The organism is Glycocaulis albus, assembly GCF_014639075.1.
Lineage (GTDB): Bacteria > Pseudomonadota > Alphaproteobacteria > Caulobacterales > Maricaulaceae > Glycocaulis > Glycocaulis albus.
In genome coordinates this window covers 1-54,982 of the sequence record NZ_BMFS01000013.1, presented here as the reverse complement: position 1 = coordinate 54,982, position 54,982 = coordinate 1, and the positions used below count along the sequence as shown (strand labels likewise).

The 54,982-nt window shown below is 63.6% G+C and carries 56 protein-coding genes (1 of these 56 cut by a window edge); 25 read left to right on the top strand and 31 right to left on the bottom strand.

What is annotated here, in order from left to right; all coding sequences use genetic code 11:
• Together hisC and IEV75_RS12400 are read right to left on the bottom strand one after the other, a co-directional pair.
• Window positions 1-1,040, bottom strand: the 5' portion of a protein-coding gene (gene hisC, locus IEV75_RS12405; protein WP_188452897.1) for a histidinol-phosphate transaminase. The gene continues 40 nt to the left of window position 1, outside the view; only the first 1,040 of its 1,080 coding nucleotides appear in the window; the start codon lies at window positions 1,038-1,040; its stop codon lies beyond the left edge, outside the window.
• Window positions 1,037-1,816: a class I SAM-dependent methyltransferase gene (locus tag IEV75_RS12400; protein WP_188452896.1), complete on the bottom strand. Its 780-nt coding sequence runs from the start codon at window positions 1,814-1,816 to the stop codon at window positions 1,037-1,039. The genes hisC and IEV75_RS12400 overlap by 4 nt, the downstream gene beginning before the upstream one ends.
• Window positions 1,817-1,926: 110 nt before the next feature.
• Here IEV75_RS12400 and gloB point away from each other — a divergent pair, with 110 nt between their 5' ends.
• Both gloB and IEV75_RS12390 read left to right on the top strand, forming a co-directional pair.
• Window positions 1,927-2,691 (top strand): hydroxyacylglutathione hydrolase, encoded by a 765-nt coding sequence (gene gloB, locus IEV75_RS12395; protein WP_188452895.1) that lies wholly within the window; start codon window positions 1,927-1,929, stop codon window positions 2,689-2,691.
• Window positions 2,691-3,146: a cupin domain-containing protein gene (locus tag IEV75_RS12390; protein ID WP_188452894.1), complete on the top strand. Its 456-nt coding sequence runs from the start codon at window positions 2,691-2,693 to the stop codon at window positions 3,144-3,146. Before gloB ends, IEV75_RS12390 begins: the two co-directional genes overlap by 1 nt.
• A gap of 14 nt (window positions 3,147-3,160) precedes the next feature.
• On the opposite strand, the gene IEV75_RS12385 is transcribed toward IEV75_RS12390, so the two are convergent.
• A complete protein-coding gene (locus IEV75_RS12385) occupies window positions 3,161-3,889 on the bottom strand; it encodes a DUF4908 domain-containing protein (protein ID WP_188452893.1) in 729 nt (242 codons plus the stop codon).
• Window positions 3,890-3,979: 90 nt separating this feature from the next.
• A complete protein-coding gene (locus IEV75_RS12380) occupies window positions 3,980-4,702 on the bottom strand; it encodes a beta-ketoacyl-ACP reductase (protein ID WP_188452892.1) in 723 nt (240 codons plus the stop codon).
• 194 nt (window positions 4,703-4,896) lie between these two features.
• Between IEV75_RS12380 and phaR the strand changes: the two genes are divergently transcribed.
• Window positions 4,897-5,481 (top strand): polyhydroxyalkanoate synthesis repressor PhaR, encoded by a 585-nt coding sequence (gene phaR, locus IEV75_RS12375; RefSeq protein WP_188452891.1) that lies wholly within the window; start codon window positions 4,897-4,899, stop codon window positions 5,479-5,481.
• A 163-nt stretch (window positions 5,482-5,644) separates the two neighbouring features.
• Window positions 5,645-5,956 (top strand): hypothetical protein, encoded by a 312-nt coding sequence (locus IEV75_RS12370; protein ID WP_188452890.1) that lies wholly within the window; start codon window positions 5,645-5,647, stop codon window positions 5,954-5,956.
• A 143-nt stretch (window positions 5,957-6,099) separates the two neighbouring features.
• Here IEV75_RS12370 and IEV75_RS12365 read toward each other — a convergent pair whose 3' ends face one another.
• Both IEV75_RS12365 and IEV75_RS12360 read right to left on the bottom strand, forming a co-directional pair.
• Window positions 6,100-6,513 carry a hypothetical protein gene (locus IEV75_RS12365; RefSeq protein ID WP_188452889.1) on the bottom strand — a complete coding sequence of 138 codons (414 nt, stop codon included), beginning with the start codon at window positions 6,511-6,513 and terminating at the stop codon, window positions 6,100-6,102.
• Window positions 6,514-6,636: 123 nt separating this feature from the next.
• Window positions 6,637-7,371 carry a glycosyltransferase family 2 protein gene (locus IEV75_RS12360; RefSeq protein ID WP_188452888.1) on the bottom strand — a complete coding sequence of 245 codons (735 nt, stop codon included), beginning with the start codon at window positions 7,369-7,371 and terminating at the stop codon, window positions 6,637-6,639.
• A 126-nt stretch (window positions 7,372-7,497) separates the two neighbouring features.
• Here IEV75_RS12360 and IEV75_RS12355 point away from each other — a divergent pair, with 126 nt between their 5' ends.
• Both IEV75_RS12355 and IEV75_RS12350 read left to right on the top strand, forming a co-directional pair.
• Window positions 7,498-9,204, top strand: coding sequence for an ArnT family glycosyltransferase (locus tag IEV75_RS12355; protein ID WP_188452887.1), 1,707 nt, complete (start codon window positions 7,498-7,500; stop codon window positions 9,202-9,204).
• Complete coding sequence (locus IEV75_RS12350; protein ID WP_188452886.1) at window positions 9,201-10,118, top strand: hydroxymethylglutaryl-CoA lyase; 918 nt, start codon at window positions 9,201-9,203, stop codon at window positions 10,116-10,118. The genes IEV75_RS12355 and IEV75_RS12350 overlap by 4 nt, the downstream gene beginning before the upstream one ends.
• Here IEV75_RS12350 and IEV75_RS12345 read toward each other — a convergent pair.
• The 4 genes from IEV75_RS12345 to cysS are packed head-to-tail and all read right to left on the bottom strand — an operon-like array spanning window position 10,115 to window position 13,257.
• Window positions 10,115-11,050, bottom strand: a complete 936-nt coding sequence (locus tag IEV75_RS12345; RefSeq protein ID WP_188452885.1) for a glycosyltransferase family 2 protein — start codon at window positions 11,048-11,050, stop codon at window positions 10,115-10,117. The genes IEV75_RS12350 and IEV75_RS12345 overlap by 4 nt on opposite strands.
• Before the next feature lie 33 nt (window positions 11,051-11,083).
• A complete protein-coding gene (gene yidD, locus IEV75_RS12340) occupies window positions 11,084-11,404 on the bottom strand; it encodes a membrane protein insertion efficiency factor YidD (protein WP_188452884.1) in 321 nt (106 codons plus the stop codon).
• Between the two features lie 12 nt (window positions 11,405-11,416).
• Window positions 11,417-11,851: an iron-sulfur cluster assembly scaffold protein gene (locus IEV75_RS12335; RefSeq protein WP_188452883.1), complete on the bottom strand. Its 435-nt coding sequence runs from the start codon at window positions 11,849-11,851 to the stop codon at window positions 11,417-11,419.
• Between the two features lie 8 nt (window positions 11,852-11,859).
• Complete coding sequence (gene cysS, locus IEV75_RS12330) at window positions 11,860-13,257, bottom strand: cysteine--tRNA ligase (protein ID WP_188452882.1); 1,398 nt, start codon at window positions 13,255-13,257, stop codon at window positions 11,860-11,862.
• 325 nt (window positions 13,258-13,582) lie between these two features.
• Here cysS and folE point away from each other — a divergent pair, with 325 nt between their 5' ends.
• A complete protein-coding gene (folE, locus tag IEV75_RS12325; RefSeq protein ID WP_188452881.1) occupies window positions 13,583-14,218 on the top strand; it encodes a GTP cyclohydrolase I FolE in 636 nt (211 codons plus the stop codon).
• A 61-nt stretch (window positions 14,219-14,279) separates the two neighbouring features.
• Here folE and sppA read toward each other — a convergent pair whose 3' ends face one another.
• The 3 genes from sppA to IEV75_RS12310 form a co-directional block, all read right to left on the bottom strand.
• A complete protein-coding gene (gene sppA, locus IEV75_RS12320; protein ID WP_188452880.1) occupies window positions 14,280-16,124 on the bottom strand; it encodes a signal peptide peptidase SppA in 1,845 nt (614 codons plus the stop codon).
• A 119-nt stretch (window positions 16,125-16,243) separates the two neighbouring features.
• Window positions 16,244-17,959 (bottom strand): alkaline phosphatase D family protein, encoded by a 1,716-nt coding sequence (locus tag IEV75_RS12315; RefSeq protein ID WP_188452879.1) that lies wholly within the window; start codon window positions 17,957-17,959, stop codon window positions 16,244-16,246.
• A 138-nt stretch (window positions 17,960-18,097) separates the two neighbouring features.
• Window positions 18,098-20,422 (bottom strand): TonB-dependent receptor, encoded by a 2,325-nt coding sequence (locus IEV75_RS12310; RefSeq protein ID WP_188452878.1) that lies wholly within the window; start codon window positions 20,420-20,422, stop codon window positions 18,098-18,100.
• 182 nt (window positions 20,423-20,604) lie between these two features.
• Here IEV75_RS12310 and IEV75_RS12305 point away from each other — a divergent pair, with 182 nt between their 5' ends.
• A complete protein-coding gene (locus tag IEV75_RS12305; protein WP_188452877.1) occupies window positions 20,605-21,606 on the top strand; it encodes an RluA family pseudouridine synthase in 1,002 nt (333 codons plus the stop codon).
• Here IEV75_RS12305 and IEV75_RS12300 read toward each other — a convergent pair.
• Complete coding sequence (locus IEV75_RS12300) at window positions 21,603-22,493, bottom strand: bile acid:sodium symporter family protein (protein ID WP_188452876.1); 891 nt, start codon at window positions 22,491-22,493, stop codon at window positions 21,603-21,605. The two genes, IEV75_RS12305 and IEV75_RS12300, sit on opposite strands and share 4 nt — an antisense overlap.
• A gap of 144 nt (window positions 22,494-22,637) precedes the next feature.
• Here IEV75_RS12300 and IEV75_RS12295 point away from each other — a divergent pair, with 144 nt between their 5' ends.
• Window positions 22,638-24,317 carry a methyl-accepting chemotaxis protein gene (locus IEV75_RS12295; RefSeq protein ID WP_188452875.1) on the top strand — a complete coding sequence of 560 codons (1,680 nt, stop codon included), beginning with the start codon at window positions 22,638-22,640 and terminating at the stop codon, window positions 24,315-24,317.
• Window positions 24,318-24,339: 22 nt separating this feature from the next.
• On the opposite strand, the gene IEV75_RS13995 is transcribed toward IEV75_RS12295, so the two are convergent.
• Window positions 24,340-24,471, bottom strand: a complete 132-nt coding sequence (locus IEV75_RS13995) for a hypothetical protein (protein WP_267905781.1) — start codon at window positions 24,469-24,471, stop codon at window positions 24,340-24,342.
• A gap of 113 nt (window positions 24,472-24,584) precedes the next feature.
• Window positions 24,585-25,142: a GNAT family N-acetyltransferase gene (locus tag IEV75_RS12290; RefSeq protein WP_217981337.1), complete on the bottom strand. Its 558-nt coding sequence runs from the start codon at window positions 25,140-25,142 to the stop codon at window positions 24,585-24,587.
• 229 nt (window positions 25,143-25,371) lie between these two features.
• Between IEV75_RS12290 and rpoH the strand changes: the two genes are divergently transcribed.
• A complete protein-coding gene (gene rpoH, locus IEV75_RS12285; protein ID WP_188452874.1) occupies window positions 25,372-26,259 on the top strand; it encodes an RNA polymerase sigma factor RpoH in 888 nt (295 codons plus the stop codon).
• On the opposite strand, the gene IEV75_RS12280 is transcribed toward rpoH, so the two are convergent.
• Genes IEV75_RS12280 through IEV75_RS12270 form a run of 3 tightly spaced genes read right to left on the bottom strand, consistent with a single transcriptional unit; the run spans window position 26,256 to window position 27,645 of the window.
• Window positions 26,256-26,642: a type II toxin-antitoxin system VapC family toxin gene (locus IEV75_RS12280; RefSeq protein WP_188452873.1), complete on the bottom strand. Its 387-nt coding sequence runs from the start codon at window positions 26,640-26,642 to the stop codon at window positions 26,256-26,258. The genes rpoH and IEV75_RS12280 overlap by 4 nt on opposite strands.
• Window positions 26,639-26,872, bottom strand: a complete 234-nt coding sequence (locus IEV75_RS12275) for a FitA-like ribbon-helix-helix domain-containing protein (RefSeq protein WP_188452872.1) — start codon at window positions 26,870-26,872, stop codon at window positions 26,639-26,641. Before IEV75_RS12275 ends, IEV75_RS12280 begins: the two co-directional genes overlap by 4 nt.
• Before the next feature lie 53 nt (window positions 26,873-26,925).
• Window positions 26,926-27,645 carry a lysoplasmalogenase gene (locus IEV75_RS12270; protein WP_188452871.1) on the bottom strand — a complete coding sequence of 240 codons (720 nt, stop codon included), beginning with the start codon at window positions 27,643-27,645 and terminating at the stop codon, window positions 26,926-26,928.
• Window positions 27,646-27,776: 131 nt separating this feature from the next.
• Between IEV75_RS12270 and IEV75_RS12265 the strand changes: the two genes are divergently transcribed.
• Window positions 27,777-28,838 (top strand): DUF481 domain-containing protein, encoded by a 1,062-nt coding sequence (locus IEV75_RS12265; protein ID WP_188452870.1) that lies wholly within the window; start codon window positions 27,777-27,779, stop codon window positions 28,836-28,838.
• A 10-nt stretch (window positions 28,839-28,848) separates the two neighbouring features.
• Here the strand turns inward: IEV75_RS12265 and IEV75_RS12260 are convergent, their stop codons facing one another.
• The 8 genes from IEV75_RS12260 to IEV75_RS12225 form a co-directional block, all read right to left on the bottom strand.
• A complete protein-coding gene (locus IEV75_RS12260) occupies window positions 28,849-30,195 on the bottom strand; it encodes a trypsin-like serine peptidase (protein WP_188452869.1) in 1,347 nt (448 codons plus the stop codon).
• A 125-nt stretch (window positions 30,196-30,320) separates the two neighbouring features.
• On the bottom strand, window positions 30,321-31,154 hold the full coding sequence (locus IEV75_RS12255; protein WP_188452868.1) for a PhzF family phenazine biosynthesis protein: 834 nt from the start codon (window positions 31,152-31,154) through the stop codon (window positions 30,321-30,323).
• On the bottom strand, window positions 31,151-31,705 hold the full coding sequence (locus IEV75_RS12250; protein WP_188452867.1) for a thioredoxin family protein: 555 nt from the start codon (window positions 31,703-31,705) through the stop codon (window positions 31,151-31,153). Before IEV75_RS12250 ends, IEV75_RS12255 begins: the two co-directional genes overlap by 4 nt.
• A 102-nt stretch (window positions 31,706-31,807) precedes the next feature.
• Window positions 31,808-33,406: a Na/Pi cotransporter family protein gene (locus IEV75_RS12245; RefSeq protein ID WP_188452866.1), complete on the bottom strand. Its 1,599-nt coding sequence runs from the start codon at window positions 33,404-33,406 to the stop codon at window positions 31,808-31,810.
• A gap of 808 nt (window positions 33,407-34,214) precedes the next feature.
• The gene (locus IEV75_RS12240; protein WP_188452865.1) at window positions 34,215-35,273 is read right to left on the bottom strand and encodes a ribonucleotide-diphosphate reductase subunit beta; all 1,059 of its coding nucleotides are present in this window, start codon (window positions 35,271-35,273) and stop codon (window positions 34,215-34,217) included.
• Window positions 35,274-35,701: 428 nt separating this feature from the next.
• Window positions 35,702-36,913 carry a beta-ketoacyl-ACP synthase I gene (fabB, locus tag IEV75_RS12235; protein ID WP_188452864.1) on the bottom strand — a complete coding sequence of 404 codons (1,212 nt, stop codon included), beginning with the start codon at window positions 36,911-36,913 and terminating at the stop codon, window positions 35,702-35,704.
• Window positions 36,910-37,446, bottom strand: a complete 537-nt coding sequence (gene fabA / locus IEV75_RS12230; protein WP_188452863.1) for a 3-hydroxyacyl-[acyl-carrier-protein] dehydratase FabA — start codon at window positions 37,444-37,446, stop codon at window positions 36,910-36,912. Before fabA ends, fabB begins: the two co-directional genes overlap by 4 nt.
• Before the next feature lie 161 nt (window positions 37,447-37,607).
• Window positions 37,608-38,204 (bottom strand): SH3 domain-containing protein, encoded by a 597-nt coding sequence (locus IEV75_RS12225; protein ID WP_188452862.1) that lies wholly within the window; start codon window positions 38,202-38,204, stop codon window positions 37,608-37,610.
• 103 nt (window positions 38,205-38,307) lie between these two features.
• Here IEV75_RS12225 and IEV75_RS12220 point away from each other — a divergent pair, with 103 nt between their 5' ends.
• Together IEV75_RS12220 and IEV75_RS12215 are read left to right on the top strand one after the other, a co-directional pair.
• The gene (locus tag IEV75_RS12220) at window positions 38,308-39,207 is read left to right on the top strand and encodes an MBL fold metallo-hydrolase (RefSeq protein WP_188452861.1); all 900 of its coding nucleotides are present in this window, start codon (window positions 38,308-38,310) and stop codon (window positions 39,205-39,207) included.
• Window positions 39,182-39,406: a hypothetical protein gene (locus IEV75_RS12215; protein WP_188452860.1), complete on the top strand. Its 225-nt coding sequence runs from the start codon at window positions 39,182-39,184 to the stop codon at window positions 39,404-39,406. The genes IEV75_RS12220 and IEV75_RS12215 overlap by 26 nt, the downstream gene beginning before the upstream one ends.
• Here the strand turns inward: IEV75_RS12215 and IEV75_RS12210 are convergent.
• Window positions 39,403-40,263: a LysR family transcriptional regulator gene (locus IEV75_RS12210; RefSeq protein WP_188452859.1), complete on the bottom strand. Its 861-nt coding sequence runs from the start codon at window positions 40,261-40,263 to the stop codon at window positions 39,403-39,405. The two genes, IEV75_RS12215 and IEV75_RS12210, sit on opposite strands and share 4 nt — an antisense overlap.
• 95 nt (window positions 40,264-40,358) lie before the next feature.
• Here IEV75_RS12210 and IEV75_RS12205 point away from each other — a divergent pair, with 95 nt between their 5' ends.
• On the top strand, window positions 40,359-41,153 hold the full coding sequence (locus tag IEV75_RS12205) for a sterol desaturase family protein (protein WP_188452858.1): 795 nt from the start codon (window positions 40,359-40,361) through the stop codon (window positions 41,151-41,153).
• A gap of 2 nt (window positions 41,154-41,155) precedes the next feature.
• Here the strand turns inward: IEV75_RS12205 and IEV75_RS12200 are convergent, their stop codons facing one another.
• Complete coding sequence (locus IEV75_RS12200; RefSeq protein WP_188452857.1) at window positions 41,156-41,920, bottom strand: DUF6065 family protein; 765 nt, start codon at window positions 41,918-41,920, stop codon at window positions 41,156-41,158.
• Between the two features lie 123 nt (window positions 41,921-42,043).
• Here IEV75_RS12200 and rlmN point away from each other — a divergent pair, with 123 nt between their 5' ends.
• The 10 genes from rlmN (at window position 42,044) to IEV75_RS12150 (ending at window position 52,673) form a co-directional block, all read left to right on the top strand.
• A complete protein-coding gene (gene rlmN / locus IEV75_RS12195; protein WP_188452856.1) occupies window positions 42,044-43,201 on the top strand; it encodes a dual-specificity RNA methyltransferase RlmN in 1,158 nt (385 codons plus the stop codon).
• Window positions 43,202-43,270: 69 nt separating this feature from the next.
• The gene (locus IEV75_RS12190) at window positions 43,271-43,633 is read left to right on the top strand and encodes a hypothetical protein (protein ID WP_188452855.1); all 363 of its coding nucleotides are present in this window, start codon (window positions 43,271-43,273) and stop codon (window positions 43,631-43,633) included.
• Entirely contained in the window at window positions 43,630-44,115 is a 486-nt protein-coding gene (locus IEV75_RS12185) for a hypothetical protein (RefSeq protein ID WP_188452854.1), read from the top strand. Before IEV75_RS12190 ends, IEV75_RS12185 begins: the two co-directional genes overlap by 4 nt.
• Window positions 44,105-45,430, top strand: coding sequence for an RsmB/NOP family class I SAM-dependent RNA methyltransferase (locus IEV75_RS12180; RefSeq protein WP_217981344.1), 1,326 nt, complete (start codon window positions 44,105-44,107; stop codon window positions 45,428-45,430). The genes IEV75_RS12185 and IEV75_RS12180 overlap by 11 nt, the downstream gene beginning before the upstream one ends.
• Window positions 45,431-45,486: 56 nt before the next feature.
• Entirely contained in the window at window positions 45,487-46,149 is a 663-nt protein-coding gene (gene rpe / locus IEV75_RS12175; protein WP_188452917.1) for a ribulose-phosphate 3-epimerase, read from the top strand.
• A 10-nt stretch (window positions 46,150-46,159) separates the two neighbouring features.
• Window positions 46,160-47,902 carry a heparinase II/III family protein gene (locus tag IEV75_RS12170; protein WP_188452852.1) on the top strand — a complete coding sequence of 581 codons (1,743 nt, stop codon included), beginning with the start codon at window positions 46,160-46,162 and terminating at the stop codon, window positions 47,900-47,902.
• Between the two features lie 36 nt (window positions 47,903-47,938).
• Window positions 47,939-49,534 (top strand): bifunctional phosphoribosylaminoimidazolecarboxamide formyltransferase/IMP cyclohydrolase, encoded by a 1,596-nt coding sequence (gene purH, locus IEV75_RS12165; protein ID WP_188452851.1) that lies wholly within the window; start codon window positions 47,939-47,941, stop codon window positions 49,532-49,534.
• Window positions 49,534-50,370, top strand: coding sequence for a dienelactone hydrolase family protein (locus tag IEV75_RS12160; RefSeq protein WP_188452850.1), 837 nt, complete (start codon window positions 49,534-49,536; stop codon window positions 50,368-50,370). The genes purH and IEV75_RS12160 overlap by 1 nt, the downstream gene beginning before the upstream one ends.
• A gap of 62 nt (window positions 50,371-50,432) precedes the next feature.
• The gene (locus IEV75_RS12155; protein WP_188452849.1) at window positions 50,433-51,053 is read left to right on the top strand and encodes a putative pterin-binding protein; all 621 of its coding nucleotides are present in this window, start codon (window positions 50,433-50,435) and stop codon (window positions 51,051-51,053) included.
• Window positions 51,054-51,143: 90 nt separating this feature from the next.
• Window positions 51,144-52,673: an alanine/glycine:cation symporter family protein gene (locus tag IEV75_RS12150; protein ID WP_188452848.1), complete on the top strand. Its 1,530-nt coding sequence runs from the start codon at window positions 51,144-51,146 to the stop codon at window positions 52,671-52,673.
• A 2-nt stretch (window positions 52,674-52,675) separates the two neighbouring features.
• On the opposite strand, the gene IEV75_RS12145 is transcribed toward IEV75_RS12150, so the two are convergent.
• Both IEV75_RS12145 and IEV75_RS12140 read right to left on the bottom strand, forming a co-directional pair.
• Window positions 52,676-53,503, bottom strand: a complete 828-nt coding sequence (locus IEV75_RS12145) for a heme-dependent oxidative N-demethylase subunit alpha family protein (RefSeq protein WP_188452847.1) — start codon at window positions 53,501-53,503, stop codon at window positions 52,676-52,678.
• Complete coding sequence (locus tag IEV75_RS12140) at window positions 53,497-53,943, bottom strand: VanZ family protein (protein ID WP_188452846.1); 447 nt, start codon at window positions 53,941-53,943, stop codon at window positions 53,497-53,499. Before IEV75_RS12140 ends, IEV75_RS12145 begins: the two co-directional genes overlap by 7 nt.
• Between IEV75_RS12140 and bioB the strand changes: the two genes are divergently transcribed.
• Window positions 53,942-54,919, top strand: coding sequence for a biotin synthase BioB (gene bioB / locus IEV75_RS12135; RefSeq protein ID WP_188452845.1), 978 nt, complete (start codon window positions 53,942-53,944; stop codon window positions 54,917-54,919). The genes IEV75_RS12140 and bioB overlap by 2 nt on opposite strands.
• Window positions 54,920-54,982: the final 63 nt, after the last annotated feature.

Here is a 54,982-nt window from a genome sequence, read left to right as displayed (position 1 = left end):
TTCTCGTCGTCAAGGCCGATGGAAATGCGCAGCGCGTCCGGCAGGCCATAGGGCTTTACATCGCGAACGATAAGCCCCTTGGCGGTCAGGAAGCTGTTGGCCTCGTCCGCGGTCTTTCCGGGCGTTGAGGGGAAGTGGACCAGCACGAAATTGCACACCGACGGCGTGACCTCCAGGCCCGCGCCGCGCAAATGCTGGGTCAGGAAATCCACCCAGCGCGCATTATGCTCTTTCGAGCGGGTGATGAAGCCGGTATCGGCGATGGCTTCTATGCCGGCTTCAACGGCGGGTACGCTGACATTGAAGGGCCCGCGCACGCGATTGAGAATGCCGATGACCTCTTCGCGCGCATAGGCCCAGCCCAGGCGCAGGCCGGCAAGCCCGTGTATCTTGGAGAAGGTGCGCGTGACGATGATATTGTCATAGCGGTCAACCAGACCCATGCCGGATTCAAACTCGGGATCGTCGACAAATTCGCCATAGGCGGCGTCGAGTACCAGAAGACAGTCATCAGCCAGCCCTTCGCGCAGCCGGATGATATCATCACGCGGCACCCAGGTGCCGGTCGGGTTGTTCGGGTTGGCGAGAAAAACAATACGCGGCTTGTGCTCTGCGGCGGCCTCCAGCATGGCATCGACATCGGTGCGATGGCCGGTCTCCGGCGCGCTGACAATGTTCGCCCCGCTCTGCATGGCGACGAGGCGATAGACCAGAAACCCGTACTGGCTTTGCAGAACTACGTCGTCTGCGCCGAGCCAGGCCCGCCCGATCAGCTGCAGGATTTCATCTGAGCCCGCACCGCAGACTATGCGTGCCGGGTCTATGCCTTCTGCCTTGCCGATCGCCTCACGCAGCCGTGTGACGCTGCCGTCCGGGTAGACATGCAGTTTTGCAGCGGATTGCGTGAAGGCACGCGCGGCGTTTTCGCTGCAGCCGAGCGGGTTCTCGTTCGAGGACAGTTTCACCGCCCCGGCCGGCGCCGGAAGTCCGGGCTTGTAAGGATTGATATCGAGAATGCCCGGGCGGGGATCAGGGATCATTGGCTCTCGTCCTTCGCGGTCAGGGTGCGGCTGGCTTCGGGCGGGGATAGCGCGGCACCGGGCGCTGCATCAAGTGCCTTGCGCCGCACCGGAACTGCCGCGGCCGACGGGCGAATCGCGCCAACATGCTTGACCGCCTCAACCAGTATAAGGCCGCCAAATCCCGGCCAGAAGCGTTCGCCCGCTGACTCAAACAGGCCAGACAGGCGGGGCCCGCAGAACATGGTCCATGGCGGCGCGTAGAGGGCGCGTGCCCACGCAACCGGCTCGAAGAGCGCGCCTGTCAGAAGACGGGTGAGCTGACCACGCGAAAAGGGGCGTCCGTGACCAAACGGTGTCGAGTCAACACGCGCCCACGCCCCGGCACGGTGAGCCGCGACGATGACAAGGCGTCCTTCCGGCGCCAGCACACGCCAGAGCTCGCGCAGCAGACGCTGCAGGTCATCAGCTTCCTCCAGCGCGTGAACGGCCACAATCCGGTCGAACATGGCCTCGGCAAACGGGAGGCGCGTTTCCTCGCCCAGCGCCGACGCACAGCGCTCGCCATGGCGGTCAGGCCAGGCGACAGCCCCTTGGGTTGACGGCATGAAGGCCACCGCGCGGCGTGCATGCTCGCGGAACGGCTCCAGATAGGGCGCAGCAAAGCCGTAGCCGAGCATGTCGAGGCCCTTGACCTCGGGCCAGAGCGCCTGCAGGCGCCTGTGCACCATGGTGCGGGCGGCCTCACCGCGCGGCGATCGGTAGAACCGGTCAATCTCGATGGCTTCGGTACGCATGGCGCTCCAGATGCTGTGGCGGGCTCGCCTCTCAAGGCAGGGATGATAGGTTGATGAGGGCATTTGTGTAAGCCAGCGTACATGCGCCGCGCAGCCAAAGGGGGCAGACCATGCTCGAGATCCGCCAGATTGCCTGTCTCGATGACAATTACGGCTTTCTTGTCCGATGCACCGAGACGGGGCAGACCGCCAGTATCGATACGCCCGATGGCAAGGCGCTAGCCGCAGAGGCCGGGCGGGCCGGCTGGCATATCCATGAAATTTGGAACACCCACCATCACTGGGACCATGCCGGCGGCAACGATTTTATTGCGCAGCATTTTGGCGCGCGTATTACCGCGCCTGCTGCCGAAGCAGACAAGATCGGTCATGTCGATACGCCCGTTTCACCGGGAGAGACGATCCGCCTTGGCGCGCTGGAAGCCAAGGTGATCGATACGGGCGGCCACACGCTCGGGCACATCGCCTACTGGTTTGAAAGCGAAAACATCCTGTTCAGCGGTGATGCGCTGTTCGCACTGGGCTGCGGGCGCCTGTTTGAAGGCACGCCAGAGCAGGCACAGGCCGGCCTTGCCCGGCTGCGCGCCCTTCCCGATGACACGATTGTCTATTGTGCGCACGAATACACGGCGGCCAATGCCCGCTTCGCGCTAAGCATCGATCCTGAAAATGTTTCGCTCAAAGCCTGTGCCGCCGAGGTGGAGAGCGCCCGCAAGGCCGGGCAGCCCACGGTGCCGTTTCCGCTCAGGCGGGACAAGCAGACCAATCCCTTCCTGCGCTGGGACGATGCGGGTTTGCGCCGCCGGCTGGGTCTTGAAGCCGCCAGCGACGCGGATGTCTATGCGGCAGTACGCAGCGCGAAGGATCAGTTCTGATGGCGTCTATCAGCGGGGATCTCGGCGCGAGCGAAATCATTCGCATGCTTGCGATGGAAAAACATCCAGAGGGCGGCTGGTATGCGGAAACCTTCCGCGATCATGCCAACTCCGAAGGTCGGGCGCACGCGACAGCCATCTATTTCCTGCTTGCAGCAGACGAGGTGTCGGCCTGGCACCGGGTTGATGCCAGCGAGGTCTGGCTCTGGCATGCCGGAGCACCGCTGGTGATGACCCTGTCAGCAGATGGCGTGGACGCCCGGAGCTTGCGTCTGGGCGCCGATCTGCGGGCAGGCGAACGGCCACAGGCCGTCGTCCCGGCAGGGCATTGGCAAACTGCGGAAAGCCTCGGCGCGTGGACGCTGGTAAGCTGTGTGGTGGCGCCAGGCTTTGAGTTTTCCGGGTTCGAGCTCGCGCCAGCGCACTGGCGCCCCGGCCCGCATAACGCGCGTTAGCGGCGGCTTGAAGCCTAGCGGCCGCGGTCGAGGGCGCGGCGGATGAACTCCGATGAGGGCCGGCCCGCATACCCGCGTCCTGCCGAAATGGTAATGTCCAGCGTTCCGCCGGAATAGACTGCGTCCGGCCGGGCGCCAGTCTGCACCCGGATGGACTGAAGATCGCGCAAGGCGCGGCGGTTTGCACGGTCAATACCCAGCTGGGCCAGACGCAGCGTGTCTGCAAGATAGGCATTGTCGGACGGGCCGAGCGAGGGAACCTCGACCATTACCTGATTGCGGTTGATGCGCGTTGCGGCGTCAGCCAGATCGCGGGCGGCGCGTTGCAATTCGGACGCGCTGACGGGCGGCGCCACCAGGGTGTGAGCTGGGCCAATCAGTTCGACGATAACGCCGTCCGGCGCGTCGGGCGGGAAGAAGGTCGCCCCGCCCAGATTGGACAGGCGCAAGATTGCGCGGTCCGTATCGGTCAGCAATACCTCGCCGCCGCCCGAGGCCCGGTTGGCATAGACAGCAAGGACTTCGGCTGAACCTTCCTGCCATAGCAGGGCAGGCACAGAGGAGCGGTCCAGCACCAGCCGGCCACGGCGGTCTGCCCGCTCGTACCAGACTGCGGATGCTTCAACCGGCTGCTCCCGGCCGGTCAGGCGCGAGAACGGATTTTGCTGGCCAAGCCCGTCACTTGCCAGAACCGCCCAAGCCCCGGCGGCGGCAAGCATCAGGGCGATGATTCCCCTGCTCATGGCGGACAATCTCTCCGCAAAAAGGGGCGGTTTCGCGGCGAAATGCCCCGCACCGGCATTACGGCCTGGTTTTTTCGCTGCGAAAACAGATCAGGTCAGATACTGCCCGCCATTGGCGGTCAGTGTGGCGCCGGTAATGAAGCCGGCATCATCAGAGGCAAGGAAAGCCACGCAGCGCGCGATCTCTTCGGGTTCGCCCAGCCGGCCGACCGGGATGGTCTCTACGATCTGCTCGCGCACTTTTTCAGGCACCGCCATCACCATGTCGGTGGCGATATAGCCCGGGCAGATGGCGTTCACCGTAATGCCCTTGCGCGCGCCTTCCTGGGCCAGCGCCTTGGTAAAGCCGATATCACCGGCTTTGGCGGCCGAGTAGTTCGCTTGCGCAAACTGCCCCTTCTGACCGTTGATTGAGGAGATGGTGATGATGCGGCCAAAACCGCGCTCGCGCATACCGTTCCAGACAGGGTGGGTCATGTTGAACACGCCGGAGAGATTGGTTTCGATCACTTCGCGCCATTGCTGGGGCGTCATCTTGTGAAAGGGCGCGTCGCGCGTGATGCCGGCATTATTGACCAGAATGTCCACCGGACCATGCGCCAGCTCGACCCGGCCGATCCCGGCTACACAGGCCTCATACTCAGCCACCGACCACTTGTAGGCGGGAATGCCGGTTTCCTTGCTGAATGCTTCGGCCGCAGCATCATTGCCCGCGTAGTTGGCGGCGACCGTATACCCGGCCTCCTTCAGCGCCAGGCAAATGGCCCTGCCTATGCCGCGCGTTCCTCCTGTCACCAAAGCGGTGCGTGCCATGAATACCCTCCCTGTAGCCCTCTTGACCGGAGCCGTTTATTGTGCGCAGCAAAAGCGCAGCACGCTTGCAGCATGAAGCGGACCGCGCAATGGTCTTTCTTAACGCGAATCCGCCTGTTGTCGAGGGCGTCCGCGCGAGAATCTGACACCGCACGGCAAACGATGCGGTGCAACAAGCCAGGGGGAGACACAGCGTGAGTACAAATGCAAAATCCGGCAAGATCACCATCAAGAAATATGCAAACCGGCGTCTGTATGACACGTCGGCGAGCCGGTATGTGACGCTCGACCATCTGCGTGAGCTGGTGAAGGACAATGCCGAGTTCGAAGTCGTGGATGCGAAAACCGGCGAGGATCTGACGCGCGGCGTTCTGGCCCAGATCATTTTCGAGGAAGAGGCCAAGGGCGCCAACCTGCTGCCGGTTGAGTTCCTGCGCCAGCTGATCGGATTCTACGGCGACTCCATGCAGGCTTTCGTGCCTGGCTATCTGAAAATGTCGATGGAAGGCCTGATGCGCCAGCAGGACGAGCTGCGCGAGAAGATGGCCGGCGCCATGAGCTCGCCTGCAGGCTCGATGGCATTGCTGGAAGAACAGACCCGCCGCAACATGGCGATGTTCGAACAGGCCATGAAAGTGTTCAGCCCCTTCAATGCGGCGGGGCAGCAGGATGCCGGTGCGTCCGCAGCTGCGCCTAAAGACAGGTCAGATGACGTGAAGGCGCTACGCGACGAGCTGGAGGCGATGCGCGCCAAGCTGGACAAGCTGGCGGGGAGCTAGTGATGGTCCGGGCGGCGAGGCGTTAGTGTTTCATTAGGGAACACCGCGCGGGAGACACAGGCCACCACGTGCGCCAAACCGGCTCCGGAATGACGGTTAATCTGCGTTTTACAAAGCTTTACGAAGAGTAAAGGCTGGCCCCGTTCTTGCGCAGGCATTGCGCATGAGCGAAGCAGTCACTCCCATTTCCGGCGCCTACCCGCCCCCGGCCATCATTGTCCGCAATGATACCCCGGCCCAGACGCGCCAGCAGGCCGTCCAGCCGGCAAGCGTGGCAGCCGCCGGCACGGCGGCCCGGATGATGCCGTCCCAGACGGTTGCCCTGGCCGGGAGCGGCTGGGTGCCGGTGCTGCACACTACCCAGCGCCGGGGGCTGCGCGCGGATGAAACCGAAAGACGCCGTTACCGGGCGAGCTATGCCAGCGCCGGCAGCACGCCGGCTCCGCAAGCTGCACGTGTGGAGCGGCGGGCATGAGCCGCGCACAGCCGGCATTGCTGCGGGTTGCGGACGGCATGCTGGCGGTCAGCGTCTTCTTTCTCTTCCTCTAGCGCCAAAAAACAAGGGCCGCCCCTGATTGCAGGAACGGCCCTTTTTTGACGTCAGCGAGCTGGACGCTATCAGGCGTCGCCGCCCACTGCGAGGTCGCGGCGGGCTGCAACAATGGTGACAACAAAGCCAGCCACCGTGTCGAGAAGCGCCATAACCGTCAGCAGGAAGAAGACCGAGGTCGCAAACTGTCCGACGAGCAGGAACAGCACCAGCCCGATCACAAAGACCAGCATGGACATGCCGTGATTGATGATCGACGCCGTCCCGGTGTCAGACGATTTCACGATTTCGATAAACAGCAGGAACAGGGCAAGTATCAGTATCAGGTCACCGGGGGTCAGGCCCCAGGTGGCCCCTGACATCATGCCTATCTCGAAAAGCGGGTCTGCGAGCCGCGCCGCCACCGTGTCCGCACCGCCGATAAACGCGACGATAGCATAGACTGCCATCGGAATAATCAGCTTTGGAAATATGCTAAACATGGAAATTCCCCTCCTTGCCGGGCCACCTCGACCGCGGCGCCTGGCCGCCTCGACGCCCATGAACACTCCGCTACCTGCGCCAGTTGCCATGGCGATACTCCTCACCTTCGGCATTCCGAGCTTTCAGGATTCTTCCCAGCCGCCGGTCTGCCTGGAACGGCTATTGAGCCACATCACCCCCATTATGTCACTGATCGAGGCGAAAAGACGTCCAATATTTGTATATTTGGATTTCCCGGCCATGCGCGGCCGGTGGCTGACCGGATGAAACTCGACGATATAGCCCTCGCGTTTCATAAGCGCTGGCAGGAAGCGGTGCTGGTGATCGAAATAGGGCAGGGAGAGATAGGCTTCGCGCCGTATCGCCTTGATACCGCAGCCTGTGTCCTTCGCATCATCGTTGAGAAGCCGCTTGCGCACGCCATTGCCGAGGCGCGAGGCGAATTTCTTCCACGCGCTGTCCTGCCGGCCCACGCGTTCGCCGCCCACCATACCCAGCGCCTCGGGCGCACCAGCCCGCGTCAGCTGCGTGATGAGCGCGGGCAGGTCAGCTGGCGGATTTTGCCCGTCACCGTCCAGCGTGCATACAATCGGAGCGCGGGCCGCCAGGAAACCGGTACGGATGGCCCGCGACTGCCCGGCATTATTGCGGTGACTGACCACACGCAGCTGCGCCAGTTCGGCCCGCGCGCCCTGCAGCTCGGCCAATGTGCCATCACGGCTGGCATCATTTACGGCGATAATCTCGAAGTCCTGCCCGGCGAGCGCGTCTGCAATTTCGCGCACGAGCGCACCGGCATTGCCCTCCTCATTGTGCATGGGCAGGACCACCGATATGGCCGGGGCAGGAGACGCCATAAATTCTTACCTTCTTTCAGCCGCCCGCTTGCAGGGGCACGCGGGCCGTTACATACCCAATAGTGAGGCCCGCGCCAGCTTGAATATGCAAGAGGGATGATCGGGCATCGGAAGGAATGGACGGCCATGGCCCGTTTGATCCCGTTTCTGCAAGAGCCTGGCCGGGCATGGATCCTGGTCCTGGCGGTCACCCTCGCGGCATCGCTGGCCGGTGTATTTACCCTTCCCGTGCTTGACCGCGACGAAGCCCGTTTTGCTCAAGCCACCGCCCAGATGATGGAATCGGGCGATCTGGTGCGCATCCGGTTTCTGGATGAGGACCGCCACAAAAAGCCCGTCGGCATCCACTGGACACAGCTGCTTACCGTTACGGCGGGCGAGGCGGTCAGCGGGGCCCTGACGGACCGGCAGATCTGGGCCTGGCGGCTCGCGTCCACGCTGGGCGCCGTGCTGGCCGCTCTTGGTGCGATGGCGCTTGCCAACCGGCTGCTGGGCCCTCCTGCGGGCCTTTATGCCGGCGTGCTGCTGGGTGCCAGCGTGCTGCTCGGCGTGGAAAGCGGCATCGCCAAGACCGATGCCATGCTGGCAGGCATCACCGTCTGGGCTCTTTATGCCCTCGCCCGGCTGCACGAGGCGGACAATCGGACCGGCGCGCGGGTCTGGGCAGTATGGCTCTGGGCCCTGATCGCGCTGGGGGCGCTGGTCAAGGGGCCGGTCACGCCGATGGCGGCGGGGCTTGCGGTGACAACACTGGTCATCTGGGAGCGGCGCATGAACTGGCTGCGCCCGCTGGCTTTCTGGCCCGGCCCCTTGCTGGCCGCAATCATTCTTCTTCCCTGGCTGGTCTCGGTCCAGATTGCGACTGATGGCGGGTTCCTGCGGGAGATGCTGGGCCAGGATGTCGGGCCCAAGCTGGTGAGCGGCCATGAAAGCCATGGTGGCCCGCCCGGCTATCATTTGCTGGCCCTGCCGGCCTTGCTGTTTCCTGCAACCCTGTTCCTGCCGGCCGGGCTTCACGCCGCAATAACGGCCATCCGCGGCGCAAACCCGCAACTGGCGCGGCCGGCGCGCCTGCTGGCCGTGATGAGCCTGCCCTTCTGGCTCGCCTTCGAGCTGTTGCCGACAAAGCTTCCCCATTATGTGCTTCCCGCCTATCCGGCGCTGGCGATTTTCGCTGCGTGGGGCCTGCTGCAATGGCGCAGCACACCGGCGCTCTGGCGCTGGCTGGGTGCAGGCCTGATGATGGCAGCGGGCCTGTTTCTCGCAGCAGTGATCTTTCTGCCGGCCACGCGATTTGGCGGGCAGAGCGTTCTGGCAGGCGCGCTCGCGGCAGGCTTTCTTGCAGCTGTCAGCGCTGCGGTCATCCTGTCAGCGCTGCACCGCGAGCGGGCGGCCGTGATGTGCGCGTTACTGGCGAGCCTTGCCTGGCACGCGGCGGCGCGCGGGGTTATCATTCCGGCGACAGACTTGTTCCCGTCGCGCGAAGCGGCCGCTCTGATTCAGGCAGAGGGGTGGATGACACCGGACGTGACGATCCGCTCCAGCTACACAGAGCCCAGCCTGGCCTTCGCCTTGCGCAGCGACATCATGCTGATGGATTTTCCTGCACTGGCAGCCGCGTCGGTGGACCTGGCCAGCGAACAGCTACTGGTCATCGACCTGTCACGGGTGGCGGCAGATGCGCCTGAGGCGGCATTCCTGGACACGCTGCGCGCAGGCGCCTGTGCCCTTGATGAAATTGAGGGCTTCAACTATTCGCGCGGACGCGCCACATCCCTGCTGATCGCCCGCACCGGCGATTGTGCTGCTATTCAGGAGCCGGACACGCCATGAGCCGAACCATTGAAATTGTCGAGGTCGGACCTCGCGACGGCCTGCAGAACGACCCGGCATTGCTGGCGACGCCAGTGAAACTGGAGTTCATCAACCGGCTCATAGAGACCGGCGTAAAACGCATGGAGGCCGCCAGCTTCGTCAATCCCAAACTGGTTCCGGCCATGGCCGATTCCGCCGACATCATGGACGCAGTGCCCCGTGACAGGGGCGTTTCGTATATCGGCCTTGCCCTGAATGAGCGCGGCATGCGCCGGGCCATCGAGGCGCGCTGTGACGAGATCAATTATGTCCTTGTAGCGTCAGAGGGCTTCGGCAAGGCCAACCAGAATGCCACGCCCCGGGACACCGCAGACCTGCTCGACCGGATCGCCGTGCTGGCCCATGATGCGCAAATCCCGCTCTCGGCCACGGTTTCGGTTGCGTTTGGTGATCCGTTCGACGGCGAGGTCGATCCCGGCATTCTGGGCATGCTGGCCGAGCGCGCTGCGGCAGCAGGCGCTGTCGAATTTGCGCTGGGCGACACGATCGGCGTGGCAACCCCGTGGGATGTTGAACGTGCCATCTCGATTGTCCGTGATGCGGCACCCGGGCTAAAACTGCGCCTGCACTTCCACAACACGCGCAACACGGCGCTGGCGAATATCCATGCCGCCGTACAGAACGGGGTGAGCGTTATCGACGCCTCGGCAGGCGGAATTGGCGGCTGTCCGTTCGCGCCGCGCGCAACCGGCAATGTGGCGACGGAAGACGTTGTGTACATGCTGGAGCGGGCCGGGTTCGACACCGGTATTGACCTTGACGCGATGATCTCTGTCGCGCACTGGCTGGAACAGACGGCCCTCAGGCACCCCGTACAGTCTGCGCTGGCTAAGGCCGGTGGATTTCCGGCGAAAGGCGGACCTGCCGCCTAATCACCTGCATTACGGCGGCGCTGGGCCAGGCGCAGCCGCGCCTGCAGGCGGTTGCGGGCCTGTGAAACGCGTACATTGGCCCGGATCAGCAGGGCACGCCCGATAATTGCCATTGTCATGAGCGGGCCCGCGACAAGCAGGACCAGCTGGCCAGCCGGACCGGAATAGGTACGGAAGAACAGGTTCAGCCCCTTTGCCTTGTGCCACTCCACAAGGAGAATATTGGCCGAACTTGTGGACCCGACATGCACAAAGGCGGCCCGTGGCTCGAACATGACCCGGCCGCCCATCCGGCGCGCGCGTTCACAGATATCAATGTCCTCCACATGGAGGAAATAACGCTCGTCAAAACCATTGAGAAGCTGGAAGGTCTCCCGGCTCATCAGCATGGCGGCGCCCGATACGGATGGTGCCTCCACCGGGCCTGATGGCAGCGGCTCGTGCTCGCGGTGGAAGTCACGGACACCGGGCAGAATGCGGGCAAGCCCGGTGAAGCTGAGCATGGCCGACAGCAAGGTGAGGCCGCCGCGGCGGCCGCCACGCTGTTCGGTGCCGTCCGTGTTCAGAATGCGGGCACCCACGATCGAGACCGGAGGCAGTGCATTTGCTGTCGAGACCATGATCCGCGCTGCGCCGCGGGCGATCAGCGTGTCCGGGTTGAGCAGTAATATGTAATCACCCGACGACGCGCGCGCACCGATATTGCATCCGCGGCCGAAACCCAGATTAGCGCCTGTATGGATAATGTTGAGCCGCGGCTGCGCCGCCGCCATTGTGTCCAGCCTGACAGTGACATTGGTGGGGTTGTCGTGATTAACGAGCACAAGCTCGTGGATATCGGGATCGCTCAGGACCGAGCGGATCGAGTCAAACAGGACCGGTCCGGTCCGGTAGCTGACCATCACCGCGCTTATGCGCGCCCCCGAACTCATCACTGCCCCTCATCGGCTGCCTTTGCAGCGCATCTACTCCAGAGCCTGCCCAGGCGTTCCCCGGAAGGCCCATACTTTCCACCAGGGCACATCCGTGCGCACCTGAGGTGCCGGATCGTACCCGTGCGATCCGCCCGGCCTGCACCGGCCGATACGGCCCAGTGCCAGCCATGAGCCCCGCCACAGCCCCTGTGCCAGGATCGCGTCCATGGCATAGAGCGAACAGCTCGGCTCGTGACGGCACCGGACGCCCAAGGCGTAAAACACCGGCGACAGGGTCCACCTGTAGGCTTTGATGGCCGCGATTCCAATCCACTTTTCCGGGGAATGGGGCGTTTTTTTCTGACAACACATGACAGGTGCCGGTTATCTGCCGTGTACAGAGGCCTGATCGTAAGCCTCCAGAGCCGCCTCGAAGGCCAGGCGGATGGAGCCATGCCGGGCGGGGTATTGCGCGGCCGGTTCCAGCACGCGCAGGGCCTGGAACGGACTATTGTCCGGTACCGGCGTGCCTTTCAGAAGCGCGTTCAGCGTCACCAGCCCTTCAGCAAGCAGTTTGCGGTCGGCGCCGATGATGACGCCGCCCAGTATGCTGGCCGAGCTCTGCCCCAGCGCGCAGGCCGACACATCCCATCCGATCTCACTGACGCGGCCATCGGCCAGATTCATGTCCAGCGTCACTTCCGACCCGCACAGGCGCGAGACCTTGCGCACGCTCGCCTGCGGCGCGTCCAGGCGTTTCAGGTGCGGAATGGACGCCGCCAGGGCGATAACGTCGCGTGAATAGGGATCGGTCGCCATGGTGGCGCCTATGCCTCCTCTACCGCCTTCATGCGCCAGACAGGGCCTTCGGGCGTATCATCCACGAGTACGCCCAACGCATCGATCTCGGCGCGCAGGGCGTCTGCCTTCGCGAAATCCTTGGCCTGCCGGGCGGCATGGCGTTCATTGAGAAGGGAGTCGATGCGCGCACGCGTGGCGCTGTCCAGCGCGTCCACGCCGAACCAGCTGTCGGGACTGTCCTGCAGGAAGCCCAGCACCCGGCCGGCTGCCAGCAGTTCTCCCTTGGCCGTGGCTTTCTCTTCAGGCGAAGCGGCCTTGTTGGCCCGGGCGAGCATCTCGAACAGGGCGGCAAAGGCCTTGGGTGTGTTGAGATCATCACCGAGCGCTTCGAGTACAGCCGCCGGCACCGGCACCTCCGCCGCAGCCACATCGCCTAACCGGCGCAGCACGCCATAAAGCCGGTCCAGCGCCTTGCGGCTCTGTTCGATCAGCTTGTCATTCCAGTCCAGCGGGGCGCGATAATGGCCCGTGAGAAGGCCATAGCGGATCACCTCGCCCTTGATGCCGCGCGCGATCAGCTCGCTCGGGCGGATCACATTGCCGAGCGATTTGGACATCTTCTCGGTGTCCATGGAAAGAAAGCCGTTATGCAGCCAGTAATTGGCCAGCGGCTTGCCGTGGGCGCAGACCGACTGGGCCACCTCGTTCTCGTGGTGCGGGAAGACCAGATCGATGCCGCCGCCATGAATGTCGATGGTCTCGCCCAGCGTCCTCGCAATCATGGCCGAGCATTCGATATGCCAGCCGGGGCGGCCTGGCCCGAAGGGCGCGTCCCAGACCGGTTCGCCCGGCTTTGACGGCTTCCACAGCACGAAGTCTGCTGCATCCTTCTTGTAGGGCGCCACTTCAACACGCGCACCGGCAATCATCTCGTCGAGCGAGCGCCCGGAGAGCTTTCCATAGGCCTCATAGCTCTTCACCGCGAAGAGGACATGGCCTTCAGCCTCATAAGCGTGGCCGGTCTCGATCAGGCCGGAGATCATGGCGATCATCTCGGCCATATGGGCCGTTGCCGCCGGCTCATAGGTGGGGCGCAGCATGCCCAGCGCCGCGCTGTCGGATTGATAGATCTTCGTGAATCGCTGCGTGATCACCGAAATATCGACACCTTCGCTGGCCGCAGCGGCGTTAATCTTGTCGTCGACATCGGTGAAATTGCGCGCATAGGCGACATGGTCTGCCCCGTAGACCTCGCGCAACAGGCGGAACAATACGTCAAACACGACAGCCGGGCGGAAATTGCCGATATGGGCCGGGCCGTACACGGTCGGGCCGCACACATACATTGTCACCCGCTCAGGATTGGCGGGAACGAAGCGGCGGCGGCTCCGGCTGGCAGTGTCATGAAGAAAGATATCGGTCATGGGCGGCTATCTAGCTTAACCGTGCGCATTACGCAGCCCCAAAGCAGCGTCACGCGCACACTGGCTTCACCTGCTTGTGACGGCGCAGGTGCCACGCTACATATAAAAGGCGATCTGACGCAGTGGAAACTGCAAGCTGACGCCATATATGCACCGCAGCCCATGGAAGAGAGTGTCTTTTCCACCGGACTGCGAAACCCGGCGCTGGAGCATGTGACAAGGGCCTTCCAACCGCCCGCCCCGCCGCTGGATCCGGAAACCGGCACTATACCGGCCATGCCGCAAGGCACTGGCCGGGACCCGACAACGAAAGGATCCGCCCTTCATGGACGCGATTGTGAAAAAAACCGACCTCGGCTCTGCCGCCGAAATGCTTGAACCTGTTCAACGCCCTAGCCGCGAGGAGGCCGAAGAGGCCGTGCGTACGCTGCTGCGCTGGGCCGGAGACGACCCCCGCCGAGAAGGACTGATCGAAACGCCCAAGCGCGTGGTCAAGGCCTATGAGGAATGGTTCCGCGGCTATCACGAAGATCCCGGCAAGATTCTCGGCAAGCGCTTCGAGGATGTGCAGGGCTATGACGACATGGTGATGCTCACCCATATTGATGTGGAGAGCCATTGCGAACACCACATGGCCCCGATCCTTGGTACGGCCTGCGTCGCCTATCTGCCTGACAGGGCGGTGGTCGGCATTTCCAAGATCGCCAAGGTGGTCGAGGCTTTCTCCAAGCGACTGCAGACGCAAGAGACCATGACCGCCCAGATCGCCGATGCGATCAACGACGCCATGGCGCCGCGCGGCGTGGCCGTCTTCGTCGATGCCAAGCACCAGTGCATGACGACGCGCGGCGTGCACCACCCGCACGTCTCCACCATCACCACCACGTTTACCGGTGAGTTCAAGGCCAACCCGGAACTGCGCGAGCGCTTCATGCGCCTGTGCGAACAGTCCAAGCGCTAGGTACAAATCCCGCGCAACAGAAAAGCCCCGGATGATCTGGATCATCCGGGGTTTTTCATGCCTAACGCACTGCCAGTGCCGGACACTCCAGGCAGATGGCATAGCGGCCCGTCGGATCATTCATGAGATCGACCGCCTGCGCCTCGCGCGCGACATCGCCCAGAAGCCGGGCCAGAACGCCGTCGCCGAGAAGACCTGCCGAGCCGGACGGCTCCATCCCGAGCAGGGCCAGAATGGCGTCAAGCTGGGAGCGTTCTTCTGAAAAGACTTTCAGCTGATAGCGGCCCTCTTCCAGTCCGGCCAGTTCTGCCGCACGCAGGACCGCTTCATCAAACGTCCCGAGCCGGTCAACGAGGCCACGCTCCAGAGCCTGTGACCCCGTCCAGACACGGCCCTGCGCCACGGCATCAACTTCATCGCGGCTCATGCCGCGGGCAGTGCCGACCACAGAGAGAAACTGCTCGTACCCGGCATTGATGTTGGCCTGCAAAATGGTGGCGGCAAACTCGTCGATACCGCGTTCGAGCGAGATCGCACCGCCGAGCCGGGTGCTGGCATAGCCGTCGGACGTTACGCCGACCTGCTCGAGCGCACCCTCGAATGTCGGGAACAGGCCGAATATGCCGATCGACCCGGTGATCGTGGTCGGATGGGCCCATATCTCGTGTGCGGGCGTGGCAATCCAATAGCCCCCCGAGGCGGCAACGCCGCCCATGGAGGCGATGACGGTCAGCCCGTCTTCACGCGCCTGTGCCAGCTCCTCGCGGATGAGCTCCGAGGCGAACACACCGCCGCCGCCGCTATCGATACGCAGCACTATGGCCTTCACATTCGGATCGAGCCGGGCCTGACGGATCAGGCGGGCGTGAATATCACCGCCCACCGTACCGCCATCGGCCTCGCCGTCGAGAATGGTGCCGACAGCGTTGATGACCGCAATCGTATCGCGCCGGCCAGTGCGGGGCGCTTCACGATTGGCATTGAACCATTCGAAAAAGTCTGTCGTGTCGGGGCGGCCCCCGTCTTCCACGGTGCCGAAACGCTCATCAAGCAGTGCGTTGAACGCCGTGCGGCCGATCAGCTGGTCAACAAGGCCTTCGTTCAGCGCGATCCGGGAGATATTGCCGCCCGCTTCAAGGACCAGCGTGTCGGCATTGTCAGCCACACGCTGCAACGTGCCCGCCCTCAGGCCGCGCGCCGCCTCTGCCTCACGCGTATAGGCGCTCCACAGATCACCAAACAGATAGGCGCGGGCCTCATAGTCGGCCTCGGACATGTCGGCGCGCTCATAGGGCTCTATGGCGGACTTGAACTCTCCCACACGGAAGATGTTCACCGTTACGCCGAGCCGGTCGAGAAGCCCGCGGAAATAGGTCCGGAAGCTTGAATACCCTTCAACAATCGCCACGCCTTGCGGGTGCAGGTAGACCTCATCAGCGTGCGCCGCGACGAACCAGGACGCATCGCCATACATGTCGGCATGGGCGATGATGGTTTTGCCAGCCTCCCGGAATGCGCGCATCTCTGCCGCCAAGGTGTGCAGACTGGAGGGCATGCCGCCCGTGAAATCGGACAGATGCAAGACGAGCGTTGAAACACTGTCATCACGGGCCGCCAGACGCAGCCCTTCGACCAGATCATCCAGCAGGACTTCCTCGCCAGCCCCGCCGCCGAACAATGCGGCCTGCAAAGCCCCGCCAGGGGACACGATGGTGCGTTCCTCGACGATCCGGCCGTCGAGCTGCAGCGACAGTGCGCCCGATTGGCCGACCCGCACCGTGTCGCTGGAAAACAGCGATCCGACAAGCCAGAAAACCACCACGATCATCAGGATCAGCCCGATGATCCGCACGATCCCGCGCTGGACGGCGCCAAGCCCGCTCCACGCCTTCGCTACAAAGCCCATTTCATATTCCCCTATTGTTTCAACCCCGCCAGTGCCCCCTTGGAGCAACTGACGACAAGGTTTGGCCGTCTTCATCCGCCATGTCGATGTAATTTCGTGTAATGCCAGCCGCCTGAGCGCTAGCCAATCCGTTCCACCTGCGGCACCGGCCCGCCTTGGGCCGGACGCACCCGCCAGACCCCATCGGCACGGATGGTGAAATCACGGTCCTTGACCGTCGACAGGACCATCTGCTCGGCGACCAGCTCTTCGCGGGTCAGTGTCAGCCGGGTATAGCCCTTGTCCCAGGCATTGTTACGCAGGATTTCCGGGTTACGGTCCTCGGCCATCTGGCCGAAGTCCACGCCCGGCGCATTGACGGTCTCAAAGGGTGACGGACTGGTCACCGACGTGACACCGAACTCGGTGCCGATACGGTTTCCAGACGCATCATGCAGATCGCAGACCCAGGTGTTGTGGGTGTCCCCGGTAAGGACGACGATATCCGCGCCGGCATCCCGGACCGTCTGGTAAAGACGCTCGCGGTCGGCCGGAAACCCGTCCCAACTATCGAGATTCATCGGCACGCCGTGGGCGGTGCGCTGGGCGAAATGCCAGTTGAACCCGCCCTGCAGGCGCATATAGGTGCGCAGCCAGAGCGGTGTCTGGGTGAGGTAATTGGGCGCTTCCAGCCGCCCCATCAACACCTGATTGGCAATGATGCGCCAGGGCTTGCCTGCCTCGACAGACGCAGCCAGTGCCCCGCCGATCATCGCGCGCTGACCGTCATCAATGAGCCGTCGTTCGGGATCACCGATCACTTCCTCGCGCCAGCGCTGCACGGCGGCACGGTTTTCCGGGTCTTCAGGATCGGCTTCCACCGGGATCGGGAAAGTATCGAGCGTGAGTTCCTCCGACCGCGCTGTCAGGCGCGTCTCGACAAAGACGAGTGTTGCCAGATCACCGATCTCCACCGCGCCATAGCGCGCTTTCAGAGGCTCCGCCTCGCGCACGGGCAGCCAGTCATGCCAGGCACGCAGCGCATTGTCGCGTCGGTCTGCCCAATCGCCCTCTGTCTCTGGGTCATGGTTCTCCGCGCCATGGCGCCAGGCATCATTGGCCGTCTCGTGGTCGTCCCAGATCAGTATCCAGGGCGCGCTGGCCTTCAAGGCCTGCAGGTCGGGATCCGAGCAGTAAAGCGCGTGGCGGCGGGCATAATCCTCTTCCGAGAGGATTTCATGCATGGGATCGGGCATGCGGGAGAGCCTGTCGGCATCAGATGTGCCGTACCCCCCATAACCGTACTCGTAGATGTAGTCACCCAGATGGACGACCAGATCGAAATCGCCCTGATCGGCGGCATCCCGGTAGGCGTTGAAGAAGCCGAACGGGTAGTTCGAGCAGGAAAACGCCGCGATGCGGAAGCGGTCGACAGACCCGTCCGGCAAGGTACGCGTGCGGCCAACCGGCGACACCTCATCACCCTGACGGAAGCGGTAGACATATTCCCGGCCCGGCTCCAGCCCCTCGACCAGCGCCTTCACCGGCCGTGCGCCATCAATGGCAATCACACCCTCGCGCGGACCAAGCTCGCGGCGTTCCACAATCGTGTTGAAGCTTTCGTCGGTGGCCACTTCCAGCGTGAGGCGCACATCGCCATCGGCTGTCACAGCGGTCCACACCACAAGGCTCGTCTGATCAGGGTCACCGGAGGCCACACCATGCTTGAATGGGCCATCGGGGGCCGGCAGCGGGTCAAAGCGCGGCGCTTCCTGCGAACAGCCCGCCAGGCCTGCGCCGACGCCTGCCGCCGCCAGAAGCGCGCCCCGGCGTGTCAGATCGAGACGTTTGACCATGATCCTGCCCTTCCCCTGATTTGTCTGTCAGCGAAGCTTGCCTGCCGTTTGTGACAGGCACAAGAAGAAGGGCCGGGCCCGCTGCTCCCTCAAGCAGTAGCCCGGCCCTCTGCGCACTGCCCCCGGCCGTGTGCTGATCTAGAAGTTCACGCCCAGACGGACGCCATAGGTGCGTGGCGAACCGGCAATGAAGGTCGGCAGACCGAACGCCGCTCCGGTATTGCCCGCATCGATGAGGTAGTCCTCATCGGTGAGGTTGGAACCGAACACCTCGCCATACCAGCGGTCGCTCGCCGCATCGAAGCGAAGACGCGCCCGCAAGAGACCATAGGCATCCTGACGCACGCCGGCGAACTCCTGGTTGTTGTTGTCGAAGAAGATGTGGGACTGCCAGCTATAGGCCGGCAGGAAGCTCAGCGTGCCGGCATTGTTCGAGAACAGCTCGGCACGCACGCCAATGGAGGCAGCATGCTCGGGCGCATAGCGGAAGCGGTTGCCCGCCAGAGCCTGGGGCTGGCCACCGGACGTGTCGTTGAAAGTCGCCATGTTGTAGGCATAGGTGGCGAAAACCTGAACCGCATCGGTGACGGCATAATTGCCCTGCAGCTCCAGGCCATACTGGGTAGCCTCACCGGCATTGGACGGGCCAAACTGCCCGGTGAACGGGTCGAACACGCTTGACTGGAAGTTCTCGTATTCGGAATAGAAGACCGAACCGGAAACCGTACCGCGATCAAGCGTGAGGAAGGCGCCTGCCTCGTAGGAGTCTACAATCTCTGCCGGAGCCGTAGAGAAGAAGGTGGGCGAGCCTGTGTCGAGTGCCAGAACGTCCGGGCGGCGGCCACGCGCATAGGAGACCCAGGTGTTCAGGCTGTCGCTGAGCTGATAGGAGGCCACGAGACGCCAGGTGAAATCACCAAAGCTCGCATCGGCGCTTTGTGTGGTTCCGTTCGGCGTGCCCGGCAGAATGAGGAAGGGCGCGAAGGTCACGCGGTTGGCGCCGCCAATATTATTGCCGTAGCCAGAGGTACGCTTGTCCTCATCGGTATAGCGCAGACCGGCTGTGAAGCTGAGCCGGTCTGTTGCCCGCAGCGTGATCTCGCCAAACAGGTCAACGGCTTCCGTGCGGCCCGAATTGCTCGCCTCCTCGCGATAGGTGCCAAGCGGCACGAAACCCATCCCGCCGGAGAGCGCTGCGATGGAAAAGCCGAACGGGCTGGCAAGATCGGTGATGGCCGAAACGGGAACGCCAAGCGCACCGGCCACAAGGGCAGGATCACCGAACGCGCCGGTGGAGACAAAGAAGGCCTGCGCCACCCCTTCGTTGACGATCAGGGGAATACGCTGCGTACCGGACTCATAGAACCAGGTGCCTCCCAGGACAGCGGCTACCCGGGCACCGGCATCATAGGTCAGGCGGAATTCCTGGCTGGTCTGCCGGCCGCGTGCATCTTCAGCGATATTGATGAAGCCAAGGCCGGCGCCGATCGGATCGAAAACCTCGACTGAATCAAACTCGCGATAGCCGGTGATCGAGCTTAGGGTCCACGCATCGCCAAGCGGATATTCGGCCAGAGCCGTCACACCCCAGACCGTACGGTCCAGACCAAGGCCCTGATCGTTTTCAAAGCCCGGGAAGGTGAATAGCGCGGCCGGCGTATACGGGCTGGTGTCACCGCCCGGAGGGGCAATAATGCCGGATTTGAATGAGGTGCCGGGTCCATTGTCTTCCTGATAGTTGCCGATCAGGTCAAAGCTGAACCCGTTATCGAGCCGGGCGGAGAAAACAGCGCGCACCGCGCTCACATCACGGCCCTGCAGAGTGCCGCCCAGCAGATTGTCGATATGGCCGTCGCGGCTGCGGTGCACACCGGCCAGGCGCAGGCCCAGACCTTCGCCGAGCCCGTAATTGACGTGTCCGCCAATCTCGCGCTGCTCGTAATTGCCGATCGCGCCATAGGCGGACGCCGAAAACTCATCCTCGGCCTTGTTCTGGATCAGGTTGATGCCACCAATGAGCGCGCCACGGCCGAACAGGGTCGGCTGCGGACCTTTGGCTACTTCGATGCGTTCCACGTCGAACAGTTCGACATAGGAGCCGCGCGAGCGGGTGATGGAGATGCCGTCCTGGAAGATCGCCACGCGCGATTCCGCATAGGTGTCACCGCTATCGGTGGTGATGCCGCGCAGCGAGTAGCCGGTATTGTTGGGGCTCTGCTCCTGTACGACAAGGCCGGGCGTGAAGGCGGCCATGTCTTCCAGATTGCGGATGTCGAGCCGGTCGATCAGCTCCGCATCGAACGCGGTGACGTTGACCGGCACCTCGGCAAGGGATTGCTCCCGGAACTGGGTGGTGACACGGATGACCTCGACCGGCTGTGCGGTCTCGCTCGACTCAGCAAAGGCCGGAGCGGATACCGCGCCCAGCGCAACCGCCGACATGAGGACAGATTTACGGATCATGATACTGGCTCCCTCGCCCAAAGCGTGCGGCAGGCTTGCCGCGTCAGGGAACGGCTGCTACGCCGCAAATGTGACGTGGCTGCTGCAAACGGGTTACAGATTTTTGATGCGCTGCAGCAGGCCACTGGCGCGTTGCACAAAAAGCACGCACGCCGAGCGGTTAGCCGGGTAAAATTAGAGATATGCAACAAGATGATAGCCGCAGCATAACAGCCACCGGAGAAGATGCCGGTGAGCGGCTGGACCGCTGGATGGCGGCGCAATGGCCGGAGCTCTCACGCTCGCGCTGCAAGGCGCTGGTGGAGGCAGGCGCCCTCCGCGTCAATGGCGAGGTGATGACCGACCCTGCAGCAAAGCTGCGTGAAGGGCATGTCTACACGCTGACCATGCCGCCGCTGGAACCGGCCGCGCCCAAGCCGGAGAATATCCCGCTCGACATATTGCACGAGGATGACGATCTGATCGTCATCAACAAACCGGCAGGCCTGACCGTCCATCCCGGTGCCGGCGCGTGGACGGGCACGCTGGTCCATGCACTGCTTTATCACTGCAAGGACAGCCTCTCAGGTATTGGCGGGGTGGAGCGGCCCGGCATTGTCCACCGGATCGACAAGGATACGTCCGGCGTTCTGGTTGTTGCCAAGAACGATATCGCCCATCGCTATCTCTCCAAACAGTTCGCGAAACACACGGTTGAGCGCGCCTATCTGGCCTTCACGCGCGGCGCGCCCCGTCCGCGCTCCGGCACGGTGGCCACCCGGCTTGCCCGCTCCACGCGTGACCGGCTGAAAATGGCGGTGCTGAAGTGGGAAAGCGCAAACGGCAAGGAAGCGATTACGCATTACCAGGTGCTGGAAATTTTCGGACAGGAAGCCAAGGCCCCTATCGGCACGCCGCTCGCCGCCCTTGTCGAATGCCGGCTGGAAACGGGGCGTACACACCAGATCCGGGTGCATATGGAGCATCTGGGCCATGCGCTGATCGGTGACCGGGTGTATGGCCCGCAAAAGGCCAGTCAGCTGAAAGGCATTCCAGACCTGCCGGAGATCAAGACGCTGGGCCGGCAGGCCCTGCACGCCTCGGTTCTGGGCTTTGTCCACCCGTCAACGCGCGAGGAAATGGTGTTCGAGACGCCCTTGCCCGATGATCTCAAAACGCTGCATGCAGCACTGAAGCGGGTTTAGGTTTCCCTCACCCGCCGCCGCGCCCTCGACGCGACACCTGACCATCGCCGCGCCCAGAGAATAAACCCGCCCGCCGTTACAAACATGAGAAGGCCATAGATCGCCGCTGGCACCGCATAGGCGACATCGCCCAGCATGCCGACCGCCACCACGATGGCGAGCGTCGCATTCTGCAGGCCGCATTCGAGCGTCAGCGCTATGCGCTGCTTCATCTTCAGCATGACAAGGCTCGCCACCGCAAAGGCGACACCCATGGCCGCCACATTCAGGCTGAGCGCAATAAAGCCTGCTTCCGCGAAGCGGCTGGCCATTTCATCCCGGTCGGCGATGAGCGTCGCCAGCACGACAGCGGTGAAAACAATCCCGGACAGCAGCCGTGAATGGCGGTCCAGAGCGTTGGCGATATTCGGCGCGAACTGGCGGATGGCCATCCCGATACCGACCGGCACCACGGTCAGCAGGAAAATCACCAGCCCTGTCGTGACGAGGCCCACCGATGGCGCCTCCGGCCCCATGAACAGGGCGAGCGCAATCATCAGCACAACCGGCACGGTGAACATGGAGGTCAGGCTGGTCAGCGCCGTCAGCGAGATCGACAACGCCACATCACCACGCGCCATGTGGGTGAGCAGATTCGATGTCGTGCCGCCAGGGCACGCCGCCAGCAGGACGATGCCCACCTTCAGAACCGGCGGGGCCGGCAGGAAGGCAACGATCGCCATCGCGAGCAAGGGCAGCGAAATATACTGCAGCACCGCGCCCACCAGCAGCGCTTTGGGCTTCGTGAATATGCGCCGGAAATCAGCCGGCGTCAGTCCGACGCCCAATGCCAGCATGATGAAGGCCAGGGCGAGCGGGAGGAGAATCTGTCCGATAAAGCTGTCCATGCGGGGACGTTAGCCGCCGCCGCACAGATTCGTCACCTGCCAATCCTCACACAGAACAGATAGCACCCCGTGCCGGGACAATATGGTTTACCAGCGGTTCACTCGAAGCTGCGCATAGCAGTATGCAAAGCAGGAGAATTTCACATGAGCATTCGCGTCAAGATCATGGCCGCTGTGGGCGTGCTGGGCATTGTATCGGTCATTCTGGCCGGTCTCGGCATCCAGAGCATGCAGGCCTACAATACCCGCGTTGCCGCCTATGAGAACGCCGCTACGCGCGCCTATTATGGCGAACATCTCAACCGGCTGGTAACCGGCGTGGTGATGGAAGCGCGCGGCATCTACGCGTCGCGGACCACCGAGCAGGCCACACCCTTCGCGCAAGGCCTCATGCGGCAGCTGGACGATATTGACGCCCTCCTTGATCAATGGAGTGCGGCCATCCCGGGATCCGGCGAGGACCGGGTGCTGTTCGAAGCGGTCCGTTCCCGCACCGCCGAGTTCCGTGCCTTCCGTGCGGAAACGGCGCGCCTTGGCACCGATGTCGATCCGGCGCAAGCCAATATCCAGGGCAATAATGATGCTAACCGTTCGAACCGGCGGGCCTATCAACAGGAAATCGATGCCGTTGTGGACCGGGACCGCGCGCAGCTCGACGCCATCGAGGCGGAGCTTGCCAGCTTCTACCGTACGCGTTTCATCATGCTGACAGGCATTGCTATTCTGGGGGTCCTTGGAGCTCTGGGCTTTGCGCTTTATGTCGCCATCTTCCAGGTCAGCCGCCCGCTCACCAGGGTAACGGATGTTCTTGAACAGGTGGCAGGCGGCGATCTCACGGTCGAGGTGCCGGCGGTCAAGACGCGTGACGAAATCGGCCAGCTCTGGTCGACAGTGGGTGTGCTGCGCACGGCACTGGCCGATGCCGAGGCGCTGAAAGCCGAGCAGGAACAGACCGAGGCGCGTCAGCGCGAGATGCAGCGCCAGATGATGATCGAGACCGCTGACCGGTTCGAAGCCGAGGTGGGCAGCCTGCTGACCGATGTGATCCAGGCCGCCTCCCAGGTTTATTCCTCTGCCGGCATCGTTGACACGAATGCTACGCGCACTACCGAGGAGTCCAGTTCGGCGGCAGCCGCGTCGGAGGAAACCTCCGCCAATGTGCAATCTGTAGCGTCGGCATCGGAAGAGCTGTCCGCATCCATCCAGGAGATCTCGCGCCAGATTTCAGAGGCGTCAGCCCTTATCGGCGAAGCAGTGGGCCAGGCCCGCGCGACCGACGCCGATGTACGTACGCTGGCGGACAATGCCAGCAAGGTCGGAGAAGTCGTCACGCTCATCCAGGGCATTGCCGAGCAGACCAATCTTCTGGCGCTCAACGCCACTATCGAGGCGGCACGGGCCGGAGAGGCTGGCAAAGGGTTCGCCGTGGTGGCCAATGAGGTGAAAGCGCTGGCAACACAGACGGCCAAGGCGACCGGCGATATCGAGGCACAGATGACGGCCATCGAGGCGGCCACCGGCCATGCGGTGGAACGCATTGCCGACATCGTCAAGCGCATCGGCGATCTCAACACGCTGGCGGGCGGGGTAGCAGCATCAGCCGAGCAGCAAGGTGCCGCAACCGGCGACATTGCCCGGGCCATTCAGGAAGCAGCGGCTGGTGCCAGCCAGATCGCGTCGACCATCGAGGCGCTCAACCAGATTTCCGACGGAAATGCGCAAGCCTCCGGCGCGCTGCTGGAAGCCTGCAAGACGCTCAACTCGCGGTCTGAAGAGCTGAAAGGTCAGATGACCCGCTTCGTGTCAGGCATCAAGGCAGCCTGAGGCTGCCTGAAGGCTTTCGCGGCTAGAAGATCACGATATAGGCGATCACGATGCCTATGACTGCCAGCACGACCCCGCCGACCAGAGCGTGGCGCGTCATGTGATTGGGAGCCGGTTCGCCCTGACGGGCTTCGGTTTTCTTCTTCTCGATCATGGCGCGTCTCCTCTATTGCGGACAGCAAGTGCTGGGCAGGCCTCGCGGGCCGTCCAGCGGTTGCATACCCTGATAACGCGCAACCAGAAATCCGGTTCCGTTGAAAGCCGGTCTCAGACAGCCCTGCCCATGACCCAGTCGCAGTAAACATTGCCGCCAACGTCAAAGCTTCGCTCGCCCAGCGCCTCGAAGCCGGCACGGCCGTAGAAGGCCAGCGCCCGCTCATTGCCCTTGTAGACGCCAAGCACCACGTTTGTGCGGCCGCTCTCGCGCGCATGTTCGAGCGCCGTGCCGATCAGCCTGCGGCCAAGGCCCGATCCGTGCAGGCGCGACAGCACATAGATGCGCTTGATCTCGATATCCTTCGGACCGGTCGGGACCGGCAGGTCGGGCGATGCCAGATGGAGGTAGCCGACCGGCGCAGCACCGGGCGCCATCTCGGCAAGCCAGAGAGCCTGCGCGCTGTCTGCAAGGGCCCGCGCATAAACTTGCGGCGTGTGGCGTTCCTGACAGTGACGCACGATGCCCTGCCCGTCGACAATGCCTGCGTAGGATTCCAGGAAGCTTGCCGCCCCGACCAGGGCCAGCGCAGCCTCATCGCCCGGGACCGCCCGGCGGATGGCAATAGATGGCGCGTTCATGGGGCCAGCGATACCGGCAGAATCGCACATCTGGCAAGCCAGCCTTTCTGAAACGTCACGGGACAAATCCGGGCCGGTTTCATATTCTTGACGTGAGAGGTGAGGATTTCTTCACCGGCTGCCTCTCGCATCGGGCCTGCTGCCACCCTAAATGGACTGTTGCTGCGCCGCCGGATGGTGGCGCGGCGAAACGGGGGCGGCAGCCCGTGCGTTGGTTTGAAGACCTGTACGCGCTGCGCGCCAAGGGAGGAGTTTGAACATGAACGCCATGCGTCTGGCATCACTGTCGCCCGAAGGCGGGCTGTCGCGCTATCTCACCGAGATACGCAAATTTCCGATGCTGGAAAAGGATGAGGAATTCATGCTGGCCAAGCGCTGGGTCGAGCATGAGGACTCCGAAGCCGCCCACAAGCTCGTCACCTCCCACTTGCGCCTCGTGGCCAAGATCGCCATGGGCTATCGCGGCTATGGCCTGCCGATTGCCGAGGTGATTTCCGAAGGCAATGTGGGCCTGATGCAGGCCGTCAAGAAATTCGACCCCGACAAGGGTTTCCGGCTTGCCACCTATGCGATGTGGTGGATCCGCGCGAGCATACAGGAATATATCCTGCGCTCCTGGAGCCTCGTGAAAATGGGCACAACGGCCGCGCAGAAGAAGCTGTTCTTCAACCTGCGCCGCATGAAGAGCCAGATGCAGGCCCTTGAAGAAGGCGATCTGCACCCCGACCAGGTGGAGACGATCGCCACCAAGCTCGGCGTGACCAATGATGATGTGATCTCGATGAACCGGCGCCTGTCAGGCCCGGATGCGTCCCTGAACGCGCCGATGCGCGTCGATGGCGACGCAGAGTGGCAAGACTGGCTCTCCGACGATGAGGCCGAGGGCGCAGAAGACAGCCTTGTGGAAAGCGACGAGTTTTCTGCCCGGATGACGCTTCTGCAGGAAGCCATGGGCGGGCTCAATGAGCGTGAGCGCCACATTATCGAGGAGCGGCGCCTGGCGGAGGAGCCCAAGACGCTGGAAGAGCTTGCGGAAGTCTACAATGTCAGCCGCGAACGCATCCGCCAGATCGAGGTGCGCGCCTTTGAGAAATTGCAGACCGAGATGAAGCGCCTCGCCGAAGAACGTGGACTGGTGGCGGCCTAGCTTATCACCGCTACGAGATCGCTGGCGGACGCCGCGAGGCGGGCATCGCGCGTCAGCAATGGCATGTCCAACACCTCTGCCAGAGCAACGTAGGAAGCGCCATAGGCGGAAATCGCGTGTCTCAGCTCCCATATCCGGGGCAGCAGAAAATCGTGCGGATACCGCCGCAGGGGGAAGCCCGCGAGATCGGCAAGGGCGTCTGCGCCGACACTGGCGGAAATCTTTCCGCTCAGCGCAAACTTACGGATCACCTGCGCGGCTTCCACATCGATCAGGTGGGGCGCATGGAGGCTGGTGCCCGACTCGAACATTAGCGCCTCAAGCTGCGAAGCCGCAGGAGACCTCAGCAGTACTTCCAGCAGCGCCGACGCATCAACAATCATCCCGCGCGGTCGCGCTCTGCCCTCACCGCAGCGGCAATGTCAGCATCGGCTGCGAGAGGAGGCCTCGCGTGAAGCCGGGCGCGCAATTCCTCAAGGCTTGGCCGCTCGGCCAGCTGACGCAGCTCAGCAAGCAGGTAGTCGGAAAGCGACATGCCAGCGAGTGCCGCGCGCGCTTTAAGCGTGCGGTGCAGCGCATCGGGCACATTGCGTATCTGGACCATCACCGTCATGTGATAAACATACTTGCATGTGCATCACATGTAAATCGCGCCGGAAACTGACCCTACCCGGCCGCCTCCTGCTTGCGCCTGACGATACCCACCGCAAGGCAGAACTGCGCCGCGAAATAGGTGATCCACACGGCCACGCCGCCCCAGTCCAGCCCGTCAAAGACAAGCACCTCGCGGAACAGCCGGGCGGCAATCAGGCTGTCGGAGATCAGGAAAAGCAAGGCACCGGCGACTATCAGCCGGGGGCCGCGCACCAGGCCTGCGGCAATCACCATGAGAAGAATGATGCCAAGATAGGCGCTGGCGGGGACAAAAAGCTCGCCCATGCCCGGGCGCAGCCATACAAACATGGCGATGCCAAAGGCCAGCAGGGCCGCGGCCAGCACCAGCCCGTCCCTGCGCCAGCCATTCTTGATGATGAACCCCGTAAAAATCGCCAGATAGACCAGATGGGCCACACCGAAAAACCCTATGCCGGCCTGCATGGCAGGCGGGTTCAGGGCAAGGGCGAAATCGCCGCCTGCCGAGAGGAGGAGAGCAAGGGCCAGCACGAACGCCTTGCGGAAGGCGGCGTACATGGCAAGCAGGATGATCCCGCTGACCTTCACCAGGGCGATCTGGCCGCCGCCCGCCGTCACCTGGTCGAGCACCAGGAATACCAGGGCGGCAAACACCGCCACACCGAGATAGGCCGGACCTGTCCATTCAGGGATCAGCGGACCGGTTTCGCGATAGCGGTTGGCGGATGAAAACTCGTCACCTTGCTCGGACATGCAGATCAACTCCATAGGGTGTTTGGCCTCGGCCACGCGATCAGGCTAGAACAGCTTCGCCTGCGCCAGAACCCCCCTTCGGCGCAAGGCCCGTTAACCCGGCCCGCATGTCCTCCAAGGGAGACACCCCCATGTCGCCTCGCGCCAGCGCTCGACCCGTCCTGCAGGCTCTCGCCGTCGCGCTGGCCCTGTCGGGAGGAATAGCCGCCGCGCAGGATGCAGAGCTTCCCGGCGCTCTGGCCGAGTTGCTGCAAGCCGCCAACGAACAGGGAGCGGCAGACTTCACGCGCGCGGTCCAGCTGATCGCGCTCACGCGTCCGGCAGACGAGATAGTACGCGCCGCCGAAGCGCTGGGACGCGGCAATGCGGCCCGCCGCGCACTCGGCCTGGAGCCCGTCCTGCTAGCCGAGGAGGCGGCGCGCGCAGCCGCCGTGGAGATGGAAGAGGATGAAGAGGACGGCAAGGATGACGGTCTTGAGGACGACTCTTCCGGCCTCGGCAGTACGGTCGTCGCTGCGCCCATGTCGATCGCGCGTACACTTGCCAATGGCCGGTTCGAGCTGTGGGAAGGGCGCGCGAGCCTCGGCATACGCTTTGATTCCGGCAATACGGCGCGCGAGGACTACACCTTTGCGCTGCAGGTCCGCCGCGAGCTCTCCGGCTGGGGGTTTCAGGGCGATATAGACTACGCATACTCGGAGGTGAACGGCACAATAGGGCGTGACAATTTCCGCACCCGGCTGCGCGGCGAGCGCGAGGCTGGCGAGCGCTTCACCTATTTTGCTGCCGCCGACTACGAACGCGACCGTATCGCCAGCTTTGACTGGACAGCCTTCGCGGGCGTTGGCGCAGGTTACCGCGTGCTCACAAGACCTGGCCGGACGTGGATATTGCGGGCCGGTCCCGGCATCCGGATGCTGGCAGAGCCGGGCAATGGCACGCAGACGGTAGGCGCGCTGGATATCGGCTCGGATGTCGCGCTGCAGCTGACTGAATCGCTCAACTTCACATCGGAAACGAGCGTGCTGGTCGCCGATACCAGCCGTATCGATCAGCTGTTCGGCCTCACCACCGATCTCAACGAGCTGTGGTCAGTGCGGCTGCAATACCGGTACCGGTACGAATTCGAACCCAATCCCGGATTTGAGAAGGGTGATAGCCGCACCGACATCTCGATCGTGCGGGAGTTCTGACACGCCGGGTTTACCCGCCAGACTTGATTGCGACAGGCGCGCCCGGCTTTCCGGGGCCTTGCGGGCGTACGCCGCCTGCGCCAATTCGCCCTGCCGCGAAATCATCGAGCAGATGCGCCCAGCGGCTGGAGCGCGACGAAATATAGATGAACGGGCCGTCCGGATTGCTGCGGAAATTGGAGTCCGTGGCAATGATCTGCCACTCGCCATTCTCATATACCATGAAAGGTGAGCCGGAATCGCCGCGTGTCGTGTCGCAATCATGGGAAATCGTGTCATCGGGATAGGCGATCAGGATGCGGCAATCCTCATTGCCTGACAGATTGCTGCCGGTATCCCAGGAGTATCCGGCCTGCCAGATGCGCGCACTCTGGACCTCACGCTCGCTGCGGTCTGCAACTATGTCGAGAACGCCCACATGGCCGAGTTCGTCACCCAGCGGCTGGTCGAGGCGTAACAGGGCCCAGTCCGTACCATCGATCTCGTCGGTCTGGCTGAAGCGCTGGCTGTCCCATTCTTCATCGATCAGATGATCGACGACACGGGCCGTGCGCGGGCCGCCGGGAAGGGCGAACCCTGTGGTGAACACGCCGCCGGCATAGAGCTGACCCTCGCTATGGATACAGTGGGCAGCCGTGGCAATGACATTGGGCGCCACGAGCGTGGCCGTGCAGGTGCCGCCCCGGTCAGCCTGGATCGTGCCGATAACGCTCCACGGAAACTGCGCCGTATCCATCATCACACGGTCATCATTGCCGAAGAAATGGTCGTTGATCGTCAGGGGCCGGTGACGGCCTCCGCAATCCGAACGGTCGGTGCGCGCGGGGCAACGGCCCGTGCCCGTCCCGGGTTCATCGCAGACGCCGTCAAAGGCGAACTCGCAGGAATCATTGCGGAAGCGCAAGTGGGTGACATCACCGCAATCGGTCACGTCCGTGCCTTGCGTGCACGCTCCGGTGCCGAAGCCCGGCTCGTCACACTCCCCGTCATTGGCCCAGCGGCAGCTATCGTCTTCCTGGCCGGAAACGATACGCCAGCAATCGGAATAATCCGTGCCCGCGGTGCACGCGCCCGTCCCGATACCGGGATCATCACACTCGCCATCATTGGCGTGGCGGCAGGAGTCGTCGCCCGTATAGCCAGCTGGTCCCGCCCCGCCCGGCCGCTGCGGCGCGGGTTTCTGGAATTGCTGAAGTATGCGGGTGTAGTCACGCGAGGTCAGGATGGTCGGATCGGAGAGCGTGGCTTCGGGCGCCCCGGGCCCGTTCGCACCTGTTTCAGCGCGATCCTGATACGCCGCAAAAGCCGAAATGGCGATTCCCGCCGCCAGCGCCACAGCGCCCAGAAAAGCCCGCATATTCTGCAATCCCCTCAATACGGCGCGATGCCGGCCTCGCCCCTTGCATCGCACACCCGCAAATCATAGCCACCTGACCATGACCGACAGGGCAAAGGCAAGCATTGTATTGGGGGGTTAAATGCCTACAGGTATAGCCGGCCCTCGACAAAGAGCCGCGCGCGGCCTTCAAGGCCCACACGGCCGTCTGCCGGAGCTGCAGATCCGGCTTTCACGATCAGATGTCCGGGGCGCGGTCCGGTCTGGCGGGCACTAAGGACATCCTTGCCCAGCCTTTCCGCCCAGAAAGGAGCCAGCGCGCAATGGGCCGAGCCGGTAACGGGATCCTCGTCAATGCCGATCGCCTGAGCAAACAGGCGGGAGACGAAATCGCTGCCCGTGCCGCCCGCTGCCGTGACGCTCCAGAGTGCGCCGCTTTCCTTCAGACGGCGCATGTCCGGCGACAGGGCGGCGACGGTCCTGGCGCTGTCAAACACTGCGAGATACCACGGCCAGGGCTCCGCCCGCACCAGCTCGAAGACCTCCACAGCACCCACGCCGAGGCCGTCAATGCCGTCGGGCCGGTTCTCCAAGCGCTTTACGGCAATAGCGGGAAAATCCATGGCGTAAAGACCCGGCGTGGCAGTGCGCGTCACACTCATGGGTCCGGAGCGGGTCGAAAAGCTTGCCACGTCCCCTGCCACGCTGCCATTGCCAAGAAGCCATGCCCCTGCTGCGAGCGTTGCGTGCCCGCAGAAATCCACCTCGGCACCCGGAGTGAACCAGCGCAAGCGCCAGTGATCCGCGCCGTCGGCCAGCAGATAGGCGGTCTCCGACAGATTGTTGGAGCGCGCTATCCCGGCCAGGGTTTCGTCATCAAGCTCGTCCTCCAGCGCAACTACAGCAGCCGGATTTCCGGTATGCGGGGCATCACCGTCACAAAAGGCATGCAGCTCTGCAAAGGGCAGCTTTGTCGTCATGGACGCGATATGATTGCCCGGTCCGCGTTGGCGGGCACGGGCGCTTCGGCATAACGGGTGAGATAGTCGAGCACGTCCTGCGCATTGCGCTCACGCGCGGTGCGCCATTCAGCCGAGGTGCCGGTATTGATGATCTCGCCATCGGCTGTGGTGATGATCACGGTCGGCACACCTTCCAGCCCGTCCATGCCAAAACGGGCCACTACATCCATATTGCGCTCATACCGGCCGACATCGACCGCGACGATCTCGTAATGCGCATCGGCGTATTCACGCACCGGTTCCAGCTCAAGCATGCCGGCAAATATCCGGCAGTCCGGGCACCAGTTTCCGCCGAACTTTACCAGCACCCGCGTGCCGCGTTCCGCGGCACGCTCATAGGCCGCATCCAGCTCGCCATGGGCGTCGGCCTCGGCGCTGTAAGGCGCATCAATGGCGGTTATCTCAAGACTGGACAAATCCGTTTCCTCAGGCTCGGGCGAGCAGGCGGCGACACCCAGCATCATCAGTGAAACACAAGTGGCGGCAAGACGCATAACCGTTCCTTTCATGCCCTTTTCTCTCCTGCAAGTTAGGGCGCCCTGCCCGGCATGACCATCGGCGTTCGCGTTTAGCTGCCCTGAAGGGGCTGCGCAGCTGTGCTGTGGCGCGGATCAAGATTGCCCATTGTCTCCGTTCAGCCAGTCGCCCAGCCGTTGCCGCCCGTCGCGGGCCGAGAGGGCGATACGCCGCAAGACCTGTGCACGGACAAGGCCGGTATCCACCGGTCCCAGCCCGGCCGAGCCATCGGCCAGCGCTGCCAGAAGCGCGCTCTTCAGCGTCTGGAAGGCCTTCTCGGTATCCGCTGCGGTGTCGGCGAAGGTTTCGCGGTCTGCGGCCGCTGCAAGGCTGGCGCGCACCTGGTCGTCTATCGCCTGCCAGGCGGGTTTCAGGGCCGGTCCCGTGCGCGGCGCAGGCAGGGCCTGCAACTGCGCGCTCGCCTGCAACACCTCCTCGGCATGCTGGATCACGCGCACAAGGTCTGCCAGCACCTTGCCGCTTTGCGGGGCCAACGTGGTTTGCGTCAACCTGTCTATGAAGTCGCGGATGGCGTCTGCCAGATCGGACAAGGCGTCGTGGCGGTGGTCCGGCCCCGCGCTGCGCCTGCCCGGCGCGGCAAGGCGCGCGGCGGCAAGATCAAGCGCCAAGGCATGCAGACGCCAGCACTCCAGTGCGAGGGAGCGCACCGCCAGGGCCGGTGTCTGCAACAAGTTGGAATCGAGAAATTCCGGGCGGGAGAGCGCTTCGTCCGGCGTACCGAACAGACCTGCCAGCCAGCGCGTGAGGCGCGGGGCGAGCGGCAGGATGAGCAGCACGCCCAGCACGTTGAACAGGGTGTGGAAAGCGGCGAGCCGGCCCGGCGTGTCATCCACCAGATGCGCGCCGTCCAGCACGCCTTCGGAGGCCCACAGAAGCAGTGGCAACAGGGCCAGCGCCGCGAGCGCCGTCACCGCATTGAACGCGACATGGGCCATCGCCACGCGCCGCGCGGCCGGTGTCGCGCCGATGGTCGCCAGCAGCGCGGTGGAGGTGGTGCCGATATTGGCGCCGATCACGGCCGCCGCCGCCAGCGGCAGCGGCACAGCGCCGCCCGCGCTCGCCGACAGGGTGATGGCGATGGCGGCGCTGGAGGACTGGGTGAGCGTGGTCAGCAGCGCGCCAACGAGAACAAACACAGGGATGGCGAATATCCCGGCCTCCTCCAGGTTGAGGGCCGCGATTTGCGGGGCAAGGCCGGAAAAGGCCTGCTGCAGCAGGCCGACGCCGAGGAAAAACAGGCCGAAGCCCGCAACCGCCTGCGCCGCGCCGCCAAGCCTGGGGCGGGATTTGAGCGCTAGCCCGGCTATCATCCCCAGCCCGATCAGCGGCAGGGCGAGCGCGCCCCAGTCAAGCTTCAGGCCCACTTGCGAGACCAGCCAGCCCGTCATCGTGGTGCCGACATTGGCGCCGAACACGACCCAGATCGCCTGACCCAGCGTCAACAGGCCGGCGTTCACAAACCCTATCGTGGCCACGGTTACCGCGCTGGAAGACTGCACCGCAGCGGTGATGAACGCGCCCGCCACGAGGCCGCGCGCGCGAGTGCGCGTCCACGCGCCCAGAATGGATTTGAGCGCATCGCCGGCAGCGGTTTTGAGTCCGTCCGTCATCAGCGCCATGCCGAGAAGAAAGAGACCGAGGCCACCGAGCAATGGCGCGAGAATGCTTGTCATCGTGCGTTGGCGGCCTTCCGCTTATTCCCGATACGGAAGGATTAGCACTGTGAGCGGGTGAGGGGGAGGGGTGGTTCTCGCTCGAATGGACCAACACCCCCATCCCCGCCGGCCTCCCAGTCTGGACCGCGCATACTCTACACCCGCAGACACCGAAGCGGTATCCAGACAATCAAACGGGACGAAACACGCAGGCGGGGAATGCGTTGCGAAACTAAAAAACTCTGGGTTCCGGGTCTCGCCGCAGGCTCGCCCGGAATGACGAAGGGGGAGGGCAATGCGGGTGATAGCGTGGTGGGGGGGGTGAAGAATGTATCCCGGGTCAAGCCCGGGAACCCGGTTGAGAGGTGCGGTGATAAACACCGGGTCCCCGGCCCCTGAGCCGGGGTCCAGAGATCATAGCGCAGAGACAGTGGATACAGCTCTGGGTTCCCGCCTTCGCGCGAACGACGAGAGGTTGGATGTCCCAGATGCGTTTCACCGGCGTAAGCCGGTGCCCAGTCTTTTCTGATCCCGGCTCGGGGGCCGGGAAAACGAAGGGTGGTGGACAAGGGTTTGAGATCCGGAAGAACAAAAGAATGGTCCCCGGCTCACAGGCCGGGGACCCGGTATGGTTGGCTATTGGAAAAACTTGCCAGGTTCCCGGCCAAGCGAAGCGCAGAGCCGGGAGCCGGAGATCATAAGGCTCAGTCAGTTGCCAATCAGCTCTGGGTTCCGGCCCGCGGGAACGACGAGGTGGGACTATAACCCGGCCAGCAAAAAAGGGCGGGTTGCCCGCCCCTTTTCAGTACTGGATAGGCCGTAGCCCCTACTCGGCCAGTTCGGCCTGTGTCGGCAAAGTACGCTTTTTCGAGACCCAGTTGTCGAAGTTCGACCACACGCCGTCATCGCCGTGCCAGTCGCCCTTGGTCGCGCCCTTGGAGTATTCGGTGGCGCGCGCCTCGAAGAAGTTGGCGTGCTCCACCCCGTTGAGGATCTCGGTCAGCCAGGGCAGCGGGTGCTCCTTGGCGCCATAAACGGGCGGGAGTTTGAGCTGTTGCAGGCGCCAGTCGGCGATATAGCGGATATACTGCTTGATATCGTCCGGCGTCATGCCTTCCACCTCGCCGGCTTCAAACGCCAGCTCGATGAACTTGTCTTCAAGGCTCACCACCGTCTTGCAGCAATCGATGATGTCGTCCTTGACGGATTGCGTGTAAGCGCCGGTTTCCTCGGCGAAGGTGTGGAACATTTTCATCATGCCCTCGCAGTGCAGCGATTCATCGCGCACCGACCAGGACACGATCTGGCCCATCCCCTTCATCTTGTTGAAGCGCGGGAAGTTCATCAGCATGGCAAAGCTGGCAAAGAGCTGCAGACCCTCGGTAAAGCCGCCAAACACCGCCATGGAGGTGAGGATGTCGCGGTCGGTCTCAACCCCGAACTTGCCGAGATAATCGTGCTTGGCCGACATCTCCTGATACTCCATGAAGGCGGAGAATTCGGTGTCGGGCATACCAATGGTCTCAAGCAGCAGCGCATAGGCCGCGATATGGACCGTCTCCATGTTGGAGAAGGAAGCCAGCATCATGCGCACTTCAACCGGCTTGAAGAGCGGCATGTAGTTTTCCATGTAGTTCGCGCCCACCTCCACATCAGACTGCGTGAAGAAGCGGAAAATCTGGGTGAGCAGATTGCGCTCGCCATCGGTGAGCTTAGTCGCCCAGTCCTTGCAGTCCTCGCCCAGCGGCACTTCTTCGGGCAGCCAGTGCACCTGCTGCTGGCGTTTCCAGTACTCATAGGCCCACGGATAGCGGAACGGCTTGTAGGCAAAGCTGGGCGTCAACAGGCCGGGGCGGTCGCTGGAAATGATGTGGCCGGTGCTCATGGCGAATGCGGATCCTCTTGTCTGGCGCGTGCCGGGCGATGGTTGGGCGAGATGCTGATTCAGGCAAGGCGCGTGTTTGCCGCGCCGTCAGCGTGAATCACATCGCGCCCCTCCCTCAACATCTAGATATTGTGGTTAAGCGAATACTAACGTCCACCCCTAGTGTGCGCCGGGCGTGAAAATGTGATGAGCATGACGGTGGAAAAGTGGGATTTTTGCTGGTGCTCCGCCCATCACCCGCCTGCGCGGGGACAGGCAAGCCGGGCCATGACAACAATAGACGCGAGTGGAACTACGCGTTTCCCCGACGAAAGTCGGGGCCCAGAAAAAGATGGGGCACCGGCATGCGCCGGTGAAACGCAAATATTGGCCGGTTCAAGGGGTGTGGGTCCCGGCTCGGAGGCCGGGAACCCGGTTTAAGCGCCCGCTCAAACCTTCGAGAAGATCACCGTGCCATTGGTGCCGCCAAAGCCGAACGAGTTGGAGAGGGCCGTGGTGATCTCGGCCTTCGTGGTCTCCGTCACGATGGGAAGGCCATCGAATTCGGGGTCGAGATTGTCGATATTGATCGACGGCGCGATGAACCCGTCGCGCATCATCAGGAGGCAGTAGATCGCTTCCTGCACACCGGCGGCGCCCAGCGAATGGCCGGTCATCGACTTGGTGGCCGAGAGCGCGGGAACATTGTCACCGAACAGCTCGCGCAGCGCGCCCATCTCCTTGATGTCGCCCACGGGCGTGGAGGTGGCGTGCGGGTTGATATAGTCGATTGTGCGCCCGCCCGCCTCGGCAATGGCGTTCTGCATGCAGCGGATCGCGCCCTCGCCCGAGGGCTGGACCATGTCATGGCCATCGGACGTCGCGCCATAGCCGACAATCTCGGCATGGATTTTCGCGCCGCGTGCTTTCGCCCGCTCATATTCTTCCAGCACCAGAATGCCCGCCCCGCCCGCGATGACGAAGCCATCACGGTCCTTGTCGAAGGCGCGGCTCGCGCGCTCAGGCGTGTCGTTATAGCCCGAGCTCATCGCGCCCATGGCGTCAAACAGGTTGGAAAGCGACCAGTGCAGCTCCTCGCCGCCGCCGGCGAACATCACATCCTGCTTGCCCCACTGGATCTGCTCGGCCGCCGCGCCAATGCAATGCAGCGAGGTGGTGCAGGCCGAGCTGATCGAATAATTGATCCCCTTGATCTGGAAGGGGGTGGCGAGCGTTGCAGAACCCGTCGAAGCCATCGCCTTTGGCACCGCGAACGGGCCGATGCGGCGCGGACCCTTGTCGCGCGTGATATCGGCAGCGGTGACAATGGCCTCTGTCGAGGGGCCGCCCGTGCCGACGATCAGGCCGGTGCGCGGATTGGAGACATCGCCCGGCTCAAGGCCCGCATCGGCGATGGCCTGCTCCATCGACATATAGGCCCAGCCTGCCCCTTCGCCCATGAAGCGCATGGCGCGCTTGTCGACATGGTCGGCCGCCTTCACCGGCGGGCGGGCATGCACCTGGCACTTGAAGTTCAGCTCGGCGTATTCGGGCGCGGCTATCACACCGGACTTGCCGGCTTTCAGCGCTGCAGCGACCTTTTCCTTGTCTTCCCCGATGGAAGACACGATGCCTATACCGGTTACGACGACACGTCTCATGCAGACGCTCCTGACTGGTTCATCTCCTCGGGCTTGAACAGGCCCACGCGCAGGTCGGTTGCGGTGTAGATCACCTTCCCGTCCGCCTCGACATGGCCATCGGCAAGCCCGAGCACAAGCTTGCGCATGATGACGCGCTTGAGATCAATCACGTAACGCACATTCTTGACGTCCGGGGTCACCTGGCCGGTGAATTTCACCTCGCCCACGCCCAGCGCACGGCCCTTGCCGGGCGCGCCCGACCAGCCAAGGAAGAAGCCGACCAGCTGCCACATCGCATCAAGGCCCAGGCAGCCCGGCATTACCGGATCGCCCTCGAAATGGCAGGCGAAGAACCAGAGATCGGGATTGATATCGAGTTCGGCGACGACCTGGCCCTTGCCATACTTTCCGCCTTCGCCGGAGATGTGGGTGATGCGGTCCACCATAAGCATGGGGGGAAGCGGAAGCTGGGCGTTGCCGGGGCCGAAAAGCCGGCCCTTTCCGCACTCGATCAGACCATCATAATTGAAGCTGGAAGGGTATTGGGACATGAGAGTTTCTGCCTGATGGGCCATTTGCGAGGCGGGCATGCATGCACGCCAGAGCGGCCAAGGGGTTTGACGGGCGGCGCGCAATGAACCGGCACCGGTTGATTGGCGGCAATCTAGACCGGGCAAAGTCCCTGTGTCTCCCCCTGATGCAGCCGGGCGCGCTAGAGGCCTGCACCGCCTTGCGCGGCTGCCGTCTCCTGCACCGCGCTGCGCGCGCCATTGCAGGGCGGGCCAGCAGCAGACTCAGGGTCCGGCGTAGCGGCCTGCTCATGTGCGTAGGTGCCCCACAGATGGCTCGCGATCACCCAGCCGCGCACGCCGTCGGACTCAAGGCGGCACCAGCCAGAACGGCACCGCTCCAGCCATAAAATCGCGCCGGGCTCTGCCCGCGCCGTTTCAGGCGATTCGACATCGGGGCGCGTGTGCAGCCCGGTTTCCTCGATGACATGCACCGCCCGGCGGCCAGAGAGCGTGCGCCGGTGCATCCAGCTTTCCTCGCCGTGCGGGTCCCGCACGCGGCGCCAGTTTTCCGTCTCGGCGACGATCTGCACCGGCAATCCCTGACGGCGGTAGTCCCAGCGCACCGGATGGCTGGTCGACGGGCCGATACGCCCGCGTACTTCGGTGAATTTCAAGGTCACGAAGCGTGGCACAGGCTGGCCCGATGGCGTGTCGCACGCTTGCGCGAACACAGGCGCAGCCGCCGCGAGCGCGGCGATTCCGGCAATCAGGAACGGGGCGAAAACGGAGCGGATCATCAGGCAGATGAAACTGGCGCGCTGTGGTGAATTCGAGGTTAAGCTTGGCGCCGGTACTTGCTGGCCCATGTATGCTGACGGACATTGAAAAACGGAGAACCCCATGCTGCGCACACTCACCACCACGCTTGCCGCCAGCCTTGCCCTGACTGCCGGGGCTATCGCCCAGGAAAACGGCTTTCAGACGACCGAGCTGGAAGACGGCATCTACATGATCGCCAATGACCGGGCGGGCAATGTGGGGCTTATCGAGGCGGGCGATCATCTGATCCTGATCGACACGCAGATGCCGCCTTTCCTCGATGATCTGGAAGCGGCGGTGCGCGGGGCGAGCGGCGGACGCACGCCGACGCTGGTCATCAACACGCATTTCCATGGCGATCATGTGCTCGGTAATGCGCATTTCGCGGCGCTGGGGGCCGGGATCCTCGCCCACCGCAATGTGGCCGAGCGGCTCGCCAACCCGGTCACCAGCCAGCTGACAGGCCGCACGCCGGCGGCGCTGGACGAGGCCTTCCTGCCCGATATCCTCGTCAGCGAGGCGATGATGCTCAGCCGCTTTGGTGTGACAGGCGAGGTGCTGCACTTTGCCAATGCGCACACCGATGGCGATATCATCGTCAATATCGCTGACGCCAATATCATCCATATGGGCGATCTGCTGTTTTCCGGGCGCTACCCCTTCATCGATCTGGATGCCGGTGGCTCGGTGGAAGGGTTCATCGCCGCGCTGGACGAAATCATCGGCTTTAGCGATGACGAGACCCGCTTTATCGCCGGTCACGGCCCGCTATCCACCCGTGATGACCTGATCGCCAGCCGTGACATGCTGATCGAGGGGCGCGCGCGCGTCGCCGCGCTGGTGGAAGAGGGCCATGATCTGGCAGCGATTCAGGAACAAAATCCGCTAAGCGACTTCCATGATGCGTGGAACTGGGGTTTCATCACCACCGAGCGAATGATCTGGACCTTCTATCGTGACATCACCGGCCTCACGCAATAGCCGCAAGCTGCCGCCCTTACGGGTGATGGTATTGCCCATAGGGACAGGGGTGCTGCTGGCGCTCCTGTTCACCCTGCTCATGGAGAGCTGGGTAGCGGGCGCAATTGTCGGCCTTCTGTTTGCCCTTGGCTTTACCGGCGTGCTGGTGATGACGGCGCAAGGGGCAGGCAAGAAGAAGAAAAAGACGCGCTTGCGTTAGGTCACCCCCTCAAAGCACGCACACAGGGCCTCGCGCGCGGCGCTGGCCGGGGCGTCGGCGCGCCAGATCAGGGCCGGGCGCACGACGAGCGCGGAGACCTCTCCCGATAATGGCACCAGAGCGTGCTCGGCGAGAATGCGCGCCATGACGGGCGCAGGCGCGATGAGGATATGGTCAGACACCGCGCAGGCGCGCGCCAGCACGCCATAATCATCGCAGACAATACCCGGCGCGCCCGCATTCCAGCCTAGCGGAAACTGGCGCAGGCGCTCTGGCGGCGTGGCCGTCGCGATGCGGAAATCCTCCAGCGGCGCACCGGCGAGCGCCGGGTGGCCGGGGCGGACGGCGGCGGCAAGGCTCTGGTCTGGCAGAGCGCGCGTGGCAAGGCCCGGATCGGCTTCATCATCACCCCGGTCGGCTACCACAAGGTCCAGTTCGCCGCGCCGCAGACGCTCGATCAGCTCTCCTGCGGCGCCAGAGCGCACGGTCAGGCGCGCAGCGTTGCCAGAGCCATAAAACCGCTTCACAGCGTCAGGCAGCAGGCTGAACGCCACAGCCGGACCGGCGCCAAGCCGGATCAGGCCATCGTCGCCCGAGCGCCAGCGCCTGGCCTCCGCCTCCATATCGCGCGCCTGCTGCACCAGTGCCCGGGCCCGCGGCAGCAGGGCTTCTCCCAGCGCGGTCAGGGTAAGGCGGCGGCCAGACCGCTCAAAGAGCGTTCCGCCAAGCGCACCTTCAAGCTGCGCCAGAGACTTCGTCGCCGCGGGCTGGGAAACATTGAGCACCCCAGCGGCCGCCGTGAGCGTGCCGGAATCGGCGCAAGCGATGAACAGGCGGGCATTACGCAGGGTGAGCATGAGCGCATCATGCCATCTGGTTATACTTCAATCAATTAATTGTATTGGAAGTTATGAATTGGCTCACAGATGGTGGCTTCAAAGGAGCCCCATCCATGTTCGACGAAAAGCTTGTCATTCCGGCCATTTTCATCGGCTTTGCGTGTCTGGAAATCCTGGTAGGGCGGTTCAGCCCGAAGGGCCGCGTGTCCCGCCGCGATGCCGTGATCGAGGGGGTCTCGACGCTGACCATCATCTTGTTGACCGTACCGGCGATCTTCGCGATTGCGCCGATACTGGTGGAGTGGGTGCGGCCCGGCTCTGAAGGCGCTCTCAGCACTCTGCCCTGGTGGGTAATGCTCGCCATTTTGCTGGTCGGCGACGACATGACCCAATACTGGTGGCACCGGGCGAGCCACACCTTCCCCTGGCTCTACAACCTCCACCGCGCGCACCATTCGGGCGGGTATATGAGCGTGCGCATCGCCTACCGGAACAATCTTTTCTACTATTTATTCATGCCGGGAATTTGGGTGTCAGCGGTGCTGGTCCATCTGGGGTTCGGCCCGGTCTATATCGCCTATCTGATCGTCAAGATGAGTGTGATTTTCGGCGCCCATTCCTCATGGCGCTGGGATGAGCCGCTCTACCGGATCAAGGCGCTCTCGCCGCTGATGTGGGTGATCGAACGCACGATCTCCACGCCCGCCACCCATGCCGCCCATCACGGCCTGCACAAGGAGGATGGGGTTACCCACTACAAGGGCAATTACGGCAATCTGCTCTTCTTCTGGGATGTGCTGTTCGGCACCGCCAAGATCACCCGGCGCTATCCCGAAACCTATGGCATTGAAGGGCTGGAGCCGGTCACCGCCGCGCGCGAACTCGCCTGGCCGCTGGTGCGGAAGTAGGCCTACAGCCCCTTCCCCGGCTTGGGCTCTGATGGTTTGAACTCGGCCACCCGCACTTTCGTCTTGTGATCGGCGGGGCCTTTCTTTCCGTCCGGCATCAGGCCGCGATAATAGCCTTTCTGCCATTTTTCCTCTGCCGCTTCCTTGTCGCCGGTTTTCAGGCGGCCGGCAAAATCCTCGCGGCTTTCCCGCCAGTTATTGAGCTGTTCCAGCGTTTTCGGATCGGAGTGAATGGCGCGCAGTTCCGGCGTGATCCGGTCAAACAGATCACGGCGCACGGGGAAGAAATGGGCCACCGCCTCGCCAGCCTCGAAGCGCACCTCGCCGGGCCTGGTAAAGCGCCAGTTCATGGTGAAGGAATAGGGGCTCCAGTCGGTCTCGATCACGCCGGAGAGCGGCGCAATCCCGTCCTTCACGCCATTGACCGGGCCGGTGACCCATGTGTTCCAGCCGGGCGGCGTGCGCAGCAGGAAACTCATCTCGAAGGTGAGGATGCCGGAGCCGAAATTGGTCATCGCGCTGCCCGGCTGGTGCATGGTCAGCGGATCATCGAGGATAACCTCGACATCCTCCACCCGCACCCCGCCATTCCAGCGCGCGGTCAGCCCTGTCGGCGTGAACACCTCCCAGCCATGCTGGTTGGCGACCGCCAGCGGCAGGCAGCGATAGGCAAAGCTTTCGGGCGTATCATCCATCCACTGGCGGCGGCCGGAAGCGGCGCGGATGGTGGGCGCCTGCGCGGCGAGGGGATGGCAGAGGAGTTTCATGGAACGATCAAATCACGAAGCTGCGAAAGAGCGCAGCCTAGCGCGGCCTCCGGAGAGCGGGAAGGCGTATCCCGCACCCTACGCCCTCGCATTTTCGCCCCGATTGGCGTATATCGCGCGGCCATGAGCACGACCCTTGATCTATCGGCCGCCAGGCGGCCCGCCGTGACGCCGTCCCTTGCCGGGATGACGCGCAACCAGATTCGCGATTCCCTCATCGCCACGGGGCTGGTCGACGAGGCAAAGGCGAAGATGCGTTCAGGCCAGATCTGGCGCTGGGTCTATCAGTACGGCATCACTGATTTTGCCGCGATGACGGACATCTCCAAGGAGCTGCGAGAGCGTCTGCCTGAGCATTTCACCCTCGCCCGTCCGCGCATCACTGATCGTCAGGTGAGTGTCGATGGCACGCGCAAATACCTGATCGAGCTGTCACCGGGCGTGGAATGCGAGACCGTGTTCATTCCCGGTGTGGGCCGGTCCGGCGCTCTGTGCGTGTCCAGCCAGGTGGGCTGCACGCTCAACTGCACTTTCTGCCATACCGGCACGCAGGCGCTGGTGCGCAATCTGACCGCCGCAGAGATCGTCCAGCAGGTGCTCATCGCCAAGGATGATCTGGCCGAATGGCCGAGCCGGCTGGAAGACCGCCAGATCACCAATGTGGTGTTCATGGGCATGGGCGAGCCGCTCTACAATCTCGATCATGTCTCTGATGCGATTGACGTGATCTCGGACGGTGAAGGCATCGGCATTGGCCGCCGCCGCATCACGGTTTCCACCTCCGGCGTGGTGCCGAAAATCGAGGAGCTGGGTGCACGCACCAACACCATGCTGGCGATCTCCCTGCACGCTACCAATGACGGCTTGCGCGACGAGCTGGTGCCGCTGAACAGGAAATACCCGATTGCCGAGCTGATGGACGCGATCCGCGCCTATCCTGAGCTTTCCAACTCCAAGCGGGTAACGTTTGAATATGTGATGCTCAAGGGCGTGAATGACTCGCCCGGCGAAGCCAAGGCGCTGGTGCGCCTGCTGCAGGGCATCCCGTCCAAGATCAACCTCATCCCGTTCAACCCGTGGCCGGGCTCGCCTTACGAGTGTTCCGACTGGGCGACGATCGAGCGCTTTGCCGACATCGTGAACAAGGCGGGCTATGCCAGCCCCATCCGCACGCCCAGAGGCCGCGATATCCTCGCCGCCTGCGGGCAGCTGCGCTCTGAAAGCGTGAAACAGCGCGCCAGCGAAAAGCGCCGTCTGGAGAGAGAGGCTACCCAACCCTAGCGCGCTTACCCATATACTCAGGGATCGAATTGCGTAATCTTGTCGCCGTCGAGAGGTTTGGAGCCTGCCATGTCAACCGCTGTAAACACGAAAGATATTGAGCTTCGTGCTGCTTTGCGAATTTTAAGGACGGCATCGCATGCCAGCCGACGCCGTCCGGACTACCTCCACAACCTGCTAGTTGGGATGAACAGTTGGGATGCCAACTATGTTCAGTTGAATTTATACGTAGAATTGGATGAATTCAAATCCTGCAAGTCCGACTGGCAAAGTTTTGCTAGTGACTTTTACGCCTCACTATACAATTCTGTCAATTCCATTGACAGCGGCGCCTCGGATTTCAAAAAAATATTGTCTGTAATGATAAAAAATTACAGTCGGCACTCAGACGCCTCTGAACAGCTTTCGCTTCCATTGGAGCAAGCTGAATGAATGAAGATCATATTGCCGACGCAGACAAGCGCGGCTTAGAGAAATTGAGTGAAGAGCTTTCGGCTGAGACGGGAGAAATCATTACAGCTGAACAACTTGCGCAAAACCCGGCTCTTATGAGCATGATGGAAATGACGACGGGTGCCTATCCACCGCCTTCGATGTTGAGAGACTACAAAGCACTGGACGAAGAGCTGTTCAGAGAAATCGTTCGGGGGGCCGTGGCCCAACGCGACCACCGATTGGAAATCGAACGAGCAGAAGCCGCTCAGTCCCGCAGTCTTCGCAGATGGGGGCAAATATCCCAGTTTGGTCTGGGCTTTTTTGCGTTGGCAATCGCCGCGTTGATGAAGGCTGTTCCGGCTTTTTATGGCATCGATACGGGCTGGGCTGTTCCTGTCGCCATCGCCGTCCTCGGTGTGGGCGGGCTTCCAGCAGCAACTATTATGGCTCGTGTTTTTACTGGGCGGCGTGACAATTAAGCCTGCCACTCGCCCCAGACCCCGTCCGCTCTCCGCCCGCGAGGCGGCGCTGAACGCGTTTCTCACCATGGAGGCTGATGGCACGGCGCTCGATAGCGCGCTTGCCGGTCAACCCGGCTACAAGGCCATGGAGGCACGCGACCGGGCCTTTGCCCGCGCGATTCTCTCCGCCGCGATCCGCCGCCGGGGCACGCTTGAAACCGCGTTCAACGCCTTTCTCGACAAGCCCTTGCGTCCGCGCGAACTGATGGGCCGGACGGTGCTGACCCTCGGCTCTGCCGAGCTTCTGGTCCTGCACACACCGCCCCACGCCGTGGTGGATGGCTGGGTGCGCATCATGGGCGCATCGGAAGACGGGCGGCGCCTCAAAGGCCTGACCAATGCCGTGCTGCGCCGGGTGTCGGAACGGGGAGCGGAGGCGTTCCTCGCCGCTGATCCGCTGACCGACCTGCCAGACTGGCTGCGCGCGCGCTGGTGCGAGATTTACGGCGAGGAGACGGCGCGCGCGATGGCGCTGGCGCGCGCAGGGGCACCACCTCTGGACCTGTCCTGCAAGCCCGGTTTCGATGCTGCAAGCTTTGCCAGCGAAATCGGCGGCACCCTTCTTCCCACCGGCACGGTGCGCAAGGACGGTATTGGCGATGTCACCGCCCTGCCCGGCTTCGAGGCCGGAAACTGGTGGGCGCAGGATGCAGCAGCGGCGCTGCCGGTAAAGCTGCTGGCACCCAAGGCCGGCGAGCGCATCGCCGATATCTGTGCGGCACCGGGCGGCAAGACGCTGCAACTGGCCGCAGCGGGGGCCGATGTCATCGGGGTCGACCGTTCCGAAAAGCGCCTGAAGCGCGTGAGCCAGAACCTCGCCCGTACGGGCCTGAAAGCCGACATCACCGCTGCCGATGCCACAAGCTGGCAGCCGCCGGAGCCACTGGATGCGGTCCTGCTGGACGCGCCGTGCAGCGCGACCGGCACGCTGCGCCGCCGCCCGGATGTGGCCTGGAGCAAGAGCGAGACTGATATCGCCAGCCTCGCCGCCCTGCAGGCAAAGCTGCTCGACAACGCCTTTGCCATGCTGAGGCCCGGCGGGCGGCTGGTCTATTGCACCTGCTCGCTGGAGCCCGAAGAGGGCGAAAACCAGATCGCGGCCTTCCTCATGCGCACGCCCGGTGCCAGCCGGCTGCCAGTCACGGCGGCGGAACTGCCAGGGCTGGCCGATGCCCTCACGCCGGAGGGCGATGTACGCACGCGGCCGGATATGTGGGAGAATGAAGGCGGGCTGGACGGCTTCTTCATCGCACGCCTGGTGAAGCCTGATTAATCCTGACTGGCAGGGCCAGCTTGCCCTTGGCGGGGGGCGCTGATATGCCCGTTACCATGGCGCGCACGGTCAAGATTTCACCTTCCATCCTGTCAGCAGACTTCGCCCGGCTGGGCGAAGAAGTGAAGGCTATCGACGAGGCCGGGGCCGACTGGATTCATGTCGATGTGATGGATGGGCATTTCGTGCCGAACCTCACCATTGGCCCGGCCGTCGTGAAGGCGCTGCGCAGCTGGTCGGAAAAGCCGTTCGACGTGCATCTGATGATCTCGCCGGTCGACCCTTACATCGCGCAGTTTGTCGATGCCGGGGCCGACATGATCACTGCGCACCCGGAAGCGGGCCCGCATTTCCACCGCACCATCCAGACCATCAGGTCCCATGGCGTGAAGGCCGGTGCGGCCCTGAACCCGGCCACGCCTGCCGATGTGCTGGCGCCTGTGATCGAGGAGCTGGATCTGGTGCTGGTGATGAGCGTCAATCCGGGCTTTGGCGGGCAGAGCTTCATCGCCAGCCAGCTCAAAAAGATCGAAAATCTGCGCAGCATGATTGATGCAGCAGGCTCAGACACGCTGATCGAGGTCGATGGCGGCGTGAACCCGCAAACGGCACGCCAGTGCGTAGAGGCGGGCGCGGATGCGCTGGTGGCCGGCTCTGCGGTCTTTGCCGGCGGGCCGGAGCGTTACCGGGCCAATATCGAAGCCTTGCGCGGAGGCTGACACGGCGCCCATGGGCTCTCTCGTCACCAGCCGGGATATCGGTCAGGCCGCCCTTGGCGCGATGCGGCGCGAGTTCTCCGATTTCGCCAATTTCCTGCCGCCTTACCGCATGCTGTCGCTGTCAGCAGGAGGGGGCAGGCGCGCCCTGCATCCACTGGAGCCGCTTCCCGGCGGCGATGCTGCGCGCGGCGGCGCCCTGCTGGCCGGCCGGTTTACGCTGGGCGGCGAGACGCTGGGCGTGCCTGCCGGCGAGAGCGTGTGGGCCCTGCCCACACCGTCCCGCGGTTTTGCTGCGCGCCTTCACAGCTTCGAGTGGCTGCCCGACCTTCTGGCCGTACGCGGGGATGAGCCGAACGAGGCCGCCCTCACCCTTATCGATGACTGGCTGTCATGGTTCGGCCGGTGGAACAGCTTTGCCTGGAGCCCGGCCATTCTCGCCCGCCGGGTGCACATCTGGCTGCAGATCCTGCCATTGCTCGAGAGCGGAGAGGACCGGCGCGCCCGCGACGCCCGGCTTAAAAGCCTCGTGCGGCAAACGGCGAGGCTGCGGCGCGCACTCAAACTTCTGCCCGCCAGCGCCGACCGGATAGACGCCGCCATCACGCTCACGGCTGCTGCCATCAGCCTTGAGCTGGGGCCGCGCGCAAGGCAGGCAGGCGAACGTCAGCTGGTCAGCGATCTGAAATCGCAAATCCTGTCCGATGGCGGGCATGTCAGCCGCGCACCGCTGACAAGCGCCCGCATACTGGCCGCCCTGGTGCAGCTGGATGCGCTGGCGCACGGGCAGGGGCTGACGCTGGACACCGAGATACACCGGGCGATGGACCGGCTGGCGGGCGCGGTGCGCTTCTTCCGCATGGGCCCCAAGGGGCTGGCGTGCTTTCATGGCGGCGGCGAAGGATCGACCCGGCTGATCGAGACCGCGATGCGCGGGCGCGAAAAGGTGAAACCCTTCAATGTCGCGCCGCATTCGGGCTATCACCGCGCAGAAGCAGGCGGATCGGTCGTTATCCTTGACGCCGCGGGTCCGGCGAAGGGCGTGCATGGTGTCAACGCCCATGCCAGCGCGCTGTCGTTCGAGTTTGCGCCTCCGGGCGGACGCCTGATCGTCAATTGCGGCTGGAATGATGACCAGCCGCCCGGCTGGCGCGAGGCTGTGCGGGCAACGGCTGCCCATTCCACACTGACGCTGGAGGAAACCTCCTCGGCGCGCCTGATCAGGGCGGGCTGGAAGCGTAATCTTCTGGGCGAACGCTTTGAAACCGGCCCAGACCCGGTGCGGGCGCGGCGCAATGAGGAAGATGTCGGGGTATGGCTGGAATCCAGCCATGACGGGTACCGGGCCCAGTTCGGGGACGGCATTCGCCGGCGGCTGTTCCTGGCCGTCGATGGCGGCGATCTGCGCGGGGAGGACGGCATTTACCGCCCCGTGGAGGACGGCCCGCCAGACGATCCCGAAAAGCTTTTGAGCTTCGCGATCCGCTTCCACCTGCATCCGGGTGTGAAAGCCTCGCTATCACGCGATTCCTTAAGCGCGCTTCTGGTTCTGCCCAATGGCGATGGCTGGCGGTTCCGTACCGATGGCGGGCCTGTCCGGCTGGAGAGATCGGTCTATCTGGCCAGCGGGACAGCCCCGGTACGCTCCACCCAGCTTGTAATCTCCGGGGAAGCAGAATCCTACGGGGGAGGCGAGCGGCCGCCAAACCGTGTAAGATGGGCGTTCCAGCGCCTTGGTCGCGTCGGCGGGGCGTGATAGCCAGACGCCAGATTTGTATGGAGCATTCCCCTCATGTCGGATGAATTCCTTGCGCCGGTGCGCCGCGCGCTGATCTCGGTATCGGACAAGACGGGCCTTGTAGCCCGCGCCCGCAAACTCTCTGAGATGGGGGTGGAGCTGGTCTCCACCGGCGGCACCCTGGCAACATTGCGCGAATCCGGGCTGGAGGCGCGCGATGCAGCCGATGTCACCGGATATCCTGAAATGATGGACGGGCGGGTGAAGACCCTGCATCCGCGCATTCATGGTGGCCTGCTGGCCCGCCGCGACCGCGAGGATGATCTGGCTGCGATGGAAGAGCACGGTATTCCGGCCATCGACCTTCTCATGGTCAATCTCTACCCGTTCGAGGAGGCTGTGGCCTCCGGCGCGGATATCGATGGATGCATCGCCAAAATAGATGTTGGCGGACCGGCCATGATCCGCGCTGCTGCCAAGAACCACGCCCATGTGGCCGTATGCGTGGACGGTGATGATCTGGAGAGCGTCATCGCGGAGATGGAGAAGCAGGAGGGTCAGACCAGCCTTGCCCTGCGCCGTCATCTGGCCGCGAAGGCGTTTGCCCGCACCGCTGCCTATGACAGCGCGATTGCCGAGCGGCTGGCGGCTGAAACTGAAAATGCCGACAATCGCTTTTTCGCGATTGGCGGGACGCTGTCGCAAGGTTTGCGCTACGGGGAGAACCCCCACCAGAGCGCAACCCTCTATGCCAGCGCGGCACCGCGGCCGGGCATTGTCTCGGCGAAGCAATTGCAGGGCAAGGAATTGTCCTACAACAATCTGGCCGATGCCGATGCCGCCTTTGAGCTGGTCAGCGAGTTTGACGCGGAGGAACAGGCAGCCTGCGTCATCGTCAAACACGCCAATCCGTGCGGGGTCAGTGCTGCTGACAACCTCGCGACGGCCTATGATCGCGCGTTTGCTGCCGATCCGGTGAGCGCGTTTGGCGGCATTGTCGCTCTGAACCGCAAGCTGGACGCGGACACGGCGGACCTTATCGCCTCGCACTTCACCGAAGTGGTGATCGCGCCGGAGGCCGATGATGCGGCAATGGAAATCCTCGCCGCGAAGAAGAATGTCCGCGTGCTGGTGACCGGTGCCATGGCCGACCCGATGCAGCCTGGCTGGAACGTGAAATCGGTGGCGGGTGGTCTGCTTGTCCAGTCGCGCGACACCGGCCATGTGCTGGCCAGGGACCTGAAAACCGTAACCGAGCGCGCGCCGAGCGAGTCCGAGCTGGCCGACCTTCTTTTCGCATGGCGTGTGGTCAAGCATGTGAAATCCAACGCCATTGTCTATGCCAAGGGCGGCACCACGTCCGGCATCGGCATGGGCCAGACCAGCCGGCTGGATGCCGCCGTCCTCGCGGCGCGCAAGGCCGAGCTGGCGGCACAGGAGAATGGCTGGGACGAACCGCGCACGCGTGGCTCGGTATGCGCCTCGGACGCCTTCTTCCCGTTTGCCGATGGGCTGAACGCCGCCATCGAGGCCGGTGCTACCGCGATCATCCAGCCGGGCGGATCAATCCGTGACGAGGAAGTGATCAAGGCCGCGAACGAGGCGGGCCTCGCCATGGTCTTCACCGGCATGCGCCATTTCCGGCACTGATGTCCTGGCGGGGCACCCTTGCCGTTCTTGCAGCCGCGCTGCTTCTGGCGGCCTGCAGCAATCGTCCTGACACGCCCGATGAGCGCGCCGCCATGCTGGCGCCGCACATTGACGTGCTGATGCCCGAAGGCGCCGATGGGCCGGTACCGGCCGTGCTGATGTTTTCCGGCTGCGGGGGCGTGATTTCTGTCCAGAACGACTATGCGGCCATAGCCAATGAGATGGGTGTGGCGGCAGTGATCGTGGATTCTCACGCTGCGCGCGGGATTGGCCGCATGGGCGCACGCCTGACCGTGTGCACGGCAGCACGCATGCGTGGGGATGCGCGGGCGGGCGACGTTGTCGCGGCCCTCGCTCACGCCCGGTCATTGCCCGGCATAGATGCCTCGCGGCTCGCCCTGATCGGCTGGAGCCATGGCGGTTGGTCGCTGCTGGATGCCCTTACCTTTGCCGCTGACGGCACACCGCCTGAGGGACTGGACAGGATGCCCGGTGATGCGCTGGCGGGCGTGCGCTCGGTGATACTGGTCTATCCCTGGTGCGGGTTTCTGAGCCGGGCGCACGGCCATGACCTGCCCGGCGAGCCGCCCGTCTTCGCGTTGCTGGCCGGTGATGACGTGATTGCCTCGCCCGAGGCATGTGGCAATCTGTTCGCCGAACAGAACGCAGCAGGAGCCCGGGTTGACTGGCAGGTTCTGGATGGCGTGACACATGCATTTGATGCGCCCGAGGAGCCTTTTGACCCACGCATTCGTCACGATGAGGAGGGGACTGCCTACGCCCATGGCTGGTTTGCCGGGCGGCTGGCTGAAGACCTGCTGGACGCAACGCACTAGCGTTTGAAGGCACTCTCGCGCATGGTGGAGAGACCGGGACAGACACGACAGGGGAAGACCGGATGGGATGGCAGTTTGCGGCACGCGCCAGGCGTATTACCGTGGCGGGATTTGCGGGCCTCATGATACTCGCCTCCGGCCTGGCAATGACAGGCTGCGGCAGAGGGACGGTAGATCCCGATGCGATCGCCCGGACCGGCCCGGTCGTATTGGTGATCACGGGCGTTGATGAGGCCAACAGGGGCAGCCGGGCGGTTCCCTATGACGGCCTGTACGCGATTTACGGCATCGAGGTTCAAACCGCGCGTGGCTTTACGCGGCCGGAACTGATGGCCATGAGCTGGCGCCAGATCCGGGCTGATTTCCCCGCAGGCAGCGCGCCGCGCGTCTTTGACGGGCCGCGCCTTTCTGACGTCTTGCGCAGCGCTGGCCTGGAAGGGGCCAGTGTCCGCCTCACCGCATTTGACGGCTATGAAGCCGAGGTGCCGGCAGAGCTCATTGCCCGCCATGAACCCATTCTGGCACTTCGCGCTGATGGTGACCCGCTGGGTATTGGCGGGCTGGGACCTGTCATGCTTGTCTGGCCGCGCCTCACCCAGAGCGATCTGGCTGACATGAATGATGATCTGTGGCCCTGGGGCGTGTTTGCCATAACCCCCTATCAGCCAGCCAGAGCGCAATAGAAATTCAGCGCCATTTGCACGCGGGGGCTTCCCGTCTTGCATGCGCCTGCCTAGGGTCTTGCCAAAATCAGTTAATTCCGGGGAGCGGGAATGGACACTTTCTTCGACAATGTCACGATTTTCAGTGACTTCCTTTGGGGAGGCACGTGGGGCGACCGGCGCATCCTTGAGGTAGGTCCCATCACCATCGCCCTTCTGGGCACAGGTGTCTTCACCATGATCGTGCTGGGCGGGCGTCCGCTCAAACGGCTTTTCCCGGCATTTGCCGAGCTGTGGGCCGGTCGCAAAAAAGCCGGCGAGGGCGAGATCACGCCCTGGCAGGCCCTCTCGACCGCACTCTCCGGCCAGGTCGGCACCGGTAACCTTGCCGGTGTGGCCACCGCCATCACGCTGGGCGGTCCGGGCGCCATTTTCTGGATGTGGGTGACAGCCATTTTCGGCATGGCGCTCGCCTATGCCGAGTCCTCGCTCGCCGTGCGCTTCCGTGAGAAGCACCCTGACGGCCATTATCATGGCGGCCCGATGTACTACATCCAGAACGGGCTGGGCAAAAACTGGAAATGGCTGGCGGTGCTGTTCTGCATCGGCACCATCCTGTCGGCGCTCGCAACCGGCGGCGCGATCCAGGCCAATTCGGTAACGCAGTCGGCTGTCGAAGCCAGCACCTCGCTGGGTATCGACCTGCCGCGCTGGGTGGTCGGCGCTCTACTCGCCTTCCTCGTGTTTGTTGTGATTATCGGCGGCATCAAGTCCATCGGCACGGTTGCCGGACGCGTGGTGCCGTTCATGGCCGCAGCCTACATACTGGTGGCCCTGATCATCCTCATAACGCACGCCAATGAGATCCCGGATGCCTTCGTACTGATCTTCACCGAGGCCTTCGGCTTCAGGGAAGCCGCAGGCGGATTTGCCGGCTATGTCATCCTGGCGGCCATACGTGCCGGTGTGGCGCGCGGCCTGTTCTCCAACGAGGCCGGGCAAGGGTCTGCTCCGATCGCGCACGCCGCTGCCCAGACCAGCAATCCGGTCAAGCAGGGCGAGATCGCCATGCTGGGCGTGTTCATCGACACGATGATCATCTGCACGATGACCGCGCTCGTCATCCTCGTCGTGTCGGGCAGCTACGCCAACCTGGACGGCTCCATCGTGGAATTTGCCTGGCAGTCCGACGCCCTCCAGGCCTCGGCGATCACCACTGCCGCGTTTGCTGAAGGCATTTACGCGGGCGGCTGGATCATCCTGGCCGCACAGGCGCTCTTTGCCTTCACCACGATTATCGGCTGGTCCTATTATGCCGAGACCTCTGCCACCTACATTATCGGTGACTGGGCCGCACGTCCCTTCCGCTTTGTCTGGGTGGCTGTGGCCTTCCTCGGCACGCTGATCGTCAATGTAGACGGGCTATGGCGGGTTGGCGATGTCGCCAACTCCATGATGCTGTTGCCAAACGTCATTGCCATTCTGCTGCTGACCGGGGTCGTGGTGCGGTATACGCAGGAATATGACCGCAAGGGCATTGTGCCGCCGGCCTGGCACGGCGATACGCCGCGCGATGCGGACGGCAAGCCGGTCAACTCTCCCAAATCGGAGAGCGTGAAGGGCGAGAAGCCTGCCGGGTAAATTCAGGGCGTGGGCAGTGCTGCGGCCACCAGATGGTCCAGCACTGCCCATTTCTTGTACCCGCGTGCGACCCCATCTGCCGCATGCCAGGCCGCTCCCAGAGCGGCCTTTTCTTTGGGGTCAAGCGCCGCCAGCGGATCCAGACAGATGCGGATGGTGAACAGGACCGCACCGCTGTCCGGCAGCTTGGCAATCGTCTGGCGCTCCACGCGCACATGCAGAAGGTTGGCGGCCTCTTCGGGGGCGGCGGCAAGCGCCCGTGCGCGCAAGGGCGCCCCGTCGGGTGTGAATCGCTCATTGCCCGCCTGCAGGGTCCAGTTGAAGCGCTCCAGCACCTGTCCAGGCCGTACATGATCAAAGACGCGGGCAATGCGCGCGGCCAGACGGTCCCCGCCGGGCACCGGCGCATGCAGCTCTGCAAGCGTCTTTCCAGCGGCGTGCGGCAGGGAGAAGAAGGTGGGTGAGGTCAGCACGGCGGCCCCGACACGCCAGCCATCATCATCGGGCATCATCAGCACCAGATCGTCGCTGACATGATGGGCAAGCTGCCAGAGGGCTGGCGCCCCCGCCTCCGGCTCAGGCACGTCAAATCCGGTGTCACGCAGATGCGTGGCCGCCAGACCCACTGCTTCACCGGTAGCCGCAACGGCGCCCGCCGATTCAAAACTGGCGAGCGTCCGGTTTGCCAGCAGGCGGCGGCGCTCTGGCAGGCTGGCGGCCTCAGTATCGGGGATCAGCCACGCTCCGGGATCAATGGGTTTCAGGCTGACCGCAAAGCGTGGCGGGCCATCGCGCCATGGCGTGTAAGGCGGGCGCGCAAGCCCTACCATGGCTCACCGGCAAGGCGGCCCGCGATCCAGACCAGAACGAGGCCCAGCGCGATACCCACAGCGTCCACCGCCCAGTCATAGAGGGACATGGACCGGTTGATGACCGGCAGCGATTGCATAAGCTCTATCAGCCCGCCATAGGCCATGAGGACGGCAAACAGCCAGACCCGCTTCAGCTGTGGCCAGGCAGCACGGGCCAGCATGGTCAGCACGATGAAGGCCATCAGATGATTGAGCACGTGCCAGCCGAACAGGGCGGGCAGGCTGGAATCGCCCGGCCACAGGGCCAGTATGGTCGTCCCTGTGAACGCCGCCAGGAATAGCCAGCCCCACCAGGGAGTGAAAAAAACTGCCAGCCTGGCCGCCCAGCGCGCTTGAGGCCGCCTGCCGCCCTCTCCTAGTGTGCTGCCCTGATCATTTGAGGATTTGTACAACGTCATGACGCTTTCACTGCTCGACACGATTCGCGCTCCGGGCACGCCCCGTTCTGACTGGTCCCGCGAAGAGGTCAAGGCGATCCATGATGCGCCGTTCGCCGACCTGATGCATGCGGCGGGGGAGATCCACCGCATCCACCATCGCGCAGGCGAGGTGCAAAAAAGCCAGCTTCTGTCCATCAAGACTGGTGGCTGCCCGGAGGATTGCGGCTATTGCAACCAGTCGGCCAAGTTCGATACCGGACTGAAGGCCTCGAAACTCATGGATACGCAAACCGTGCTGGAAAAGGCCCGCGCGGCCAAGGCGGGCGGTGCCACGCGCTTTTGCATGGGCGCGGCCTGGCGCTCGCTAAAGACGCGCGATGAGCCGCAGATTTGCGCGATGATCGAAGGCGTGAAGGCCCTCGGCCTTGAGACCTGCATGACGCTAGGCATGCTGGAAGAGGGGCAGGCCGAACGGCTCAAAGAGGCGGGGCTCGACTATTACAACCATAATCTCGATACCTCGCCGGAATACTACGAAAAGATCATCACCACCCGCACCTGGGAGGACCGGATAGAGACGCTGGACCGGGTACGCCGCGCCGGCATCAAGGTGTGCTGCGGCGGCATTATCGGCATGGGTGAAGGCAAGGAGGACCGGATCGGTCTTCTGACTGAGCTGGCCCGGCTGGACCCGCATCCCGAAAGCGTGCCGATCAACCATCTGGTGCAGGTATCCGGCACGCCGCTCTCGGGTTCGGCCCCGCTGGACGGTCTCGATTTTGTACGCGCCATCGCCACGGCCCGGATCATCATGCCGCTCTCAGTGGTACGCCTGTCGGCGGGCCGCGAAGGCATGAGCCGGGAGTTGCAGGCGCTGTGCATCCTGGCCGGTGCGGGATCGATCTTTGTTGGCGAGGAATTGCTGACCACGCCCAACCCGTCTTTGACGCGCGATGCGCAATTGTTCGAGACGCTGGGGCTTGCGGCGCGCTAGGTTCTGTACCCATAAACGGGATTCCCAAATCAGCTGGGTCGTGATTCAAGCTCCTTGAAGGGA

Excerpts from the sequence above, each read along its gene's own strand:
- IEV75_RS12310 (WP_188452878.1), bottom strand. The coding sequence starts at position 20,422 with ATGATCCGTAAATCTGTCCTCATGTCGGCGGTTGCGCTGGGCGCGGTA.
- fabB (WP_188452864.1), bottom strand. The coding sequence starts at position 36,913 with ATGAGACGTGTCGTCGTAACCGGTATAGGCATCGTGTCTTCCATCGGG.
- gloB (WP_188452895.1), top strand. The coding sequence starts at position 1,927 with ATGCTCGAGATCCGCCAGATTGCCTGTCTCGATGACAATTACGGCTTT.
- IEV75_RS12365 (WP_188452889.1), bottom strand. The coding sequence starts at position 6,513 with ATGTTTAGCATATTTCCAAAGCTGATTATTCCGATGGCAGTCTATGCT.
- IEV75_RS12380 (WP_188452892.1), bottom strand. The coding sequence starts at position 4,702 with ATGGCACGCACCGCTTTGGTGACAGGAGGAACGCGCGGCATAGGCAGG.
- IEV75_RS12260 (WP_188452869.1), bottom strand. The coding sequence starts at position 30,195 with ATGCGGGCTTTTCTGGGCGCTGTGGCGCTGGCGGCGGGAATCGCCATT.
- IEV75_RS12150 (WP_188452848.1), top strand. The coding sequence starts at position 51,144 with ATGGACACTTTCTTCGACAATGTCACGATTTTCAGTGACTTCCTTTGG.
- rlmN (WP_188452856.1), top strand. The coding sequence starts at position 42,044 with ATGAGCACGACCCTTGATCTATCGGCCGCCAGGCGGCCCGCCGTGACG.
- IEV75_RS12265 (WP_188452870.1), top strand. The coding sequence starts at position 27,777 with ATGTCGCCTCGCGCCAGCGCTCGACCCGTCCTGCAGGCTCTCGCCGTC.
- IEV75_RS12185 (WP_188452854.1), top strand. The coding sequence starts at position 43,630 with ATGAATGAAGATCATATTGCCGACGCAGACAAGCGCGGCTTAGAGAAA.
- IEV75_RS12295 (WP_188452875.1), top strand. The coding sequence starts at position 22,638 with ATGAGCATTCGCGTCAAGATCATGGCCGCTGTGGGCGTGCTGGGCATT.
- IEV75_RS12360 (WP_188452888.1), bottom strand. The coding sequence starts at position 7,371 with ATGGCGTCTCCTGCCCCGGCCATATCGGTGGTCCTGCCCATGCACAAT.
- bioB (WP_188452845.1), top strand. The coding sequence starts at position 53,942 with ATGACGCTTTCACTGCTCGACACGATTCGCGCTCCGGGCACGCCCCGT.
- IEV75_RS12370 (WP_188452890.1), top strand. The coding sequence starts at position 5,645 with ATGAGCGAAGCAGTCACTCCCATTTCCGGCGCCTACCCGCCCCCGGCC.
- IEV75_RS12300 (WP_188452876.1), bottom strand. The coding sequence starts at position 22,493 with ATGGACAGCTTTATCGGACAGATTCTCCTCCCGCTCGCCCTGGCCTTC.
- IEV75_RS12400 (WP_188452896.1), bottom strand. The coding sequence starts at position 1,816 with ATGCGTACCGAAGCCATCGAGATTGACCGGTTCTACCGATCGCCGCGC.
- IEV75_RS12390 (WP_188452894.1), top strand. The coding sequence starts at position 2,691 with ATGGCGTCTATCAGCGGGGATCTCGGCGCGAGCGAAATCATTCGCATG.
- folE (WP_188452881.1), top strand. The coding sequence starts at position 13,583 with ATGGACGCGATTGTGAAAAAAACCGACCTCGGCTCTGCCGCCGAAATG.
- IEV75_RS12190 (WP_188452855.1), top strand. The coding sequence starts at position 43,271 with ATGTCAACCGCTGTAAACACGAAAGATATTGAGCTTCGTGCTGCTTTG.
- fabA (WP_188452863.1), bottom strand. The coding sequence starts at position 37,446 with ATGTCCCAATACCCTTCCAGCTTCAATTATGATGGTCTGATCGAGTGC.
- sppA (WP_188452880.1), bottom strand. The coding sequence starts at position 16,124 with ATGGGCTTTGTAGCGAAGGCGTGGAGCGGGCTTGGCGCCGTCCAGCGC.
- IEV75_RS12155 (WP_188452849.1), top strand. The coding sequence starts at position 50,433 with ATGGGATGGCAGTTTGCGGCACGCGCCAGGCGTATTACCGTGGCGGGA.
- IEV75_RS12255 (WP_188452868.1), bottom strand. The coding sequence starts at position 31,154 with ATGACGACAAAGCTGCCCTTTGCAGAGCTGCATGCCTTTTGTGACGGT.
- IEV75_RS12350 (WP_188452886.1), top strand. The coding sequence starts at position 9,201 with ATGAGCCGAACCATTGAAATTGTCGAGGTCGGACCTCGCGACGGCCTG.
- IEV75_RS12245 (WP_188452866.1), bottom strand. The coding sequence starts at position 33,406 with ATGACAAGCATTCTCGCGCCATTGCTCGGTGGCCTCGGTCTCTTTCTT.
- purH (WP_188452851.1), top strand. The coding sequence starts at position 47,939 with ATGTCGGATGAATTCCTTGCGCCGGTGCGCCGCGCGCTGATCTCGGTA.
- IEV75_RS12270 (WP_188452871.1), bottom strand. The coding sequence starts at position 27,645 with ATGTCCGAGCAAGGTGACGAGTTTTCATCCGCCAACCGCTATCGCGAA.
- IEV75_RS12385 (WP_188452893.1), bottom strand. The coding sequence starts at position 3,889 with ATGAGCAGGGGAATCATCGCCCTGATGCTTGCCGCCGCCGGGGCTTGG.
- IEV75_RS12345 (WP_188452885.1), bottom strand. The coding sequence starts at position 11,050 with ATGAGTTCGGGGGCGCGCATAAGCGCGGTGATGGTCAGCTACCGGACC.
- IEV75_RS12205 (WP_188452858.1), top strand. The coding sequence starts at position 40,359 with ATGTTCGACGAAAAGCTTGTCATTCCGGCCATTTTCATCGGCTTTGCG.
- IEV75_RS12200 (WP_188452857.1), bottom strand. The coding sequence starts at position 41,920 with ATGAAACTCCTCTGCCATCCCCTCGCCGCGCAGGCGCCCACCATCCGC.
- IEV75_RS12170 (WP_188452852.1), top strand. The coding sequence starts at position 46,160 with ATGGGCTCTCTCGTCACCAGCCGGGATATCGGTCAGGCCGCCCTTGGC.
- IEV75_RS12160 (WP_188452850.1), top strand. The coding sequence starts at position 49,534 with ATGTCCTGGCGGGGCACCCTTGCCGTTCTTGCAGCCGCGCTGCTTCTG.
- IEV75_RS12275 (WP_188452872.1), bottom strand. The coding sequence starts at position 26,872 with ATGACGGTGATGGTCCAGATACGCAATGTGCCCGATGCGCTGCACCGC.
- cysS (WP_188452882.1), bottom strand. The coding sequence starts at position 13,257 with ATGACCGATATCTTTCTTCATGACACTGCCAGCCGGAGCCGCCGCCGC.
- IEV75_RS12240 (WP_188452865.1), bottom strand. The coding sequence starts at position 35,273 with ATGAGCACCGGCCACATCATTTCCAGCGACCGCCCCGGCCTGTTGACG.
- IEV75_RS12210 (WP_188452859.1), bottom strand. The coding sequence starts at position 40,263 with ATGCTCACCCTGCGTAATGCCCGCCTGTTCATCGCTTGCGCCGATTCC.
- IEV75_RS12315 (WP_188452879.1), bottom strand. The coding sequence starts at position 17,959 with ATGGTCAAACGTCTCGATCTGACACGCCGGGGCGCGCTTCTGGCGGCG.
- IEV75_RS13995 (WP_267905781.1), bottom strand. The coding sequence starts at position 24,471 with ATGATCGAGAAGAAGAAAACCGAAGCCCGTCAGGGCGAACCGGCTCCC.
- IEV75_RS12290 (WP_217981337.1), bottom strand. The coding sequence starts at position 25,142 with ATGTGCGATTCTGCCGGTATCGCTGGCCCCATGAACGCGCCATCTATT.
- IEV75_RS12355 (WP_188452887.1), top strand. The coding sequence starts at position 7,498 with ATGGCCCGTTTGATCCCGTTTCTGCAAGAGCCTGGCCGGGCATGGATC.
- IEV75_RS12140 (WP_188452846.1), bottom strand. The coding sequence starts at position 53,943 with ATGACGTTGTACAAATCCTCAAATGATCAGGGCAGCACACTAGGAGAG.
- IEV75_RS12250 (WP_188452867.1), bottom strand. The coding sequence starts at position 31,705 with ATGAAAGGAACGGTTATGCGTCTTGCCGCCACTTGTGTTTCACTGATG.
- IEV75_RS12335 (WP_188452883.1), bottom strand. The coding sequence starts at position 11,851 with ATGGCGACCGATCCCTATTCACGCGACGTTATCGCCCTGGCGGCGTCC.
- IEV75_RS12280 (WP_188452873.1), bottom strand. The coding sequence starts at position 26,642 with ATGATTGTTGATGCGTCGGCGCTGCTGGAAGTACTGCTGAGGTCTCCT.
- rpoH (WP_188452874.1), top strand. The coding sequence starts at position 25,372 with ATGAACGCCATGCGTCTGGCATCACTGTCGCCCGAAGGCGGGCTGTCG.
- yidD (WP_188452884.1), bottom strand. The coding sequence starts at position 11,404 with ATGTGTTGTCAGAAAAAAACGCCCCATTCCCCGGAAAAGTGGATTGGA.
- IEV75_RS12225 (WP_188452862.1), bottom strand. The coding sequence starts at position 38,204 with ATGATCCGCTCCGTTTTCGCCCCGTTCCTGATTGCCGGAATCGCCGCG.
- IEV75_RS12220 (WP_188452861.1), top strand. The coding sequence starts at position 38,308 with ATGCTGCGCACACTCACCACCACGCTTGCCGCCAGCCTTGCCCTGACT.
- IEV75_RS12145 (WP_188452847.1), bottom strand. The coding sequence starts at position 53,503 with ATGGTAGGGCTTGCGCGCCCGCCTTACACGCCATGGCGCGATGGCCCG.
- IEV75_RS12305 (WP_188452877.1), top strand. The coding sequence starts at position 20,605 with ATGCAACAAGATGATAGCCGCAGCATAACAGCCACCGGAGAAGATGCC.
- rpe (WP_188452917.1), top strand. The coding sequence starts at position 45,487 with ATGGCGCGCACGGTCAAGATTTCACCTTCCATCCTGTCAGCAGACTTC.